Annotated in this window: 50 protein-coding genes, 1 tRNA gene and 1 pseudogene (1 of these 52 running past the window's edge); 38 read left to right on the top strand and 14 right to left on the bottom strand. The window is 52.1% G+C overall.

What is annotated here, in order from left to right; all coding sequences use genetic code 11:
• From proB to QQF33_RS06225, 6 genes are all read left to right on the top strand, one after another.
• Positions 1-205: the end of a glutamate 5-kinase gene (gene proB / locus QQF33_RS06250; protein WP_285145324.1), read on the top strand. Its footprint begins 899 nt before the window's first position; only the last 205 of its 1,104 coding nucleotides appear in the window; its start codon lies off the left edge, out of view; the stop codon is at positions 203-205.
• Positions 206-215: 10 nt separating this feature from the next.
• On the top strand, positions 216-1,469 hold the full coding sequence (proA, locus tag QQF33_RS06245) for a glutamate-5-semialdehyde dehydrogenase (RefSeq protein WP_285149851.1): 1,254 nt from the start codon (positions 216-218) through the stop codon (positions 1,467-1,469).
• A 111-nt stretch (positions 1,470-1,580) separates the two neighbouring features.
• Positions 1,581-1,656, top strand: a tRNA-Thr gene (locus QQF33_RS06240).
• Between the two features lie 163 nt (positions 1,657-1,819).
• Complete coding sequence (locus tag QQF33_RS06235) at positions 1,820-3,031, top strand: tyrosine-type recombinase/integrase (RefSeq protein ID WP_285157579.1); 1,212 nt, start codon at positions 1,820-1,822, stop codon at positions 3,029-3,031.
• A gap of 341 nt (positions 3,032-3,372) precedes the next feature.
• Entirely contained in the window at positions 3,373-4,389 is a 1,017-nt protein-coding gene (locus QQF33_RS06230) for a glycosaminoglycan attachment site (RefSeq protein ID WP_285157578.1), read from the top strand.
• Positions 4,390-4,570: 181 nt separating this feature from the next.
• Entirely contained in the window at positions 4,571-5,101 is a 531-nt protein-coding gene (locus tag QQF33_RS06225) for a hypothetical protein (RefSeq protein ID WP_285157577.1), read from the top strand.
• Positions 5,102-5,174: 73 nt separating this feature from the next.
• On the opposite strand, the gene QQF33_RS06220 is transcribed toward QQF33_RS06225, so the two are convergent.
• Genes QQF33_RS06220 through QQF33_RS06210 form a run of 3 tightly spaced genes read right to left on the bottom strand, consistent with a single transcriptional unit; the run spans position 5,175 to position 8,767 of the window.
• Complete coding sequence (locus QQF33_RS06220; protein WP_285157576.1) at positions 5,175-6,101, bottom strand: hypothetical protein; 927 nt, start codon at positions 6,099-6,101, stop codon at positions 5,175-5,177.
• A gap of 1 nt (position 6,102) precedes the next feature.
• Positions 6,103-7,173 carry a UvrD-helicase domain-containing protein gene (locus QQF33_RS06215; RefSeq protein WP_285157575.1) on the bottom strand — a complete coding sequence of 357 codons (1,071 nt, stop codon included), beginning with the start codon at positions 7,171-7,173 and terminating at the stop codon, positions 6,103-6,105.
• Positions 7,163-8,767 carry an ATP-dependent nuclease gene (locus tag QQF33_RS06210; RefSeq protein WP_285157574.1) on the bottom strand — a complete coding sequence of 535 codons (1,605 nt, stop codon included), beginning with the start codon at positions 8,765-8,767 and terminating at the stop codon, positions 7,163-7,165. The genes QQF33_RS06215 and QQF33_RS06210 overlap by 11 nt, the downstream gene beginning before the upstream one ends.
• A gap of 232 nt (positions 8,768-8,999) precedes the next feature.
• Between QQF33_RS06210 and arsR the strand changes: the two are divergent.
• The 16 genes and pseudogenes from arsR (at position 9,000) to QQF33_RS06130 (ending at position 28,125) form a co-directional block, all read left to right on the top strand.
• Positions 9,000-9,350 (top strand): annotated as a pseudogene (gene arsR / locus QQF33_RS06205) (As(III)-sensing metalloregulatory transcriptional repressor ArsR).
• A gap of 377 nt (positions 9,351-9,727) precedes the next feature.
• On the top strand, positions 9,728-10,636 hold the full coding sequence (locus QQF33_RS06200; protein ID WP_285157573.1) for a hypothetical protein: 909 nt from the start codon (positions 9,728-9,730) through the stop codon (positions 10,634-10,636).
• A gap of 1 nt (position 10,637) precedes the next feature.
• A complete protein-coding gene (locus tag QQF33_RS06195; protein ID WP_285157572.1) occupies positions 10,638-11,444 on the top strand; it encodes a GIY-YIG nuclease family protein in 807 nt (268 codons plus the stop codon).
• Positions 11,445-11,912: 468 nt separating this feature from the next.
• Entirely contained in the window at positions 11,913-12,611 is a 699-nt protein-coding gene (tssL, locus tag QQF33_RS06190) for a type VI secretion system protein TssL, short form (RefSeq protein ID WP_285157571.1), read from the top strand.
• Positions 12,612-12,638: 27 nt separating this feature from the next.
• The gene (locus QQF33_RS06185; RefSeq protein ID WP_285157570.1) at positions 12,639-15,023 is read left to right on the top strand and encodes a type VI secretion system Vgr family protein; all 2,385 of its coding nucleotides are present in this window, start codon (positions 12,639-12,641) and stop codon (positions 15,021-15,023) included.
• A 9-nt stretch (positions 15,024-15,032) separates the two neighbouring features.
• Positions 15,033-15,791: a DUF4123 domain-containing protein gene (locus tag QQF33_RS06180; protein WP_285157569.1), complete on the top strand. Its 759-nt coding sequence runs from the start codon at positions 15,033-15,035 to the stop codon at positions 15,789-15,791.
• A gap of 4 nt (positions 15,792-15,795) precedes the next feature.
• Complete coding sequence (locus QQF33_RS06175) at positions 15,796-16,314, top strand: DUF3304 domain-containing protein (protein ID WP_285157568.1); 519 nt, start codon at positions 15,796-15,798, stop codon at positions 16,312-16,314.
• Positions 16,315-16,366: 52 nt separating this feature from the next.
• Positions 16,367-16,873 (top strand): DUF3304 domain-containing protein, encoded by a 507-nt coding sequence (locus QQF33_RS06170; RefSeq protein WP_285157567.1) that lies wholly within the window; start codon positions 16,367-16,369, stop codon positions 16,871-16,873.
• A complete protein-coding gene (locus QQF33_RS06165) occupies positions 16,858-19,155 on the top strand; it encodes a T6SS phospholipase effector Tle1-like catalytic domain-containing protein (RefSeq protein ID WP_285157566.1) in 2,298 nt (765 codons plus the stop codon). The genes QQF33_RS06170 and QQF33_RS06165 overlap by 16 nt, the downstream gene beginning before the upstream one ends.
• A 2-nt stretch (positions 19,156-19,157) precedes the next feature.
• Entirely contained in the window at positions 19,158-19,415 is a 258-nt protein-coding gene (locus tag QQF33_RS06160) for a PAAR domain-containing protein (protein ID WP_285157595.1), read from the top strand.
• Entirely contained in the window at positions 19,412-20,557 is a 1,146-nt protein-coding gene (locus QQF33_RS06155; RefSeq protein ID WP_285157565.1) for a hypothetical protein, read from the top strand. Before QQF33_RS06160 ends, QQF33_RS06155 begins: the two co-directional genes overlap by 4 nt.
• Positions 20,538-23,888: an ImcF-related family protein gene (locus QQF33_RS06150; RefSeq protein WP_285157564.1), complete on the top strand. Its 3,351-nt coding sequence runs from the start codon at positions 20,538-20,540 to the stop codon at positions 23,886-23,888. The genes QQF33_RS06155 and QQF33_RS06150 overlap by 20 nt, the downstream gene beginning before the upstream one ends.
• Positions 23,888-24,412 (top strand): type VI secretion system lipoprotein TssJ, encoded by a 525-nt coding sequence (gene tssJ / locus QQF33_RS06145; RefSeq protein ID WP_285157563.1) that lies wholly within the window; start codon positions 23,888-23,890, stop codon positions 24,410-24,412. The genes QQF33_RS06150 and tssJ overlap by 1 nt, the downstream gene beginning before the upstream one ends.
• Complete coding sequence (gene tssF / locus QQF33_RS06140; RefSeq protein WP_285157562.1) at positions 24,409-26,193, top strand: type VI secretion system baseplate subunit TssF; 1,785 nt, start codon at positions 24,409-24,411, stop codon at positions 26,191-26,193. The genes tssJ and tssF overlap by 4 nt, the downstream gene beginning before the upstream one ends.
• The gene (gene tssG / locus QQF33_RS06135) at positions 26,190-27,224 is read left to right on the top strand and encodes a type VI secretion system baseplate subunit TssG (RefSeq protein WP_285157561.1); all 1,035 of its coding nucleotides are present in this window, start codon (positions 26,190-26,192) and stop codon (positions 27,222-27,224) included. The genes tssF and tssG overlap by 4 nt, the downstream gene beginning before the upstream one ends.
• The gene (locus tag QQF33_RS06130) at positions 27,211-28,125 is read left to right on the top strand and encodes a hypothetical protein (protein ID WP_285157560.1); all 915 of its coding nucleotides are present in this window, start codon (positions 27,211-27,213) and stop codon (positions 28,123-28,125) included. The genes tssG and QQF33_RS06130 overlap by 14 nt, the downstream gene beginning before the upstream one ends.
• A 634-nt stretch (positions 28,126-28,759) precedes the next feature.
• On the opposite strand, the gene QQF33_RS06125 is transcribed toward QQF33_RS06130, so the two are convergent.
• Positions 28,760-29,791 carry a YagK/YfjJ domain-containing protein gene (locus QQF33_RS06125; protein WP_285157559.1) on the bottom strand — a complete coding sequence of 344 codons (1,032 nt, stop codon included), beginning with the start codon at positions 29,789-29,791 and terminating at the stop codon, positions 28,760-28,762.
• 329 nt (positions 29,792-30,120) lie between these two features.
• Positions 30,121-30,324 (bottom strand): helix-turn-helix transcriptional regulator, encoded by a 204-nt coding sequence (locus tag QQF33_RS06120; RefSeq protein ID WP_285157558.1) that lies wholly within the window; start codon positions 30,322-30,324, stop codon positions 30,121-30,123.
• 454 nt (positions 30,325-30,778) lie between these two features.
• Here QQF33_RS06120 and QQF33_RS06115 point away from each other — a divergent pair, with 454 nt between their 5' ends.
• From QQF33_RS06115 to QQF33_RS06075, 9 genes are all read left to right on the top strand, one after another.
• Complete coding sequence (locus QQF33_RS06115; protein ID WP_285157557.1) at positions 30,779-31,741, top strand: hypothetical protein; 963 nt, start codon at positions 30,779-30,781, stop codon at positions 31,739-31,741.
• Positions 31,742-32,087: 346 nt separating this feature from the next.
• Positions 32,088-32,522 carry a hypothetical protein gene (locus QQF33_RS06110; RefSeq protein WP_285157556.1) on the top strand — a complete coding sequence of 145 codons (435 nt, stop codon included), beginning with the start codon at positions 32,088-32,090 and terminating at the stop codon, positions 32,520-32,522.
• 113 nt (positions 32,523-32,635) lie between these two features.
• Positions 32,636-33,475 (top strand): hypothetical protein, encoded by an 840-nt coding sequence (locus QQF33_RS06105; protein ID WP_285157555.1) that lies wholly within the window; start codon positions 32,636-32,638, stop codon positions 33,473-33,475.
• Positions 33,476-33,533: 58 nt separating this feature from the next.
• Positions 33,534-33,725, top strand: coding sequence for a hypothetical protein (locus QQF33_RS06100; RefSeq protein ID WP_285157554.1), 192 nt, complete (start codon positions 33,534-33,536; stop codon positions 33,723-33,725).
• A 356-nt stretch (positions 33,726-34,081) separates the two neighbouring features.
• Complete coding sequence (locus QQF33_RS06095; protein ID WP_285157553.1) at positions 34,082-34,903, top strand: DUF932 domain-containing protein; 822 nt, start codon at positions 34,082-34,084, stop codon at positions 34,901-34,903.
• 70 nt (positions 34,904-34,973) lie between these two features.
• Entirely contained in the window at positions 34,974-35,444 is a 471-nt protein-coding gene (gene radC, locus QQF33_RS06090) for a RadC family protein (protein ID WP_285157552.1), read from the top strand.
• Positions 35,445-35,456: 12 nt separating this feature from the next.
• The gene (locus tag QQF33_RS06085) at positions 35,457-35,783 is read left to right on the top strand and encodes a type IV toxin-antitoxin system YeeU family antitoxin (protein ID WP_285157551.1); all 327 of its coding nucleotides are present in this window, start codon (positions 35,457-35,459) and stop codon (positions 35,781-35,783) included.
• A gap of 20 nt (positions 35,784-35,803) precedes the next feature.
• Positions 35,804-36,172: a TA system toxin CbtA family protein gene (locus QQF33_RS06080; RefSeq protein ID WP_285157550.1), complete on the top strand. Its 369-nt coding sequence runs from the start codon at positions 35,804-35,806 to the stop codon at positions 36,170-36,172.
• 348 nt (positions 36,173-36,520) lie between these two features.
• A complete protein-coding gene (locus QQF33_RS06075) occupies positions 36,521-36,964 on the top strand; it encodes a GNAT family N-acetyltransferase (protein ID WP_285145308.1) in 444 nt (147 codons plus the stop codon).
• A 62-nt stretch (positions 36,965-37,026) separates the two neighbouring features.
• On the opposite strand, the gene QQF33_RS06070 is transcribed toward QQF33_RS06075, so the two are convergent.
• From QQF33_RS06070 to QQF33_RS06030, 9 genes are all read right to left on the bottom strand, one after another.
• Positions 37,027-38,097 (bottom strand): ABC transporter ATP-binding protein, encoded by a 1,071-nt coding sequence (locus QQF33_RS06070; protein WP_282492740.1) that lies wholly within the window; start codon positions 38,095-38,097, stop codon positions 37,027-37,029.
• Positions 38,090-39,859, bottom strand: a complete 1,770-nt coding sequence (locus QQF33_RS06065) for an ABC transporter permease (RefSeq protein WP_285149852.1) — start codon at positions 39,857-39,859, stop codon at positions 38,090-38,092. The genes QQF33_RS06070 and QQF33_RS06065 overlap by 8 nt, the downstream gene beginning before the upstream one ends.
• Before the next feature lie 125 nt (positions 39,860-39,984).
• Positions 39,985-41,076 (bottom strand): ABC transporter substrate-binding protein, encoded by a 1,092-nt coding sequence (locus QQF33_RS06060; protein WP_282492738.1) that lies wholly within the window; start codon positions 41,074-41,076, stop codon positions 39,985-39,987.
• 692 nt (positions 41,077-41,768) lie between these two features.
• On the bottom strand, positions 41,769-42,251 hold the full coding sequence (locus QQF33_RS06055) for a SymE family type I addiction module toxin (protein ID WP_285145301.1): 483 nt from the start codon (positions 42,249-42,251) through the stop codon (positions 41,769-41,771).
• Positions 42,252-42,608: 357 nt separating this feature from the next.
• Positions 42,609-43,301: a response regulator gene (locus QQF33_RS06050; RefSeq protein WP_285157549.1), complete on the bottom strand. Its 693-nt coding sequence runs from the start codon at positions 43,299-43,301 to the stop codon at positions 42,609-42,611.
• Entirely contained in the window at positions 43,279-44,919 is a 1,641-nt protein-coding gene (locus QQF33_RS06045; RefSeq protein WP_285157548.1) for an ATP-binding protein, read from the bottom strand. Before QQF33_RS06045 ends, QQF33_RS06050 begins: the two co-directional genes overlap by 23 nt.
• Positions 44,920-45,021: 102 nt before the next feature.
• Positions 45,022-46,047: an ABC transporter ATP-binding protein gene (locus QQF33_RS06040; protein WP_285157547.1), complete on the bottom strand. Its 1,026-nt coding sequence runs from the start codon at positions 46,045-46,047 to the stop codon at positions 45,022-45,024.
• A gap of 1 nt (position 46,048) precedes the next feature.
• The gene (locus tag QQF33_RS06035; protein WP_285157546.1) at positions 46,049-47,623 is read right to left on the bottom strand and encodes an ABC transporter permease; all 1,575 of its coding nucleotides are present in this window, start codon (positions 47,621-47,623) and stop codon (positions 46,049-46,051) included.
• 25 nt (positions 47,624-47,648) lie between these two features.
• Positions 47,649-48,665 carry an iron ABC transporter substrate-binding protein gene (locus QQF33_RS06030; RefSeq protein ID WP_285157545.1) on the bottom strand — a complete coding sequence of 339 codons (1,017 nt, stop codon included), beginning with the start codon at positions 48,663-48,665 and terminating at the stop codon, positions 47,649-47,651.
• Positions 48,666-49,570: 905 nt separating this feature from the next.
• On the opposite strand from QQF33_RS06030, the gene tssB reads away from it, so the two are divergent.
• From tssB to QQF33_RS05995, 7 genes are all read left to right on the top strand, one after another.
• Complete coding sequence (tssB, locus tag QQF33_RS06025) at positions 49,571-50,068, top strand: type VI secretion system contractile sheath small subunit (RefSeq protein WP_285145295.1); 498 nt, start codon at positions 49,571-49,573, stop codon at positions 50,066-50,068.
• Between the two features lie 35 nt (positions 50,069-50,103).
• The gene (tssC, locus tag QQF33_RS06020; protein WP_282492730.1) at positions 50,104-51,654 is read left to right on the top strand and encodes a type VI secretion system contractile sheath large subunit; all 1,551 of its coding nucleotides are present in this window, start codon (positions 50,104-50,106) and stop codon (positions 51,652-51,654) included.
• Positions 51,655-51,666: 12 nt separating this feature from the next.
• On the top strand, positions 51,667-53,004 hold the full coding sequence (tssK, locus tag QQF33_RS06015) for a type VI secretion system baseplate subunit TssK (RefSeq protein ID WP_285145293.1): 1,338 nt from the start codon (positions 51,667-51,669) through the stop codon (positions 53,002-53,004).
• A complete protein-coding gene (tssL, locus tag QQF33_RS06010; protein WP_282492728.1) occupies positions 53,001-53,654 on the top strand; it encodes a type VI secretion system protein TssL, short form in 654 nt (217 codons plus the stop codon). Before tssK ends, tssL (QQF33_RS06010) begins: the two co-directional genes overlap by 4 nt.
• Positions 53,655-53,657: 3 nt before the next feature.
• A complete protein-coding gene (locus tag QQF33_RS06005) occupies positions 53,658-55,388 on the top strand; it encodes an OmpA family protein (protein WP_285149859.1) in 1,731 nt (576 codons plus the stop codon).
• A 2-nt stretch (positions 55,389-55,390) separates the two neighbouring features.
• The gene (locus QQF33_RS06000; RefSeq protein ID WP_282492727.1) at positions 55,391-55,882 is read left to right on the top strand and encodes an Hcp family type VI secretion system effector; all 492 of its coding nucleotides are present in this window, start codon (positions 55,391-55,393) and stop codon (positions 55,880-55,882) included.
• 279 nt (positions 55,883-56,161) lie between these two features.
• Positions 56,162-57,671, top strand: a 1,510-nt coding sequence (locus tag QQF33_RS05995; protein ID WP_285157544.1) for an AAA family ATPase, incomplete at its 3' end; no start/stop codon positions are given.

Raw genomic sequence — 57,671 nt, 5'->3', positions numbered from 1 at the left:
TAAAAGCGTGACAGGTAACTTCTCCCGTGGTGAAGTGATTCGTATCTGCAATCTTGAAGGTCGCGATATTGCCCACGGCGTCAGCCGCTACAACAGCGACGCGCTGAGGCGCATTGCCGGGCATCACTCACAGCAAATCGACGCGATTCTGGGCTACGAATATGGCCCGGTTGCTGTGCATCGTGACGATATGATCATTCGCTAAGGAGCCAATCATGCTGGAACAAATGGGCGCAGCTGCCAAAGCCGCCTCTTATAAACTGGCGCTCCTTTCCAGTCGCGAGAAAAACCGCGTTCTGGAAAAAATCGCTGACTATCTGGAAGCTCAGTCGCCGCAAATTTTACTCGCCAACGAGCAGGATTTAGCCGACGCGCGCAACAACGGCCTGAGCGAGGCAATGCTCGATCGTCTGGCGCTGAACCCTGCGCGCCTGAAAAGTATCGCCGACGACGTGCGTCAGGTCTGTAATCTGGCCGACCCGGTCGGGCAGGTGATTGATGGCGGGCTGCTCGACAGCGGCCTGCGCATCGAACGCCGCCGCGTGCCGCTCGGCGTCATCGGCGTGATTTATGAAGCGCGCCCGAACGTGACCGTCGACGTCGCATCCCTGTGTCTGAAAACGGGTAACGCGGCAATTCTGCGCGGCGGGAAAGAGACGTGGCGCACCAACGCGGCGACCGTGAAAGTCATTCAGCAGGCGCTGGAAGAGTGCGGCCTGCCAGCCGGTGCGGTTCAGGCCATCGAAAGTCCGGATCGCGCGCTGGTCAATGAAATGCTGCGCATGGACAAATACATCGACATGCTGATCCCACGCGGCGGTGCAGGTCTGCACAAGCTGTGCCGCGAACAGTCGACCATTCCGGTGATCACCGGCGGGATTGGCGTGTGTCATATCCTGGTGGATGAGAGCGCCGAATTAGCGCCAGCGCTGAAGATTATCGTCAATGCTAAAACCCAGCGTCCGAGCACCTGCAACACCGTTGAAACACTGCTGGTGCATCAGGGTATCGCAAAGACGTTCTTGCCTGCGCTAAGTCAGCAAATGGCCGAGAGCGGCGTGACGCTGCATGCGGATGACAACGCGCTGGCACTGCTGAAAGATGGCCCGGCCAAAGTGGAAGCGGTGAAAGCGGAACAGTATGACGACGAGTATCTGTCGCTGGATCTGAATGTGAAAGTGGTTGCCGATCTGGACGATGCCATCGCCCACATTCGCGCCCACGGCACGCAGCACTCCGACGCGATTCTGACCCGCACCCTGCGCAACGCCGATCGCTTTATCAATGAAGTGGACTCTTCGGCAGTCTACGTCAACGCCTCAACGCGCTTCACCGACGGCGGTCAGTTTGGACTGGGTGCCGAAGTGGCGGTCAGCACGCAAAAACTACACGCCCGCGGCCCGATGGGTCTGGAAGCGCTGACCACCTACAAGTGGATCGGCTTCGGCGATGATACGATTCGTGCGTAAATAAACGAGGGTGATGCAAAATTAGGCATTTGATTCGCAAGGCCATTGACGCATCACCCCGTTAGTTTTAACCTTTTGCACCGTGGTTACGCTCGTAACCGGCCTCTCAGGGCCGATATAGCTCAGTTGGTAGAGCAGCGCATTCGTAATGCGAAGGTCGTAGGTTCGACTCCTATTATCGGCACCATTTCAAACTCTCCCCAGGTCTACCGAAATCAACTAAAAGCCCGTATACTGCGGTTTATGGCCCGTATCTTATCTCCTGTTATCAGCTGGACTCAACCGAAATCAAGTCGCAGTTGGGGGCATAAGTGGGGGCATTCTGTGTTCGGTCCAGGGAGATGCCCCCAATGAAGCTTAATGCACGACAGGTAGATGCTGCTAAACCCAGAGAGAAAGCCTACAAGCTAGCAGATGGTGCAGGCTTGTATCTTGAAGTTGTTCCTTCTGGTTCACGATACTGGCGGATGAAATATCGATTCAATGGAAAAGAGAAGCGTATGGCTTTTGGTGTCTATCCGGCAGTGTCCCTTGCACAAGCGAGGGCACTGCGTGATGAAGCTAAGAAAAAGCTGGCCGAGGGTATCGATCCGTCTTTCGCAAAGAAAGAAGAAAAGCTGGTTCGCGATGTGCAGCTCAACAACACGTTTCAGTCTGTGGCGCTTGAGTGGCACGGCACGAAGGTAAGCCGGTGGTCAGAAGGCTATGCCTCCGACATTATCGAAGCCTTTAACAAAGATATTTTCCCTTATATCGGCCAGCAGCCGGTGAATGAAATCAAACCACTGGTTCTGCTGAATGTGCTGCGTCGTATGGAAAGCCGTGGCGCGACAGAGAAGGCCAAGAAGGTTCGCCAGCGCTGCAGCGAAGTCTTTCGTTACGCCATCGTTACCGGTCGTGCGGAATACAATCCTGCAGCGGATCTAACCAGCGCGATGTCAGGGCATGAATCGAAGCATTATCCCTTCCTTACTGTTGAGGAGTTACCAGACTTCTTTAAAGCTCTCGCAGGCTATACAGGAAGCCCGTTAGTTGTTCTTGCTGCTCGTCTGCTGATCCTTACGGGAGTTCGCACCGGCGAGCTTCGAGGTGCTTTCTGGAGTGAGTTTGACCTTGAAAAAGCGGTGTGGGAAATACCTGCAGAGCGTATGAAGATGAAACGGCCTCACCTCGTGCCCCTGTCTACCCAAGCACTAGAGATCGTACAGCAGCTCAAAGTGATGTCTGGGCAATATCCTCTTGTGTTTCCTGGGAGGAATGATCCCCGCAAAACGATGAGCGAAGCGAGTATTAATCAGGTGTTTAAGCGGATTGGGTATAAGGGGAAGGTAACGGGGCATGGTTTCCGTCACACGATGAGTACGATTTTGCACGAGGAAGGGTTCATTTCGGCATGGATTGAAACCCAGCTTGCGCATGTCGATAAGAATGCGATTCGCGGGACGTACAACCATGCGTTGTATCTGGAAGGGCGGAGGGAGATGATGCAGTGGTATGCGGATTACATTGGTAGTATTGGATTATCTGGACTCATAATTGCTTCTTTCAATACAACTGTTTAAGCGGACAGAAAGGATCACAATCTTAAGTTTGGTACCTTCAAAATGGAGGGACTGACAGTGATTTTTTTGATATTAGCTCGCGTTAAGCTTTAGGAGAGATTATCTTCTTTATTGCAATATGTGCAGTTCCGTGTAGTACTCAAACAGGCTTGATGTAGTGAGGATGGTGTAACACAATCTACCTATTCTATCCACTCATTCGGATTCGGGTTTACAGGAATCCGGATGGTTTTTGGGTAATGAATTTATTCCTGCAATGTAGAAGATTTTTGATTTAAAAAGCTCTTTTCCTAGAGCAACTCCTGTAGAATACTCACGGTTTACCATCTGAGGAATTAGAAATGGACTTATTTACCGATGTGGTTTCATTAGATAAACAACACCCAATATATAAAATGATTAAAGAAGATGAATACTGGGCTGAGCGTGATGTTTTAAATAAATGGGCCCAAGGGTTAAAGGATAGAGATGGTAAATTCGTTAAAGAATTTCAGACGACCTTCGAACCATGCCTTTGGGAACTATATATACATGCGTATATGAAAGAAATTGGGCATATTTGTGACTTCTCATTTGATGCTCCTGATTTTGTAATAGTTAGAGATCACGAGTTTTGTATTGAAGCTACAATTGCATTACCTGCTATAGGACAACCACATGCTCACAGCTTTGATAATAATACAAAATTGGGGGGATTTAATGAATTCAACTCTCAGGCAGCGATCCGTATAACCAATAGTTTCATGGGGAAAGTAAATAAGCTAAGAGAGCGCTACTCAAAACTTGAGCAATGCAGGAATAAACCATTCGTCATAGCAATTGCTTCATTCGACAGACCTTTCTCTCATTTTTCTGCTAGCAGACCGATTCTTGCAGCGATGTATGGCCTGTATCATGATGAAGAAGCAACGATGGCATCAAACGCAGAACAGGTTATTTCTTATAATGTCGATACTGCTCTAAAGAATGGACGTACTGAGATTGATATCGGACTATTTTGCACTCCTGATTTTTCAGATGTTAGTGCAGTCATTTATAGTAGCTTAGCAACTTGGGGTAAATTAAGAGCGCTGGCTGATAATCCATCCGCTCCAACTGTTTTTCAGACATTCACCCCTAATCCAGACTCTATTTATCCAAATGTCCATACAGCACAAAAATGTGACTATAAAGAACACCTTTTGGATGGTTTGTATGTGCTTCATAATCCTTTTGCAAAGAACCCATTACCCCCTGAGGCGTTTGGACACCCTAGAATTGCTCAATGCTATATGAGAGAAGGTGGATATTTAGATTTTGAAGCGCCAGATGATTTTTTGTTGCTTAGATACTTAATTTCACTTAAGTGCACAAAATAGTTCGGCTATAGCTAATCTGGTGTGCATGAGGTTTGCAAAAATAATGTCGTCAGTTGGATTTCATTCTCCTCTTCAATATTTTCGGCATTAGGTTTAATTTTGGTATGATGCTTTTATAGGTTAAGGCGCATGCAATGTTAAGATTTGATAATTATGGCTTGTCTGAAATCAGGATAAAGATATGACTATTAGGAATGAAGATGTTCACCAATATAACTATATAATTGAAGAATTAAGTTTGCAAGATAACCTTGAGGATTGGTCAAAGTGTTCAGAGTTATCAAAAGTTGATAAGGAATTTAAAAAACTTATTTATAAACTAGCCATAAAATTATGGATAAAGCGCAAAATAGGCGATGGCTCTTTGCTTTTACATCCAGACATACAAGAAGAATTAATTAAAAGAGATTTTGAACCACTTTCTCTACATAAAAAAATGATCTGGGCTAGTCAACTTGCATCTTATAATGGTCAGGATAGTCGAGAGTATTTTAAAAGAATAAAAAAAAAGATAATTGCTAAGTATGGGGTTGTTTGGTGGGAAGATGTTTATAATAGAGTGAAACCCGCATATGCTACAAGGCAGCGGCTATTAAAACAGATTGGCAATATGGGTGGTGCAACAGGTTATTTTGCCTCAAAAAGTAGTTTTCTTGGTGGTATATTAATGGAATCTAGAATGGATATACTAAAAATGATTCCAAAAGAGTAGTGTTTACATATTTTGGTTGGAAATGTTTACAATTCGCTATTGCTTAAAAGATATTGGGCAATAGCGAATTGAATTATTTAATGATGTTGGTTTTTTTTGCCGATTGAATGAAATACACCCAAGAGTGGTTATTTTTATTTTCAATGTTTCTTAATGTATTTTTTGCTCCATAATAAATTCCGAATGGATTTGCAATTGAAGGGAATGGTAGGTTGCTTAATACTGCTTCCATAATGGATTTTGTGATGTTAGGTCTTATTTGTGTGGCTAAATCCCATAAGGCTTCATCTAAATCAGAATTAAGTTCTAAATCGATATTTTTGTCATTCTTCTCGATGGAGAAATATTTTTTTCTAAATGCTTTAATATATTTATCGTCTCTTAATTCTAAAATTTGATCCCAGGTTAGTTCTTCAAAGTTTGGGATGATTAGGTCAGTTGCGAAAAGATTTTGTATGTCGGATGTTTGTTGTACTGAGTTAACCGCTGAGGCAACCACGGGGGCAAAGTTAATATGAAGGTTTTTATGGTTTTTTTTCAATAGGAAATTAAATCCAAGATCGGAGCTAATATCTCCCCACACTATGCTTGCTGCCTTATATTCACTATTATGGTTATGAATTCCCATCTCTTTGTCTATGAGGGCACGTCCCCATGAAAATTTAGATATGGTCTCACTTTGATGTTCTGAAACATAGTTCCTGGCTTCATTATTTAAGCTTTCTGGGTTTTCGAATAAATCCCATAAATCGATAAATAAATCTTGGAATTTTTTATTTTTGGAAAGATTTAGTTTCTCTTTTAAATCTTTTTCATCGCTTGCAAAAGTTGATGTATATTCAGGCAGGCTTGCGAATAAGTTATTGTTTCCTATTGGACATCCGTATCTATTGAATATTATTTTATCAAATAAAATAGCATATCTTTTATATATGCCTTGGATGGGAATGTTTGAGCGCTTAAAGTTTATAACATTAGGAAATGATGAGTAAACGTCCATTTTATGGTTCCCATATTGGTAAGTTTGATTGACCAGGTTTCCCCACGACTATTGCTACGCTTTGCTGAGCTCTCGTAATTGCAACATAAAATGTTGCGGCGGCAGTACTTTCAAGATACTCGTTTTTCTGAATAAAAGTCTCAATTCCTGAGGTCGGAATTATTAGGATTCGTTCGAAAGTTGAACCTTTAGATGCTTTGAAATTAATAAAATCGAAATTATAGGCCTTGCCGCTGCTTTTTGAGTTTCTCAAGCATTGTGGTTTAAATGTTTTGATGTAATCTTCAACATGCTCCTTCATTACAAGAAAAACCCCATCATGACATGTAACAGTGTGATTTTCAGATTTTGTTTTAGGAAAGCTCCATTCAGGTGAAAAAATAGTATCAGCATAATCAGATATTAAATGATGACATCTCCAGGTTGTAAAACGTTCAATTATCTTTATTATTCCTTTCTCTTCTCTTTCCAAAAACCAAGAAAGCATATTAGTATTTTGATATTTTTTATGCTTACTTCCTCTTGGATTGGTTGATAGAACAGCTTGCCGCATGTCTCCAACCATTTTCAAATTGATAGCCGTTGCTAACAAAGAATCTAATATGTCTAAATCGTAGCCGCTCAAATCCTGAACTTCATCAATAAGTATTTCATCATAAATAGACTCAAGTCTAAAAATTAATGCCCCTTGGCTTACATTAATCAGTTCTGCACTTAGTCGAGCTAGCTCACAAGCGTAAGCATGGTTGTTTTTATCTAAAAATCTGTTGATACCCTTTGCCATCATGTATGGCCTTCCATCAAAGTTAAATCCCAGAATTCTTTGTCCAGGGAATTTATAAGGGAGGAACGGTTTGGCAAAATGTCGGATTAAAAAAGTGAACCACCCAAGTACTTCAATATTTGAGCTGTTTCCTGCACAATGAGATAACCGATTGCGAATTTCATTTTGGTTGAATTGAGTAAATGTTAAAACTAACACTCTTTTTTGACCATCTATTCTCGCACAATGATCAATGATTCCTTGTGTTTTTCTTGAACCTGCTACAGCCAAGATTAACTCATTGTTCATAAATAAACCTTATCGCATCGCTCATGTATTTAGGTGGTGTGAGTGCCTTTTTTGAGACCGAAATTCTCAAGGCCCCTTCTGTTTTTTCTCTACTCATCCATGTTAAAAGATCTGCTCTATCTTCTATGTTTAATACTTCACGAAGTAACTTTTCACCATTGTGGTGAATTAGTTGTGGCTCTAATGTTGTCCCTGTAACTACACTTCCAATAAATAGCTCTCTTCTGTTTTTTTTCAGCCATCCTTGAACTGGGAGCGCAAGATCTTCTGGTGAAATTCCATCGTTATCTCGGAGAGAGGCTACAGGCCTATCGAGAGCGGCACATAACTCCAAACATTTTGCTAGTGATAGTCCCCTCATGCTTATAACATCAATACCGGCCTCCATAGGGCGCAGCTGGTATGTATCTTTGAAAAAACGTTCGAAAATTATTTCGTCAGATGGGCCTTCGACCAATACCACTTTCTTTGCCAAGACCATTCTGAGTGTGTCGTAACCAGGCAGTTTCTGGAAGTAAGAAACAGTATCTGGAGATAGGCCATTGATTCTGCTTACAGATTCATTGCCAATTAAAATTAACGAATCTAGTCCGAGTCTATTCAATACGAAAGTACTATGCGTTGTAATGAATAATTGCTGACTAGCGCTGGATAACTTTTCGATTCTAGAAAGTAGTGTTGATAAACTGGTATGTGAAAGATGGTTCTCTGGTTCTTCTATCATCACAAATTTTGTCTTTTCAGCGTGACGCCCCATAGACAGAGAAATTTTGATGGCAGCTTGCTGACCTTGCCCAGACATAGAAAAAGGGACCTCATTGACATGAGGGGATACAACGCCTTCCCAAGAGGTTCGACTACTTTGATCCATATCTAAAATGATGGTTTTATCATGTAATGAGGCATTTAATTTACTTATTCTTTCATTGATATCACCAAGTACACCTCCGGCCATAGATGCTTTAACTTGTCTGTATGATAAGGATATTTTTGCCCTTTCTATTGGAGCAAGATGATCATTAATTATTTGCCTTAAATGATAGTCGATTGATGTGGAGGATCTAACAGTTTTAGAATCTATGATGGCAGTTGTTAATTGCCGAGGCCTATTGAGAAGTTTCTCATCAGCAAAAGAACGCCATTCTATACGGTAGAATTCTACAGGTAATATTTTAGTAGGGCATATAAGCCATTGTTCTATCTCCTCATTATATTCACTATTGGGCAGTACGTGGAATAATACACCAGGGCATGCATTTGTTGGATGATCGCTATTAATAGCTCCACATAGATTTTGTAATTCTGCCGTATTATCAAAAAAGAGCTCAATTTTAATCTCAGGTAGACTAATGTTTTCACCTCTTTGTCTTCTTTCAACAAAATCAGCGACTAGCTCTGTGTTAAACCAATACGGATTCAGTTCATCATTAGCTCCTTTTCCGTTGATTCTGCCTGTTAGCGCTAAGGCTATTGCTTCCATTAGGGTTGATTTTCCAACCTCATTCCCCCCAACTATCAGGTTGAGCTTTGGATTTGGCTCTAAAATCAATTGTTTGTAGATTCTGTAACCTGAGATTTTAATCTTTTTTATCACATTGTATTCCTTGGCGCATAAGCCAGCTAAACCAATAATGAAGTGTGTATTCCAGGAACTGTATAACACTTTAATTCACTAGATTTTAGTGTATTAGCCGTAATTATTGATCATTAGCAAAAAAAATCCTTCTAATAACACATGTGTTTTGTCGAATGTGAATATTGATTTTGGTCCTTTTGGGAGTATCCTAACTTCAATTAGGATAGGAGGCCATAGAACAGGAGGCCAGATGTCACTAACATCCTTAAAACTCTTCAAAAATCATCTCCGATGAAACCCGTTAGGGATCGTACTGCTGCTCAGAGAGATGGGAGAACTGTGTGTGTGCGACCTTTGCACTGCGCTAGAACAGTCACAGCCCAAGATCTCCCGCCATCTGGCAATGCTTCGGAAAAGTGGCCTATTGCTGGATCGCAAGCAGGGGAAATGGGTTCATTACCGCTTATCTCCGCATATTCCTTCCTGGGCTGCTCAGGTGATTGAGCAGGCCTGGTTAAGCCAACAGGACGACGTACAGGCCATCGCCCGTAAGCTGGCATCGGCCAACTGCTCTGGCAGTGGTAAGGCTGTTTGTCTCTAAAAATTTTACCTGTACACATATGTTTTTATGAATGTGAGTTGCAAGAGATGATAACGTTAACGTAGGTGTTTAAATCTTTATGTCTCGTCATGTGTCGTCAAGGAAGCGGTTACTATTCATTTGCGGGTGCAAGAATTGAACGAATATTTGTTCATGTTTAATCGCGATCGTGTAGGTGGCATGGTGAATGGACTTATCAGTAAGTGGCATGGTTGACAATGTTTTTTCTTTCCAATATGTTAAGCATAAGGTTAGCGCGACCCGGCAGCTCACGGCCAAAGCGGAATGCAGCGCAGACTTATCAAATTTTTATTTTGGTTAAGTGTCTTTGATTCTTATGGTTCGTGAGCTCATAAGAAATATAAGGGACTTAAACCATGAAACGATTCCCCACTCGCGCTGAAGCTGAAGCCCACGGAAAGTATCTTTCTCGAACACTCAATATCTGCCGGAGCTACGCTCAGGATGTGGTCGCATTACGTTATAACTGCAATAATTGGTCGGAACTGAGCAAAGTCTTTGGTCAATTTAGTGATAAATACATGTCTTTCTATGGCCTCCCAAGCCCGGAAGATAAGTATGCGTTTAACCAGCTCCTGGTTCCGTATATCGCTGAACTGCAGAATGCCGTTCATTCCGAGATTCATGTACCGGAAAGCCTGATTTGTAAGGTCGCTCAAGGCCGATATCCCCAAATATCAGGAAAAGTCATGTCAGCCTTTGTACGCGAGTGCGAGGATTCTCCCCCTGCGAGCCTCGAAGACATTATTGATCTACTCGAATTTTATGATGATACGGCTAGCCGGGCAGTAGCAGGTAACCGTAAGCAGATCGCGGTTAATAATCCCTGGCTGGAGCCTTGGGTATTTGGTTTACGTTTTTATGCCTATTACCATTTTGAAGGCAAAATGGTCACCATTTTAAGCCGGGAGTGGGATCTAGATATTCACGATAACAACTTACCACGTGGTCGTGACAGGGCTTTTTCACGGCCATGGTTTCAGGATTATATGGTCGGCTATCTCTCCTATCTTGTGGAACAATTTATTGGGCTAGGTTATGACGGTACAATTAAGATTTGTTGTATCAATAACTATAGCGCTCTGAATTACCATCTTGGGAAGCCCGAGCCTCGCGGGCGTGTTGGGATCCAACACTTATACCGCGTATTGCTTGATTGCGGAGGGAAAGGCAAGTGGACATTTAGCCAAGATGGACATAAGCATGACTTCGGTATAGAGCTTCAGTTTGCTTCTTTGACCTCATTCAAGAAAGGAAGAAAATGAGATGAACAAAGCTGGGAAAATAGCGTACTCGTGGCTAAAGGATCAGAGTGAGAACGAAAAAATTCGATTTATTGCACAGGCTCTAGGGAGTGCTGAGTATCAAGGATTTATGCAAACAAATCAGCCTGAAAAGCAACATGCTCATAACCTGCCTTTAAGTTTTCTGAAATGGTATCTACCCCAGAAGCTAGTGGTCAATTATCACGGGGAGGAGATGAGTTTGAGAAGCGTACCTGAGGCGCTTGGAGACAAACTCGAAATCCTGCACACTTGGATGCCCACTGGTCAGTTTGCTCCCTCGCGCAATGGTTCCTACGTACCATTGGGTACTGACTTTGTTTGTACCGCTTTGATGCGCCCTTATCGGCAAAAACAACAGGAAGTATGTCTGGAGCAGGCCTGGCAGCAAGCTATCCCTCTGCTTCGATCACCTGAGGTTAGCAACGATGACGTATTCATCGCTCCATGGCTGAACTATGAACCCTATCTAAAAGGTGAAACTGATGTGTACTTCTTACTGGATGAATCCCACAAAAGAGTCAAAATTGGGATGTCTGGCAATCTCAGGCAACGCATCGACACGCTGAAACAGCAACACAATGCTAGCCTGCGCTTGGTCTCCATCATCCCTGTTGGGGGCGTGGAGACAGAATCTGCGTTACACCTTTATTTTAAAAAGCACAGGTTAGATGAGAAAGGGCTTGGCCGAGAGTGGTTTACTTATTCGGATGAATTACGAGAGTTCATTGATACTTTGAACACTTATGCGATCAGGAGTAACTGCCTGAAAGCTTATGGCATCGTTTGAGGTTTCCCTCTTCGGTGGAAGCTCTTAGATGTAGGGCATGAATCCAATAATCTTGCTCTACATTCGTACTTGCAGGTGTGAAATAGCGTTTGGCAGTTGCTTAAAATTAGGATGGTAAATAATTAACTGGAGATGCTAACCAATATGAAGAACTTGGCTACACATTCAGAATTCTTGTTATGATAAACGAACGCTTAAACATTATTTAGCGTGAGTTAAATTGCAATGCTGAATGATTTGTTGTTTTATATTTGCGTGGTGAATGCATTGTTCAATTAGGAGTGGTTTTAAACTATTAAATATTCTTTCCTGCTTCATTTAGGTTTCTACTACATCTGCCTGACTCAGGGGCTTACGGCCTAAAAATAATTTTAGTTACATTTTGTAACGCCTATTTCATTGCTCGTCCGATTGCACACAAATAACATCATTGACAATGAGCCTCATTCTAATCATGGACATAGCTGCGTGACTTCAACGAGTTCCGGGACGGATATTCAGGCACAACTCATTACATCAACATTCATCGATACTATATTTCAGGAAACATGGCTTCTCGCGCTGTCTATTAGGAATATTCCAGGTGTCGTTGTTGATAAAGCGCTTTATCAGCATTGCGAAAGCATGATTGAACAAGTTCAAGAAGCTCTCAATAAAGCTGGTGCTACCAGCCATCTTTCCGATGAAATTAAGTTTGCACACTGCGTTTTTTTGGATGAAGCAGTGATGACTCAGCCAGATACCGACGTGTCTGTCTGGTATTCAGAGACTCCATTACAGGGCCGTTTCCTGGATAGTCTTCATGGTGGTGAACACTTCTATGAACATATCAAAAAGCTGCTGAGAGAACCTGCACCATCTGAAGCCGTGCTTACCTGCTACCACCGCATGTTGATGCTGGGCTATCGGGGAAAATATATCCGTGAGGGCGGCGAGCTGAACGAAGAACGGCAATCGCTACTGAAACAGCTGAGTGAGCTGTTACCAACAGTCAAAGGCAAAATCAACACGCCGATCTTTATTCGCAACCGTCGCCCGGACATTCGTTTCTGGCGGCGTTCACCGTGGGTAATGCGCATTCTGGGATTGCTGCTGATTGTTGCCGCGTCCTGCGCGATGAGTGTTCATCTGCACTATTTGCTCGGACAGTGGTTCACGCTGAGCTGATAACAACTGACCAGGGAGAAGCAGGTCATGAGCGAAAATACGTTTACCCTTCAGGGAAGCAAGATTCCGGTCTACAACCACTACCAGCTGAAAGTGCCGGAGCTGCAAAAACAACGCCCGGACATTCAACTGTCGGTGCTGCGTTTCAGCGGTGAAGAAGTCCTGAATACCCCGTGGCGCTACTCGATTGAGCTGACCAGTGCGACTCCCGATATTCCCGCCGATGTGCTGATCAACACCACGGCACAGCTTCTGTTTTACCCGGACGGAAAGCCCTGGCAGGCCGTCAGTCCTCGCGTCATGCGTGGTGTCATCACGTCTTTCCAGCAGTGCGAGCGATCTGCCGATACCACGCGCTATGTGGTGGTGCTGGAAGCCAGCCTGGCATTGCTGCGCAATAGCCTGACCTACGCGGTGTACCAGAATAAAAGCGTCATTGGGGCTGTCGAAGATATCCTGAAGCGCTGGGAGTTCTCCAGCCTCGACTACCGTTATCAGCTGAACACGCAGTACCCTGTGCGGGATTTCTTCATCTCCTATGCCGAGAGTGACCTGGCCTTTATTCAGCGTCATCTGGCCCGTGTTGGCGTGTTCTACTACTTTGCATGGGATGATGAAAATCACCGTGATGTTCTGGTGCTGGGTGATAACGGGTACGCCTTCACGGATGGCCCTCAGATTGCCTTCCGTCATCCTTCAGGTTTGTTTGATGGTGGTCTGGAATCGCTGTGGGATGTGACGGTCAACCGCCATTCGGTTGCCGGGCAGACGCGGGTGAACGATGAATATTACCGCGAAGCCCAGAGTGATATGCAGGCGCAGCTGGAAACCGATCTGGAGAAGCTTGCGCTTACCGGCGAAGAATACCGCTATGGCGAGAATTACAAAGAGCAGGGCAGGCAGGCCGCAGAACAGCCGGAGCAGGGCCGCTGGTTCGTCAAGCGTCGTCGTGAACGCCTGGTAACGGAACAGGTTGTTTTTGACGGTAAATCGAACGGCATGGATATCCGACCGGGGATGATTATCCATCCACAGGGTAAGAGCTGGGAAGATGCCCCGAACGGGTTGTTAGTGGTATCGACCTCATCCCAGCGAATTTCCCGCGATACGGCCTACATCATCAGCTTTACTGCCGTTCCCAATCGCCAGCACCTCTCGTACCGTCCTCCGTTGTTGGCCCGGCCACACATCGCCGGTACGCTGCTAGCCAGGGTGACAAGCCCGGTTGAAAATGCGCAGTATGCCGAGCTGGATGAAACCGGGCGCTATCGGGTGCGATTCCAGTTTGACCTCAACACCACCTGGCAGGCCGGTTTTGAAAGCCTCCCGGTGCGCCTGGCAAAACCTTACGCCGGGAACGTTTACGGCTGGCATTTCCCGCTGATTGCCGGAACAGAGGTGATGATTGCCTTCACCAACGGCGATCCTGACAGGCCGTATATTCTCTGCGCCATGCATGATTCCCGGCATGAAGACCACGTAAATCTCTATAACTATCAACGTAATGTGTTGAGAACTCCTGCGAACAACAAACTGAGATTTGAGGATCGGCGCGGGGCTGAGCACGTAAAAATTTCGACGGAATATGGCGGTAAAAGCCAGCTTTCGCTCGGTCATATCGTTGACAGTTCGCGCAACAAACGCGGTGAAGGCTTTGAGTTGCGAACCGACAGCACCGGCACACTCCGCGCCGGTAAAGGGCTGTTCCTGACCGCTGATGAGCAGGCCACGGCCACCGGGCAAGTGCTGGATATGTCTCCGGCGATAAGCCTGGTGAAAGGAGCCATCAGCCAGATGACCGACTGGCACACTATCACGCAGTCACATCACAACCTTCAGCCTGATGCCACACACCTGAAAGCCTATCTGGCTGCTGCCGATCAACTGAAATCTCCGGCCATGCTGCTGAGCGCTCCGCAGGGTATTGGCGTGGTCAGCCAGGAAACCGTTCTGGTTAACAGCGGCCAGACGCTGCACCTGCAAAGCCAGGGTGAAGCCAATATTGCCAGCGGGGAGCGTATTTCCCTGAACGCCAGCCAGACCATTTCACTGCTCGCACAGCAGGAAGGCATGCGCATGGTGTCCGGCAAGGGGCCGCTGACCATCGAATCGCATGGCGATCTGCTGGGGCTGACGGCCCTGAAGGATGTCACCGTGAAGTCTACGCAGGGCGAACTTCATTTCGCGGCGAAGAACGGCATTGTGCTGGGCTGTGGTGGCGGGTCAATTCGTATCACCCCGCAGGGCGCGATAGAAATCCATACCCCAGGGAAGCTGAGCCTGAAAGGCCAGCACGTCTGGGATGCGCCTGCCAGCGTTGAAACACAGCTGCCGGAACTGCCGAAATCGGTGTGTAAGGACTGCCTGAAGAAAGCGCAGGAAGCCGCTGCCGCCTTCGCGGCGCGAGGATAAGGACAGGTCATGACAACGACACCACCGATAACGCTCAAAAAGCACATGCTCTGGATGCAACAGGCTGAATCTCTCTGTTCCGCAGCCGGGCAGGATTATATCGATGTTCTGGTAGACCAGGCCGGAACCGACCAGCCGCTACAAAATGCGCTGCGCCAGTTGTCGCCAGAGGCGCTCTGGTTTGAACTGTTCGAGGGAACCCCGGAAGGGGGAACGCTGGAGTATTCGCCGGTCGTCATGCGTCTGCATTTTGCTGTGACGAGTCACCGGATGTGGCTTGAGCAGCTGCTGGAATACTTTACGGACACGCCGCGCCTGACGCTGCTGATCTCCCCCCTGGCCTTTGATTTGCTGAGCCGCCACTTGCAGGCCTTGTCGCAGGTGCAGTGGGAGGAACAAACCGGCCTGCTGCGGTACTACGATAACCGCGTATTCCCATCCCTGCTTGCTCACGTTCTCACCCCTGAACAACAGGCTGCGTTTACGGATATCGCGCTGTTCTGGGGCTGGAGAGACAGAGACGGCGAGATTGTCTGGAAGTCAGGCAGTTTCTTACCGACGCGCACGCTGGCCGATGACCCGGAACTGAGCCTGGTTGATGATGCTCAGGTTGGCCTGATGGGGTGCATCGGTGATGCCGAAACGCTGATGAAAGAAAAAAGCGTCAGCAATATCAGCAAGGAAAGCCATTTTGCAGACTGCCTGGAAATTGCCTTCAAAGCTAACGGTGCAGGATATTTCGGTGCATTGCAGGATTTTGAGGGATAACGCGATGAAGCTGACCCGCAGTGCTCTACTGGTTAACAGCATGCTTTTGGCCGCGCTGCTCAGTGCAGGCTGTTCACCGTCAGCACGTTCGCCATCAAGCGCGGCAAATATCAGTGGCATCAACCATGTTGCAGGGCAAACAGTGAACTCGTTTACGGTTAACGGCTACGGCGGTTCGCTCACCGGTAACAGCTGCTGCATCATGCTGCCCGATAAATGGCAGGCCGGGTTAACCGCCAGCATTAAATGGGAGTCAGATCCTAATGCGAATGAGCCAATTGCCATGAAGAAAAATGGGTTTGGTTATGATGAGTCTGCATACGCAAAGCATGCTGAAAAATATCAACAGCACTCCACAGTCGTCGAAATTCCAAAATATGACCAGGCATGCGGCCTGACGGTTCACTTCTTGCCTTGTAATCAGGTCAAAGTGACCACCTCTTGCTACGGCTATGGTGCGCCTGAATATCCGGTGAAGGAGCCACTCAATATGAAGGAGCCTGCGTCATGTCCAGTGAATTAAGCCTGATTGTGTGTTTATCAGGACAACAAATTGATAAGGAAGGATATCCGGGATGAAGATAAATCGCATGCTGAAGGTGTGTTTCGCTTTCCTGATGGTTTTGGTTGCAGGGTGCGCGAACGCAACTGACACAGAAACTAGTGCGGCCAACATCAGTGGCATCAACCACGTAGCTGGGCAAACCGTGAACTCATTTACCGTGAATGGTTACGGCGGCACGTTAACCGGAAACAGCTGCTGCATCATGCTTCCCGATAAGTGGCGGCCTGGGTTAAAAGCCAATATCAATTGGGAGGTAGATCCAGATGCATATGCATCCCTTCCACCTTTAGGTACAGATGAATACAGAAAGGCGTATGCGCAACATGCTGCTAAATATCAGCAGCATTCCGCAGTCGTTGATATTCCAAAATATGATCAAGCGTGTGGCCTGACAGTTCACTTCTTGCCTTGTAATCAAGTCAAAGTGACCACCTCTTGCTACGGCTATGGTGCGCCTGAATATCCGGTGAAGGAGCCACTCAATATGAAGGAGCCTGCGTCATGTCCAGTGAAATGAGTCTGGCTTTACCGTGCTGGGCACCACCTGAATTCCCTGACGGTGGACGCTTAACGCTGTCGGAAACACAGGTAAACGCCAATTATAAAAAGCAGATGAAAGAGGCCGATGATTTTAAGGCGCAACTGAGTGCGCAGGTCGGCGTTAAGCTGGGCTTTACCTGTAGTCAGAGCCTGCACATCAGCCTGTTTTTTGATGGTACGGGCAACAATGAGCACAACGATACAAACGCCTCACCTTCTCACCCGACGAATATCGCCAAGCTGTTTCATGCCACTTATGCGAAGACAGCTGAAGCCGATGGCTATTTTGCCTACTACATACCTGGCGTGGGTACGCCGTTCCCTGATATTGGGGAGATGGATTACAGTACGGATGGTCTGGCTTTCGCTGCCGGGGGCGAAGATCGTATCAATTGGGGCTTATTACAGCTGGCCGATGCGCTGACCTTTGCCATTACAAAGCAGCACATACCTGCACCGACGATGAAAGCCAGCCTGGCAGGGATGCGTGAACCGTTGCCCTTCACGGGCGAAGTGAACCGCCGTCTGGCGATGAATAAGTTTTTGCAGCCGCTGGAAGCGCAGATCCCCACTCATCAGCCGCACCTGATTAACGTCAAATTGTTCATCTACGGCTTTTCCCGTGGCGCTGCGGAAGCCCGTGCTTTTGTCAGCTGGTTAACGCAGTTACCCGATCCCAAAACGAAACTTCCATACGACAAGCTGAAGCTGGCCGGACTGCCGGTGAGTATCGAGTTTTTGGGCCTGCTCGATACCGTTCCCTCCGTGGGCGCGGCGCACATCCTGCCTGGAGCCGCAGGTCATATGGGCTGGGCTGATAATACTCAGCAGCTGCCCGATGAGGGAAAATTCCCTGGCCTGATCAAATGCTGTCGCCATTTTGTTTCTGCGCATGAACAGCGCCTGTGCTTCCCGCTGGACTCCATTCGGCGGCCAGATGGCAGCTACCCACCAAACTGTCAGGAAGTCATCTATCCAGGAATGCACTCGGATGTTGGCGGGGGGTATCCTCCGCGCGATCAAGGGAAGTCATGCGGTGGTACGGGTGAAATTCTTTCTCAAATCGTTCTGCATGATATGTACCTCGCGGCGTTTGAAGCTGGATCGCCATTAACCGTTCAGCCGTCTTGTTTAACCGAATTAATAAAAGATAAATCGCCCTCACGTCTGATGAACGTCAGCACACAGAACGAATTCGATTTCAGCAAAGAGCTTATTAATCGTTTTAACATCTGGCGGCAAACCCTCCTGAACACCACGTTGCAGGGCAATAGTGCTGATGCCGAAAGCCAGGACGGGTATCGCGCCTATCAGCTGTCGCAAACCCTTGAAAGTGCCATCACCGAGCAGATCGGCTGGATCACCGCTTGGCGTATTGGCCGTTATGCTCATGGCAGTGTTACCGCGCAATATTTCTATAAGAACGCCCCGCAGTTGGATGAGGCCGGACTCGAAAGAGAGGCCGAGACGCACGATGAAAAAATGCGGATCATCAAAGCTGCTCGGGCCAAAGTGCTGAAGGAACGCAAAACGCCGGATGTGAATAATCAGGGGATTCCAGACCTCGACCCGACCACTGCGCAGTACCAGCTGCGTGAAGCTGCCCGTGAGTTCCAGAGCGACTACAAGGAATGGGGGCGTGACATTAACGGCAGCTTCATTGATAAGACCAAGCAGGTCGTTCTTGATGTGATCCCCAAGCATGCTGTTTTCCTGATTAATGGCGATGATGAAGCCGCTGAATATGAGGAAATGAAAGCAGACGGCAATCGGTTATACCCGCAGCTGTTCACCGATAAGCTGGGAACCGGAATCCGCACTCAGCCCCGCGCCGAATTACTGGCTCTCTACGACGAGCAGATCCACGACTCCCGCGCCTGGTTTATGCAAAGCACTCTGGGTGGCCGTGAACCCTGGGGTGGCTACTTCCGTTATCGCATGATCTACTGCGGCAACAAGGCCAATAAGAAACTGCAACTGATCTCCGTGGAGGGCAAAGTTGTTGGCGCACAGCCAACCTCTAACCGGGTTGTGTATCTGGTTGAGCCAAAGTCGGCATACAAAGGTGAAGTCCATAAGGTGACGGATCTGGCGACAGGTTCGACGCAGACTCTTACCGCCGGTGCGCAGTCGGCATCAGGGTATGAACCCGGCAGCGTTGCGTCACAGACCCGCTCAGACACCATTAATGAACAGCACCAAGCGATGATGAATTCCTCCATCGATATGCTGAAAGCGTCGGGAGTGAAAGTCCTGTGAGCCTGAAAAAGCTGATTCGCGTGGGAGATACCCTTAAGGAATATGGCGGCGAAGTGCTGAGTGGCAGCTATGAAGCCTTCGGTAAGCCGGTGGCCTGCGTGGGGGATAAAGCCCGGTGCAATAAACACGGCATGACCACCATTACCCAGGGCGCACCAGGCAGCACGGTTAACGGTAAGGCCGTCTCGCTCGACGGTCATAAATGCGCCTGCGGCTGTACGCTGGTCAGTTCACTCAGCACGATGGATGTTCACGGATGATCTTCCCGCCGCGTTACCCGGAGTATGCCGAACTTCATCCCGCTCGCTGGCGGCGATGGTGGATTGCGCTGCCGGTGATATTGTTCCTGGCCGCGATGGCAACGATGCTGCTGTGGCCGGAAGGCAAACCTACCCGAACGCTCTCCTTCTGGTTCTGGAGCCTGGTGTGTCCGTTGATCGTCTGGCTGGTCGCCGTGGCACTGCGCTGGCTGGTCTGGCTTCAGTCCGTTTCGAACCGTGAGACGCACCGGGAGGAAATAGCGTCCTCTGTCCGGGCCTGGTGGCGACACCGTTCGCGAATGCTGCCCGTGGAAGCCGTGATGCTGGTTACGCCAGTGGGTGATAAAGAGGCTGACCATCAGGCGCTGTTGTCGCCGCCGTTTCCTGTGGTTCCGGTCACGGTTGATGATCCACAGGGCAATGTGCTGCTGCATTGCCCGAAGGTGCTGGGGCTGGGAGGCCGGGAAAGTCGGGCGAATTTGCTGGCTCGCTATCTGGCCCGTCTGGTGCTGACCCGCTTGCGCGAATCCAGTGAAACCCGCCCGGTGCAGGTGTTTTGCTGGCTGGGCGATGAGCAGAGCCTGAGTGCGTTCAGCCTGGTGCTGGAATCCGATGGCATTCGCCTGCCGGAAGACGTGGTTCAGCTGCAAAGCGCTGCCGAACTGGACAAAGTGATTGATGCCATGCCCGACGATGACCAAGCCCTGCTGCTGTGTGCGGGGTTTGGTGAGGCAAAACCCTCAGCGGAATACACCGCTTCGGAAGCCGGTTTTGCCTGGCTGTGTGGACACCAGGCTGAAGCCCTGATGACGCGCAGCGAAATACTCCAGCCTGACGCGGGGGAAACTGCCGCGCAGCTGACGGAGCAGCTTAGCCGCTATGCCGGTCTGCGCGGTGTGCCAGAAGGCATGCTGGCCGCCGATTCATCCTCGATGGATGCACTTTTGCCGTCCGGCTGGTCAGCCGTCGATTACGTTCTGATGCCGTGGCTGGGTCACGCCGGGCCGGTTACGCCTTTTGTCATGCAGTCTCTCGCCGCGCTGTCAGCCCTTCAGGGGCAGTCCTGCGGCTGGACGGCGACATTGATGGAATCTCAATTTATTACAGGAGTTTGCGTTCCCCGTGGAAACCTCCCGCACTGAACCCCATCACTCATTATTCTGGCTGGTCACTGGCTACGTCATCGCGATCACCCTGCTGATATTGCTCGGGGCGTTGCTCTGGTACTTTGCGGGAAGCGGCTTTGACCTGCCGGAACTGCTACCGGGGCAGATAGCCTTCCGGGCAGTGATAGTCTGGCTGGTACTCATCTGGTTTTGTGCGCCGTTCATTCTGTGCTGGAAAGCGCTGGTGAAGCTCAAGGCGCGGGAGGCAACCGGTGCTGCCGGGAATAAGAAACAGCGACCACCTGAAAACCAGCTGGTGAAAGATATTTCCACCCAGCTGCGCTTCCAGTACGGCAGACGCTGGCGCAGCAAGGTGCGCATTATGCTGGTTGTCGGGGAAGAAAACGAAGTGGAGCAGGCCATTCCGGGGCTGACGACGCAGCACTGGCTCGAAGGGCATGGCGCATTGCTGCTGTGGCATGGTAGCCCGGTGGATGAACCGGATGCCTTACAGCTGAAAGCCCTGCGCAAAATCCGTCGCCGTCTGGCCGATGCGTTTATCTGGGTTGTGAATGAACAGACCGCTCTCTCGCACGATACCCTCGATACCGTTGCCCGTCAGCTGCAAAAACAGTATCACCTGTTGGGCTGGGAAGTGCCGCTGTGGTTGTGGGAAACCCACGCGCCAGCCTGGGAGCAGCCTGGGCTTCCGTTGCAGGGAACCGGCTTCCTGTCAGCGCCGGGCGATGAGGCTGATGATTTTCGTCATTCCCTGAACCAGCTTGAAGCGGCCCTGGTACAGCAGGGGATGCAGCAGACGCTCAATGACCGCAGGCATACGTTCCTGTTGCAACTGGCCCACAGCCTTCGTGAAGGTGGCACTGAACGTCTGACGCACACGCTTTCACAGCTGTCAGAAGGCGCACGTTCTCTGCCGCTCGGCGGGATGGTCTTCAGCCCGGCCATCATTTCGGGTGCGGCCTCCTTACGGCATGCCTGGCAACCGGGTAAAGCCTGGCTGGATTTACTCGCGCAGCGCTGGCGAAAACCGGTGGCAACCGGCGTGTCGTTACGCAAATCTTTACTGCTGACCTGCACTTGCCTGCTGGCGTTCTGGCTGGCGGCAACGGTCTTTTCCTGGGTAGCGAACCTGCGTCTGATGCAGGCCGATCAACAGCTGGCGCAGAATGCTACGGATACACGCCAGCCACTGCCGACGCGGCTGATGGCGCTCTACCAGCTGCAACATGAAATTGAACGCCTGCAACACCGCCAGAAATACGGTGCGCCGTGGTATATGCGCATGGGCCTCAGTCGTAACGATGATGTACTGGACGCGCTCTGGCCGTACTGGCAGCAGGCAGCGATGCCGTTACTGAGGGATGCGTCAGCGCAGCACCTGTCCTCGCTGATGAACAGCTGGCGCAATCTGCCGCCTGACGACCCGCAGCGAGCCACGCAGTCGAAAGTGATGTATGACCAGCTTCGGGCGTACCTGATGCTTTCCCGCCCCGATAAAGCTGACCCGGACTTCTTCAGTGCGACAACTATGCAGTTCTGGCCGCAGCGCGAGGGTGTGCAGGATGGCACATGGCGTATGGTCGGCAGCAGCATGCTGGCGTTCATGATGCAGAACCTTCCGGCCCATCTGGATTGGCGAACCACACCGGACATGCGTCTGGTCAGCGGCATGCGGTCAGCCTTGCTTCGCCAGATAGGGGCCAGCAATGCGGAATCTACGCGCTATCAGAAGATGATTGAGCAGGTATCCCGTGATTATGCCGATATGACGCTGAGTGCAATGGTGAACGGCACGGACAGCAGCCAGCTGTTCAGCACCGATGTCACCGTACCCGGCGTATTTACGCGTAAGGCCTGGGAAGAAGAAATTCAGCCTGCCATCGAGAAGCTGGCGAAATCACGGCGGGAAGAAATCGACTGGGTGCTGAGTGATGCCCAGCATTCCGGCGATGCCACCGGCACGGTTTCGCCTGACACGCTGAAAGCCCGGCTGACGGCGCGATACTTCTCTGATTATTCCGGGGCGTGGCTTAAATTCCTCAACAGCCTGCAATGGCATCAGGCCGGAAGTCTGTCGGAGTCGATTGAACAATTGACCCTGCTGGCTGATGTGCGGCAGTCGCCGCTGATTGCGCTGATAAACACCCTGAACGTGCAGGGCCGTGCCGGGCAGACCGGGGGCGACCTGACCGACTCGCTGGTGAGTTCAGCGAAAAACCTGATCCACCGCGACAAGGCGAAAGAGGCCATTCAGCAGGCCGGGAATGAGGCGCACGGCCCACTGGATGCGACCTTTGGCCCGTTACTGTCGCTGACGGGCGGGAACGGCTCGCAGAACAGTCTGAGCCTGCAAACCTTCCTGACCCGTATCACCCGTGTTCGCCTGCGGCTTCAGCAGGTGACAAACGCGCCGGATCCGCAGGCGATGATGCAGTCGCTGGCGCTGACCGTGTTTCAGGGCAAGGCGGTCGATCTCACCGACACCCGCGACTACGGCAGTCTGATTGCCGCGAGTCTCGGTCAGGAGTGGAGCGGTTTCGGCCAGACTGTTTTTGTGCAGCCGATGATCCAGGCCTGGGAACAGGTGCTTTCGCCGACCTCGGAGAGCCTTAACAGCCAGTGGCAAAACGATATCGTGACCCCGTGGAGTGCGTCGTTCGCAGACCGCTATCCGTTTACCGATCGTCAGAGTGAGGCATCACTGCCCGAGCTGGCGCAGTTTATGCGTTCCGACACCGGGCGTATTGCGCAGTTTATACAGACCCGCCTGGGTGGCCTGCTGCGACTTGAAGGCGATAAGTGGGTGCCGGATGCGATGAACAGCCAGGGGCTGACCTTTAACCCGGCGTTCCTGAATGCGCTCAATCGCCTGACTCGTGTCGCTAACGTGGCCTTTGCACATGGCGATGTGGAGCTGCATTTCCAACTGATGGCCAAGCCTTCCCGCGATGTGGTGGAATCCGACCTGACGCTGGACAGGCAGAAACTCCAGTATTTCAACCAGGAAGAAAGCTGGCAGACCCTGACCTGGCCGGACAACCGCTGGCAACCCCAGACCACGCTGACCTGGCGCACGGTGAAAACCGGCGCTCGACTCTATTCCGATGAGCCGGGAAGCTGGGGCTTTATTCGCCTGCTGGATAAAGCACTGGTGACAGATCTGGGTGATAACCTCTATCGCGTGGCCTGGATCACCCCGGACGGCGTGGCGCTGAACTACCAGCTGCGCACGGAGCTGGGGAAAGGGCCGCTGTCACTGCTTGATCTGCGCGGGTTTGTGTTGCCATCACAGATTTTCTCGTCCGGTGGCGCTGCCGCTGCGGGAATCCGCACTGGAGGTGAATAATGAACATCCGGCCATCCCGTTATTTGTGGTTATGCCTGCCACTATTGCTGCTGAGCAGCTGTGGTCTGTACCAGAAAACAAAGCAGGGTACACAGAGCGTAGCGAAGGCGATTTTCTATCGGCAGGTGGAGACACTGCACCTGAGCTTCGCCGCCCGGAGCGCCATTAATGCCGATGATGCGCAGCAGGCGATGCCGCTGCGTATCCGCGTCCTGCAACTGAACGACCGCAAGATCTTTGACAGCACGGAGTATACCGATCTGCTGACACAGCCGGATTTGGTGCTGAAGGAGTCATTGCTGACACAGCGCCAGCTGAGCGTTTATCCCGGTCAGACGGTCAACCTCGATATTCCAATGGATGAAAAAGCGCAGTTTGTGGCGGTGGTCGGGCTGTTTCGCAAGCCGGACAGAACCCGTGGCACCTGGAAGCAGGTGCTGAGCCGCGACTCGCTTGACCCGGATGAGCCGCGCGTCATTGAAGTCCGTGATAACACGCTGCTGCTGAAACCGGTGAAAGAATGAATGATCATGATTTTCTCAAATATTTCGACAGTGAAATGCGCTGGCTGAGAGCGGCGGCGCGTGAGTTTGCTGAACAACACCCGGAGGCCGGTCGGCGGCTGGGTATCGACCGACAGTCTCATAAAGCTGATGATACCGTAGAGCAGCTGTTCCAGGGCTTCTCGCTGATGATGGCCCAACTCAGGCGCAAGCTGGATGACGATATCCCGGAGCTGACGGAGCCGCTTCTGGGCCATCTGCTGCCGATAGCCAACCGGACACAGCCCTCGATGGCCGTGGTCGAGCTGACCCCGGAAATGGTGGCGCAGGTCAGGGATGTGGTGATCCTCGCTGGCACGACACTGCTGACCCGGCCAATGGATGATACCGGGCTGCGCTGCCCGTATCGCACGACCGATGAACTGGTGCTGCACCCGCTGGAGCTGCACAACGTCCGACGACAGTTTCGCACTGACGGCCATCAGGTGCTGACGCTGCGGTTTTCATTCAGCCAGTACGCCGACCCGTCGCAGACGGATTTGAGCCAGATCCCGCTCTATATTCACGGCGATCGGCCCTTACAGTCGATGCTGTATCTGGCGCTGACGCATCATGTCTCGCATATCACGGTGCGCCTGCCACAGACCGGCAATCTCGACCCGCAGCCATTTCACGGCAAACTGTCGTCGCGCTGGCAGCAAAACTGGTCGTCAGTCTGGCCGGAGAGCGACAGCCCGGCGCTGTGCGGTGAAGTTCGCCCGTTACTGGAATACTTCAGCTTCCCGGCCCGGTTTGCGTTCTTTACCCTGACAGGTCTTGAAACGTTGCCGCTCGGAGAAGACTGTCAGCATTTTGAGCTGGAATTTCATCTGAGCAAGCCGCTGAACCGGGATATTCCCGTGCCGGAAGATATTCTGCGTATCCACTGTGTACCGCTTATCAATTTGTTTACGCTCAACGCTGAACCCCTGAAGGTGGAGCCTGCAACGCTGGATTACCGGCTGCGGCCACACCGGCTTCGAGATCATCACACTGAAATTTACAGCGTAGATAAGGTGGCCGCGAGCGAGACGCTGGACAAGCGCCAGTACGTACCGTATCGGCAATTTCGGCACAAAGGCGGGATGTTGCAGCGTAAAGAGAGCTGGCCGGAACGGTACTTTCATACCCGCATCTGGCGCGGTGTAAGTGGTCTGCATGAGACGTTGCTGATGCTGGGCGGTACGTCCGGTGAGCAGGATCTTCACGAAGAAAATGCCACGCTGTTTATGAACATCACCTGTACCAACGGCAACTACCCGCGCATGACGCTGGATGCTGCGGTCTTTGATGGCGTGACCACGACCGGTAATCAGACGCTGCGCTGCCAGACCCGGCATGCGCCCTCGATGCCGTGTTACCCGCCATTATCGCAGCTGCACCAGTGGCATATCATGGCACAGCTGCATCCCCGCGCCCTGAGCCAGATGATAAGCGATGCAGAAAATCTTCGGGCGGTATTGCAGCTGTTTAACTGGACGGAAGATGAGAACAATCGTCGCCGGATTGAGGGTATCCGGGAGGTCAGCTATCAGCAGGCGTACAATTCTTCCCGTAGCTGGCACGGAGTACGCATTCGCGTCGGGCTGGATGAAACACAGTTCAGTGGTGTGGGTGATGCGCGGTTGTTCTGCGAATTGCTGGAGCAGTTCTTCACACAGTACGCCAGCGTTATCCGCTTTACGCAGCTGACGGTGGTGCTCACCGAGTCCGGCACGGAATGGGCGTGGCCGGAACGCCGGATTGACAGGGTGCTGATGTGAACGACGCGGAAGATAAGAAAACGTTGCCGCCTTTCTGGCTCGACAGCGACGGTAACGATCAGACTGCCCGGTTTAATTTCTACCGCTTCTGTCAGTTGCTGGAGAAGGCTGGCGGGCATTCGCTGGGTACAGGTTTTTATCCTGACAGTGACCCGGTGCGCTTCAGGCCCGATCCCCATTTAGGTTTTCCATCCGGCGAGCTGAAGCGGACTGAAATCGACCCGGATAACCCGAATGCCCCGCCGACCGTCAGAACAAAATTTCTGGGATTGTACGGTGTGGATTCTCCACTGCCGACTGCCTACATTGACGATATCAACCAGGGGCGGGAAGGGGCTGATGCAATGGCCGCGTTCCTTGATATCTTCAATCACCGGCTGATGACGCAGTTTTACCGTATCTGGAAAAAATACAGCTACCCCGCAACATTTGAAGACGGCGGCACGGATAAGTTCTCCCGCAGCCTGATGGCGCTGACCGGCATTACCCACAGCCGGGAACTGCCTGCATCACTCCTGCTGGCAATTATTCAGCCGTTGCTGCACCCAACCCACACGACTGAAGGTGTGGCCGCCGTGATCCGCAGCCAGGCTCCGAATACACAGGTAAAGGTCATCCCGCATCACCCGGTCTGGATGCTGGTGGCTGAGCGTGCGCGAATGAAAATTCACGGGGGAATGACGCTGGGTGAACGCCCGATTCTGGGGGATGAAGTCGAAGATGCAAACTACTGCATGCGCATTGAAATGAGTACCGAGGATGCCGATGAGGCGAAAGGGTGGATGCCACGGGGCCAGCTGCGCAGGGATGTGTTTGCGCTGCTGAAGACGTACCTGGGATGTGATTACGATGCCAGCCTGCACCTGACCATCCCGGTTCGCCTGCTGCCTCGTCCGAGGCTTGGCGACCCGGATCTCTTTTCAGGATACAACATTATGCTCGGGCTTCGGGATGACAATGAAGATCAGATGCCGCAGACAATGCGGATGAAGGTAGGGAAATTGCGGGGGAGGGATTTTGACGAAGAGTAGTTTCTCTGGCTCCTACAATTATTATCGATTTCTGCCACCAGAGTTGCATCGGAATGCCGACGCACTGATTGACTGGCTGGCTACCGTTCCTTATCTGAAGCCTGAGCATTGCCCACATTGTGAGAGCCCGGTATTTCATACCAACGGCAGATCGCCGAAAGATCAGATTATTAACTATCGGTGTAGCCGCTGCAGGAAAGGATTTTCACCGCTGACGGGGACGTTGCTGGCCCGGAGTCGGCATATTCCATTATGGCCGGTGTTTGCCGCCGCCCGTTTATCAGGACTCAGTTCAGCAGAGCTGGTGGCCGCACTTAAGATTTCTGAACCAACATGTCTGCATAAGGATCGCGTTATAGCCAGCGTCATGCAGACTTACTGGCCTGTACTCCATGCCTGGTGGGTGCCCCATTACGAGCGACGTGCTCCCGCTTTTACGCCGGAGGTTACGGTTGAAGCAGAACGGCTGAAAAACTGGTATCGGACGTTGAAAACTCTGGAGACAGCAATTTGTCCGCATTGCGGAGGAACACAGACTGTCCGAACGAAAGAGCGTCCATGTTTCCGGTGCCGTCCTTGTGACCGTTATTTCAGCCTGCTGGGTGGGCTCCCTGTCGCCAGCCTTCGCTTTTTTGAAAGCTGGGGTGAGGGTATTAATGCTCTGGTGGCCGGAGACAGCGTCACTGACATTAAAAGGTGCATGAAAATGAGCCTTTCTGCGGCAATTCTGTGGGAAAAACGCATGATGCTCATGCTTGAGATAATGGAGCTGCATGCGCTAAAGGCCTGGATACTCTGGCAGCGAAATCGCGACCGGCATCGTCGCGCCATGCTTGTACATCATCAAGGTTTACGCTTCTCACAGGACGGACTGGTAAGATCGCAGCGCAAGAAAACCTGAAGTAGGAGAATGTGCTGGGGTCTGATTGCGATAAATGCCCTCATGAAATCGTTGAGTTTGGCGCTCTGGTTGCTGGGAGATAAAAGGTGGTGACAAAGGGAGTCCAAACGCACTGAACTGGCTCCACTGATCGATACTTTCCTTCACGTTTCCAACACATAAACCCAATCACAACATTTTGGGCATACCTTATCTCCCTGCCAGCAGACATGACACCAACAACATCTCCATTGCCGTATAGCCGTGTTAATAGGTGAAAGGCGCTTTTGTGGAGGCGGTATAGTTTGTGATGAGGTTTGCTCCTGCACTGTCAGGTGCTTGTTGAATCGACATTTATTAAGTCGAGCGACATTGTTGATATGCCCTGGCAGGTGCACAAACGTTTTGGTCGCTGTCAGAGGGTCAAACTGAACACCGATCTGCAGTTTGCAGTAAATGCAATGCAATGAATCAAAATCAACCTGTTGAACAGAGTCTGGTGTAACCCATTCACCATCTATAGTGACGGCGTGAGTGGCTAAAACGAAGTAATTCATCATGAACTCCGGAACAAATAAAAAAAGCCAGCATGGTTAGCTGACTTTGTGGATAAAGGGGGAAAGGAAGTATTCCCGTCTGGTATAGTGAGCAAGATTTACCGACCCCTTTTTGTTTTCTTCCTTTTTTTGAGTGAGCGCACTTCTCCACGGCCGAAGGTTCTGGCATTCCCAGGCAGGACCAGACGGGCGCAGGCATCGATTTTGGTGATGTAGCTCAGCGCCTGAAGTAACCCTTTATCCTTACTGTTGTCCCCACGCTCCAGTTTGCCGAGGCAGCAGTTCGTATAACGATCTTTGTGCGCATTGCAGTTGTAGTAAGTGCCTTTGCCTTTGGTGATGGTGTTTTTCCAGCATTCCCCGAAAGCATGAGCAATCACGCCATCCTGTTGTGCTTTGTTGCCATTTAAGATAAACAGCATGTGGTAATGAAATTTACGTTGTGGGCCATATTCCAGTTTCCACACTGTCCCGAGCACATGACGGAACAATGGATTCTTTTGCATGTGACGAAACAGCAGCTGACGATGCTTACGGGCGTCATCAGCAGTGATGTCAGCCTTATGCTCATTTGCCCATGACAAATCTATCCGCAACACCAGCAGTCGGGAATGACACTCCTGCAGGTGCCTGATGTAATTCATCACTCCCTTCAGGTTCTTCACTGCAACCCGATGGTACTTTCTGCATGTCTGTTTAAACCCTGCCTGACTGACTGCATGTCGGTAGTCCTGCACCAGTTTGTTCAGCATCTCTGCCGTGTTAACGGTATCTGCTCCCACTATTTTCCCGTTATGGATACGGGCATATAAATCAGCGTTATTAAATAAACACTGGAATGTCGAAATGCGTGGATTAGCTATTCGTTCTTTCATTGCGTCTTCCGGCAACATATTGAGATAACGGATGGCATCAAGAATGATGACTGACTCCGCGCTCTCTTTATAGCCAGACCTGTTAAACAGAATAGTGAAGGGTAATTTACGTCCTCTGCTGATAGCTTTAAGGCAGCTATCCAGCTGTTCTAATTTGAATCTGAATTCATTATCATCAGAGATGATGATGTGGGGAGTGTTATTCTCAATATGATACTCAGCATGAGATAACAGGAATGATTCGGGTAAGTGCATAATGTACATCCTGAAGCCAGTCAGTAATGGCTGACTGGCAATCTATAAGCGTGGTTATTGGATGAGTGTCTATATCTGATATTCAGTATGAATAGTAATGTCAGAAATAGTGTCTGTGTGATAACAAAGTCTAAGTGTATGACGCTATTAATGAGTGTGATATATCGTGTTGTATGGAATGATATTGATTTATGATTGAATGTGGATTAAATATAATAATAAATAAACCGACTTTGCAAATTACATCAAGACTATATGCCATAAGGCATGAGAGCATAAAAGCAGGGTGTAAAGTTAGTGACCTTTTTCATCACTATCTTTAGTGTCTTTTATGCTCTTGACTTATCAATACGGGCTTCTAACCATTCTTTTACTTCACGTTCAATCCAGCGCGAGCTACGGCCAAATTTAACAGGCTTTGGGAATTTCCCTTCCTGCACCATTTTATAAAACCACTTATCGGACAGGCTGGTCAGTTCAGTAATGAACTGCATGCTGACAAATTTATCTTCGTAAATGTTAATCGTGCTCATGACATGTCTCCGGGGAAAGCATCAGGAGGACGCCGGATGGCATCCTTTCATGTCATAGGCATCGTATGTATGACTTTACTTTTTATTTAATCTGTTTCCTGCAATGTATATATACACACATTACATACTGAATATGGCTACTGGCCTTTTCTCTCATACAGCCTGGCTTGAATTGGGAGTGCTGTTCATCTCCATGTGCAGAGGACAGATACCACTTCTAGCCGCACCAGTGGGCTATGAAGAAAGGAATGAGGTAAAATTGAAGTCGATGGATGGTGCGTAAATGCCACGTGACACGGGTTCATTCCTATGAATACAGGGTGTGGCATCTATTTCTTCAACGTAAAAAACAGCACATTTATCGTGTAAGAATTGGTTCGTTATCGTGTATAATGCTGCGTTATTAGTGCGTAATGATTACGTAGTAACTTATGTTAATGAAGGACCATATTGTATGAAAGTACCTGGTGACAGTGTTTCAGAGAAAGACATCAGAAGGTGTCATTTTTATATCCGTCACATGGCCGATAATAAAATCCCTGTTCATTCATTTGGCTATAATCCTGATGAAGTCTGCGAGTCCATTAATCAATCACTGTGTAGCCATTTCAATTCATCCGTGGAACGGGCTCGATTCATTGGTAATATGAAAATGGAATGTGATTACTCGCTGGTGAAGATCGATGATTTTAAATGGCTGGATAAAGATGAACGGGCTGCTTACTGGTTCTGGTCATTTTTTCTTTCCCCAAGGGAAATGACCGTTCATATGCCCTCCGCATCCAGTTCTTCAAATGTTCCAGATATATCATTTCCATATCCAGTCACTCCCCCGGGAAGTATCCTGCCGCTCAGTATTAATACATCTCATAAAAGCCGGGTGGATTCTATTATTCAGTATTTTGACCAGTGGAAACTTGACAGGCATGTGGATGCCCAGCTTTTTTCTCAGGGCTTTTCTCCCGCAAAAATGAAATCGCAGATTATCATTCAGTTAAAATCCAGATGGTCGGAAATATACAGTGAGAAAGACCCGTTTGGGTTTATAAAAGACAAGTCGGATGAAAATATGTCATGGGCCTGGCGCTATATAAAAAACTATCCTCATCCATTATTTGATCACAAAAGTCTGGCTCCTGCATCAAAGAAAGAAACCGAACTGGCACTGTACTGCGTATGGGATACTGCACCAGATGATGGCATTGCAAAAAAATACTTCATGTCTGAGTTTAAGAAAGCCTGGAGCCAGAAAAAATTCAGAGACAGCAGTAAAGACACCAGGGTGCTGAATACTCGACTGCCAAAGGATGTGAAAGAGAAACTAGACTTTATGGCCAGGAAATATAATAAAAGCATTGCTGATATGGTAAGTTATCTTATCGAAGGTGCATATCGTTCTCAGAATAAAGATAAGTAGCAAGCCTCCTTATTATCTCTTGGGCTGATTTTATGTCGGTCCAAATAATCTCGCCTTCTTCCAGATAATTTCAAACCTATATCACCCTAATGAACCAGTCGGCCGAGTGTTGTTCAATTGTTGCAATTGATTGATCTGTCACGCCGATCGATACTCCCATTGATGATAGTCATTGGCTATTGATTGTTATTTATTAATCGTTTTTATAATAGATGATAACGATCAATCCCTGGAAACTGATCTGTAATAACGATTATCCCATCCCACTCCAAATGCATACGATCAGGTGGCCTTTTGTGCAGCAAAGGGCCACTTTTCGTTTGTAAAACAACAGTAAGGAATCTCTATGTTGAAGGTCACTTCTGCACTCTTTCTCAGTGCAACCTTATTCACCGCGACTTCGCACGCGGCCATTCAGGAACAGCAGTGGGGTAACTGGTTTGGTAATACCAGCGGAATGGAATTTTCAATAAACGCCGACAATGATGTTGGTGAGCGCATTACCTTCACTTGCAACGAAGGTCACATGGGCGTCACCTACAGCAAGCCAGACAGAAATTTTCTCATATCTTCTGGTGCTGGACTGAAAGAGCCGGGGCTGAACATCAACTCAACCCATTATCGATTAGGCGAAGCTGCATTTATGGCGCTCAAAAACACCGGTGATGAAGGCGTGCTGGAAGTCACTGAAGCCAGTAAACCATTGTCCAAACCGTTCAAAACCGCAGGTCTTCAGGAAGCGCTGAAAGAGGTAACCTGGCAAGACTGCATCAGCCGTTAAGCACCTTTCTTCGCCTATTTTTCAAAACAGCACAGTTTGCTGTTTTAACCACTCGTTGCTGGAGTCCGGGTACGCCCAGCAGAGCCAACAACAAACGTCCTCAGGGTGTCACTATGACAGAGTTCATTTCACGCTTATTTATAATCTCAGTGCTTTCGTTTCCTGCTCTAAGTTTTGCCATCACCATTCCCGGTAATATTCACCCAGAGCGATACACGTTCTTTCTGACAGATAACGGCGGTGAAATGCTTCGCGAAATGAACGATGCAGCAGTCAGCGTAAAACTCAACAACAAAGTTGGTTTTAGCGCTGAGGCACAAAGCAAGGCTGCTGCTGCGAACATATCTCCTTTGCTGTATGCAGCATCACCGCTTGAACAGAACTTTATCCGCTACGACGGTAAACCGGTTAAGGCTCTGACTTGCCTCATCACAACCCAAACCATGCCGGGTAAGAATAAAAATTACACCTGGGAGGAAACTTACTGCCTTGATGAAACCGGTGCTGCCTACATCGGCACAAAAGGCTGGCCGTCACGCGCCATCGTCGAAAAGAGCTGTGAGGTGGGTGCCTCCGGTTGTCCTGTATATCTTGGCCTGAACAATGATCCACCGACCCTGCGGAACGATGCTGCGCAATATATTCCTTACAGCAGCAAACGCGTAAGTGGGCAGAAAGAAAGTAACTCTCAGCCAAAAGCAGCAACTGGAGATATCGTCGCAGAGCAGGATGGTTATGTGGTGAATTACGTCAAAGCCAGCAGTTGTGCTGACAACAAACTGATTGTCAAAAACACAAGCTCCGGGAAAACTGCCGCAATTGCAGGATTAAATGGTTGTTCATTCGACCCGAAGAAAAATGCAGTAATTATCTTTCCTCTAAATGAATACGTCGGTGTTTACAGTGGCCCCACAAACGCTTCTGAGGAAATAGCCTCCGTCGATCTCCCCTGATTACTCACCTGGTCCGGTATACGCTTCCTGCGGTACCGGACGTTTTATGGAAAGACCTATGAAAAGCCAAAAATTCCCGGACGATACAGCGCCAGATACAGCACCTCTGGATCTGACCTGGCCCGTTGTTTTCAGCGTCGCGGGACTCACTCTGCTAAGAAGTAAGTCGGTCGTATGCCAGACTATGGGAGCCAGCCTGATGACCTTTAGTCTGATAAGACTCATAAAAAAACTCGCCATTCTTGCCTGAAAGTTGATTCCCGGCAAAAGCTGAAGTGTCGCGTTATCAAAGGACTGGCTGCAATAGCAGAGGGCAGAATTAATGATGATGCCTTTGTTTTTTCAGTATGCGGCAAAGCGTATGAACACCTGCCTCCCGTCATAAGGCGAGTCGTGAAGTACGAATGGTGCATTCGATGCTTCCAGTACGGTAAACCTTTCATTCTGCGTCGATTACAACATCAGCAGATCGACGAGCTAATCTCGCCGACATTACCTGACGGTGAACTGTCGCCACTGCAAGAGCTGCCACCCGCTACTCCCTGAATACCCTCCATAGCCACTTCACAGAAGTGGCTTTTATGCCCATTCATAAAGGAATTAACTATGACTCGTTTAGCCAGCCGCTTTGGCTCGGTCAATCTTGTTCGCCGCGACCGCCCGTTAACCCGCGACGAACTGGCGCATTATGTGCCAAGCGTCTTCAGCGAAGAAAAGCATGAATCCCGTAGCGATCGCTATACCTACATTCCGACAATTACCCTTCTCGATAACTTGCAACGCGAAGGCTTCCAACCGTTCTTTGCCTGCCAGACACGCGTGCGGGACCAGAGCAAGCGAGAGCACACCAAACACATGCTGCGCCTGCGTCGCGAAGGCCAGATCACTGGCAAACAGGTGCCAGAAATCATCCTGCTTAACAGCCATGACGGTTCAAGTTCATACCAGATGTTGCCTGGGTTATTCAGATCGGTTTGCCAGAATGGACTGATTTGCGGTGAGTCTTTCGGAGAGGTGCGCGTGCCGCATAAAGGCAATGTGGTGGAGAAAGTCATAGAAGGGGCTTACGAAGTACTGGGGATATTTGATCAAGTGGAAGAGAAGCGTGATGCCATGCAGTCGCTGATATTACCGCCACCTGCACAGCAGGCAATGGCGAAAGCGGCATTAACCTATCGCTTTGGTGAAGAGCATCAGCCGGTGACGGAAACGCAGATACTCTCTCCACGCCGCTGGCAGGATGAAAGTAATGACTTGTGGACTACTTACCAGCGTATTCAGGAAAACCTGATTAAAGGTGGGCTGTCCGGTCGAACGACCAGAGGTCAACGCTCCCATACACGCGCTGTTAAAGGCATCGACGGAGATGTGAAACTTAACCGTGCCCTTTGGGTGATGGCCGAGAATATGCTGCAACTTGCCTCATGAAGCTTTTTACCAACCCTATCTTCACGCCCTGCCACTAAACCGGCGGGGCTTTTTGATTTAAGGAGCAATTATGTCCGCACTCAATTTATCCCCGGTATTCCTGCCAAATGAGCAACGCATTATCCGTCGGGCGTTACGACTATTGGAAAAGTATCAGCGCCAGCCGAATGAGTCTTTTACTTCCACCTGCTTCACTAAGACCTGGCTTCAGCTACAAATGGCTCACATGGAGCGGGAAGTTTTCATCGTGATGTATCTCGACAATCAGCATTGCCTGCTGGAGCGAGAAACGCTGTTTACTGGCACGCTTAGCCATACCGAAGTACATCCTCGCGAGGTGGTGAAGTCAGCTCTGAAACATAACGCCGCTGCGGTCATTCTGGCGCACAACCATCCGTCCGGCACGACAGAAATCAGTCAGCAGGACAAACATATTACTCAGAGGATTATGAAAGCCTTGGCTCTGGTGGAAGTTCGTGTGCTGGATCATCTTGTGGTGGGAAACGAGGTTGTGTCATTTGCTGAGCTTGGTTTGCTTTAAAGGGAGGTTTTCATGTCATTAATACCAGCCCATGAATGGGGGCTAAAAAGCGATATTGTTCCACGGTTTGGTGCCAGATTAGTTCAGGAAGGCAACCGGCTACATTACCTGGCAGACAGGGCTGGGGTGATGGGAATGTCCAGCGATACCGAATGTCTTAAACTGGAGGAAGCATTTCCGCACTTTATCAGTCAGATGGAATCAATGTTGACCACTGGCGAGCTGAATTCCCGCCATGCCCATTGCGTCACCCTGTACCACAACGGTTTCACCTGCGAAGCCGATACCCTTGGCAGTTGCGGCTACGTTTACATCGTCGTCTATCCCACTCAACGCTAACTAATTTTGAAAGAGCAAACATGAATACTCTACCTGTAATCATCCCACAGGCGGCGAAGCAATGTCTGCCGCCCGTAACTGTCTGGCAAATGTTGCTTACTCGCCTGCTTGAACAGCACTATGGTCTGACGCTACACGACACACCTTTTAGTGATGAAGCCGTCATACAGGAACATATCGATGCCGGTATCACTCTGGCTAATGCCGTTAACTTTCTGGTGGAGAAGTATGAGTTAGTCCGTATCGATCGCTGTGGATTTTCCTCACAGGTACAAGCACCATATTTGACTGCGACAGACATTCTTCATGCCAGGAAAGCGTGCGGGCTGATGAGCCAGTGTTCTTACAGGGAGGTAAGTAATATTGTTCTTAGCCGATCACGGCTGTGAGGAGATGGAGATCTGAGAAGGTTTCCACGATACGTGAAGAATTTGATGAGATTAACGACTCGATGAAAGGCTCATCGAGTCGTATGAATACCAAGGTGGGGGCATAAATGGGGGCATTTATAAAGATGAAACAAGGAAATATTTATATTTATCAAAGGATATTGGTGGTTTGTTATGTTCCTATTATCGCACCATTTCAAACTCTTTTTAAAATCCACCAAAACCAACTCCCCCACAAACTCCCGCTTTCACCAGCCCCAATCTCGCATTATCCGAACAAAACCCTCCTTAACCCCACATAGATAATGCAATAATTCCGCCAACCATCGCGCTAACAAGGAAACCCTCATGATCATCCAGGAAGTATTACATAACAAAAAAGACTACCTTGAACTCCTTCTCTTAGGCGATGAGCAGGAGGATATGATCGATCGCTATCTCGACGCAGGGCGGATGTTCAAGCTGGATGATAATGGCGTGAAATGCATTGCCGTCGTTCTGGCGTTAAATAGCCACGAGTGTGAACTGAAAAATATCGCAACCGATCCTGCATCCCAACGAAAGGGATATGGCAAGGCCATGATCGAATTCCTGAAAAAAACCTACTTCACGTCTTTTAACACCATGTATGTCGGTACCGGCGATGTGCCTTCAACCCTTGATTTCTATCAGCGTTGTGGATTTGTTGAGTCCCATCGGGTGAAGGATTTCTTTATCGATAATTATGATCATCCTATCTTTGAGGGCGGCATACAGTTACGTGACATGGTTTATCTGAAACAAACCCGATGACCACTACAACCCAAAATGAAATTTCTGCAAAAAGGGAGCGACATAATCGCTCCCTTTCATCATCACCCTTTCGGGAAAATCCAGACGTGCTTTTCCGGTAACGCCAGGTGGCAATGCTGCGGATCGCGAACCTCAGTGCCATAGGCACGGATCACAAAGTCATCGCCGCTGGTGCGGAACAGGTATTCCCAGCGATCGCCGAGATACATGCTGGTCAGCAGCGGGAGTTCGAACTGATTTTCCCCTGGCCCGTCGACTAACGCCACGCGTTCGACGCGAATCACCGCCGTGCCTTCCTGGCCGCTTTGCACACCCTCGGCGGCTTTGCCCCACAGGGACCAGCCGCTGCCTTCGATGCGCGCTTTGCCGTCGCGCACTTCGGTGATTTTGCCGTGCAGACGGTTGTTGCTCCCCATAAACTCGGCGGTAAACAGTGTTTTTGGCGAACCGTACATCTCCTGCGGCGTGCCCTGTTGCTCGATTTTGCCGTTGTTGAGCAGCAGGATGCGGTCAGAAATCGCCATCGCCTCATTCTGGTCGTGCGTCACCATCAGCGCCGACAGACCGAGCTTGATGATCAGCTCGCGCAGGAACACGCGGGCTTCTTCCCGCAGCTTGGCGTCGAGGTTCGACAGGGGCTCATCCAGCAGGATCACCGGCGGGTTGTAAACCAGCGCACGGCCAATCGCCACGCGCTGCTGCTGACCACCAGAAAGCTGATGCGGATGGCGTTTGCCCAGATGACCCAGCCCGAGCTGATCCAGCACATCCTGAACCCGCTGGGTGATCTCTTTGGCCGGCACTTTGCGCAATTTCAGCGGATAGGCCACGTTCTCAAATACCGTTTTATGCGGCCACAGGGCGTAGGACTGAAACACCAGCCCGAGATTACGCTCTTCGGCAGGCACTTCGCTGCGCGGCGTTCCGTCATACACTTTGTTGTTGCCGATGACGATCGCGCCCTGAGTGGGTTTTTCCAGCCCGGCGACGGCGCGCAGCAGCGTGGTTTTGCCGCTGCCCGATGGCCCCAGCAGCGACACCACTTCGCCGCGCTTCAGGTTCATGGACACACCCTTTAATACCGGATTGTCGCCGTAGGTTAAATGCAGATTATCGACCGTTAACTCAATCATGTAATTTGACTCCAAAACGAAGGGCAATACCCAGACCGACGACCACCAGCAGGATGTTAATAAAGGAGAGCGCGGCCACGATATCAATCGCGCCTGCCGCCCACAGGGAAACCAGCATCGAGCCGATGGTCTCCGTGCCCGGCGAAAGCAGGTACACGCCGGTAGAATATTCACGCTCGAAAATCAGGAACATCAACAGCCACGAACCAATCAGACCGTAGCGAGAAAGCGGGATCGTCACGTGGCGGGTGATCTGTCCGCGCGTGGCGCCGGTGCTGCGCGCCGCTTCTTCCAGCTCCGGCGCCACCTGCAGCAGCGTGGAGGAGATGAGTCGCAGGCCGTAAGCCATCCACACCACGGTGTAGGCCAGCCAGACGCTGAAGATGGTGCTGCGAAGCGATCGCAGCCAGACAATCAGGTTATCGCGCAGCCACTGCGACCACGGCATTCCGGAAAGCCAGCCCGTTTTCAGGGCGTTATCCAGCCACATCGGCAGGAACAGGAACACCCACAGGAACGCCAGACCGGCAAGCAGGCCTGGCACGGCGCGTGGTACCAGCACGCTATAATCGAGGAAGCGCGTGGTGTTGTCCGGCTTACGGTGCATGGCGATGCCGATAAACAGATAGCAAACCACCGCCAGCGCGCCGCCGAACACGCCAATTGCCATCGAGTTGACGATCGCACGCAGCAGGTTCGGCTGCTGCCAGATGGTGCGGAAAGTGTTGATCGACAGCTCATCCCAGACAGACACGCCCACGCCCCAGTTGGAGATAAACGCGCGCAGCACCACGCCCAGCAGCGGGACGCCAATCGTCACCGTCAGCCAGAAGGCGACGACGGCACCGGCGACCCAGCGCCATTTGCCGAGAGGTAACGCACGTGCCTGAGAGGCTTTGCCTTTCATGGTGACAAAACGGTTGGCGGTACGCATCAGGCGGCGCTGGAGCATCACCAGCGGGATGGTGATACAGATCAGCACCACCGCGACGGCGGCCATCAGATGATAAGACGGCGTGCCGAGTTTATTGGTCAACTGGTACAGGTAAGTCGCCAGCACCATGTTGCCTTCCGGATCGCCGAGCACCAGCATCAGGCCGAACACTTCCAGCCCGAGGAAAAACAGCAGCACGACGGCGTAGAGAATAGAAGGGCGCACCATCGGCAGACTGACGGCGGTCATCACCTGCAGCGGCGACGCCCCGGCAATCCGCGCGGCTTCTTCCACATCAGACCCGACGCTGCGCAGCGCCGAGGAGATATACAGATAGGCGTGCGGAACGTGCGTCAGCCCGGCAATCACCACGATGCTCGACATGTCGTAGATGTTCCACGGCACGAAGCCGATCAGCGACTGCGCCCACAGGGAGAAGAACCCCACCGGACCTGCGGCCACCACGTAACCAAAGCCGAGGACCATCGGCGAGACAAAGATCGGCACGAGGATCAGCGGCTCGATCAGGCGGCGGCCGGGGAGGTCGGTTCGCACCATCAGGAAGGCCAGCACGCCCCCGAGTGGAATGGCGATCGCGACCAGGCCGAAAGCGAGAATAAATCCGCTTCTCAGCGCTTTATAAAAATCCGGGTCGGTGAAAATGAAGCCAAATGACTCCAGGCTCCACTCTTTCGACGGGGAAAAGAACGGCGCGGATAAGAAGCTTTGTATCACGATGAACGACAAAGGGATGTAGATCACCAACGCCGTGATCAACACCACCACGCCGCGTGGCAGGCTTTGCCATTTTCTTTGTAAGGCTTGCATAGGGTTTCCCTGGCTGTTGACCCTGAGGAACGACATTTGTTGCCGGATGCGCTGCGCTTATCCGGCCAACTTTTTGTAGGCCCGGTAAGGCGTGAGCCGCCACCGGGCAATCAGACATAGTGAGGTTATTTACCTGCCGCTTCTCGCCACTGTTTGATGTAATCGAGGCGTTTTTTCGGCTGCAGGTATTCCAGCAGGCTTTCATCCACCGGAATCGGCTTCAGGGCATTGCCCAGCATTTTGGTCATGCCGTCGATGTCGTTTTTGCCTTCGATATCGTTACGGATGGACGGGATATCGGCCTGGTTCGCCAGAATGCTCTGGCCTTTCTCCGACAGCACGTAGTCAAACCACAGCTTCGCGGCGTTGCTGTTTTGCGCCTGCTGGCTGATGAACGACACGCGTGACAGCACCAGGGTGTAATCCTTCGGATACGAAATGCCGAGCGACGGGTCTGTTTTCGCACGCGCTTCGGCGTAAGAGCCCAGAATGTTGAAGCCAATCAGGTTTTCGCCGGAGGAGACGCGTTCCATCATGGTGCCGGTGGAGGACTGCACGGCTAAACCGCCTTTGGCGACGTCAGCCAGGGTTTTGAAGTAGTTCGGATCGGCTTTGGAATCCTGCACCGAAAGCATAAAACCGAGGCCCGATTTCTCGATATCGTAAGTGGTGACTTTGCTTTTGAATTTATCGGTCTGGCTGGCGATCAGTTTTGCCAGCGCGGCGTGAGAATCCGGTACTTCGTTCGCCGGGATCATGCGCTTGTTATAGATAAACACCACCGGCTCGTAGGTGGTGCCGTAGGCTTTGTCGCTCCATACCGCCCATTTTGGCAGTTGGCTCTGCTCAGGCGATTTGTACTCCATGGCATAGTCGGTGGCGAGCTTCAGGCCGGTGTCCATAGAAGAGCTCCAGACCACGTCGCCGCTCCCACTGCCGGACGCCTGTTCGCTGATAAAACGGTTGTACAGTTCGGTACTGTTCATATCGTTGTATTCAACTTTGATGCCCGGATAGGTCGCCTCAAAACCCTTAATCAGCGGCCCGGCGGCTTTGGTATCGGTGGTGGAGTAGATCACCACTTTGCCCTCTTTGGTCGCGGCATCGACGACTTTCTGATAGTCCGCCGGATAGCCTTGCGGCAGGGCGGACAGGGCAGAGACAGAGAACAGCACAGTAGCGGTAAGCAGAGAAATACGGAATGTTGTGTTCGACATTGTAATTAACCTTTCAGTTACATTTTATTAGTCAAAACTCAACATAGCGGATGGCGATTTACAGACAATAGGGGGGAACGAGCTCTGTTGCCGAAGTGTGATTGCTGGCCTTTTTTTAGCAATTAACACCATAGAAACCACGGGTGATTGGTTTTTTGCCGGGTGGCGGCTGCGCCTTACCCGGCCTACAAAAGCCACAAGGACACGAAACGTAGGCGGTTGTTTTAAACCGCCCATCCCAAACCTCCCAACCGACAAAAGCGTGATGACCTTGTAGGCCCGGTAAGCGCAGCGCCACCGGGCGGATGTTTTAAACAGTGCAGCGGATGCCTTAAGGGGAATGGTGGGGGTTCTGGTTCAGTGGGGAGGCGGAGTAATTAATACAGCTTGTCCTCATCATGCTGATTAACACGAATATCTATAGACATGCTGTAATGTCCTGAAACGTCACTTCCGGCCGCATACTGGCATCCGCAGCTTAAAGCATGCGATGAAAAAATGTTTATGGAAACGGTGGCGTCATGGTTTTTTGAGCATCAGCAATTGCTGCAACGGTAAATGCCTGGCGGGAATTGTATTTTTAACTCAATTTATGAATGAGTCGTAAGAAGTGAAGCATCCGCTCTTCGCTCAAAACAGCCACTCCCCCCGCATCCCAAAACCTCCCGGCCCTCAGGCCGGGAGCAGTCCCGTCAACTCCCTCCACGAATCAAACCATCCTCCGGTTTACGGCGGATCACCGGGATATTGCCGGTATCGTTCAGGGGGTAGGGGAAGGTTTTGAGCCAGGTGGCGACTCTGCGCTGGTTAATATCAATGAAGCTCAGACCTTCCAGGCACCCCCACAGCTCGCGGGTATTTTGCGGGGTAATGACGATACAGTCCGGCATGACGCGGATTTTGACCGGCATTCCGTCGAAAAAACCGGCTCTTTTCAGCCATTCGCCCTGAAGGGGAATATAGCTCTGGCGGATCCGCGAATGCAGCTCGCAGCAGGCGGCGCTGGATTCTGGAGTGTCGGCTCTGGGGTGGATTGCGGCGGCATCTGGCGCTTTTCCGTGCAGACGCCGGGCGCTGGTTTTGCGAGTCACCTCGGGAAAACGATCATTAGCCTCTGATCCTGGAAGATCTGTTTGGGCCACGATGGGATCTGGCATACACTTCTGAACAGCCATAAATAACTCCTTATAAGTTGTTTGTGGTTAGCGGCGTGAAGGTGTTCCTGCACCTTTGCGCTGCGTCTTCTTAATTACGTTACTTTCATTCCTTCCTTTTAATTCCCTGGTTCGAACCTTGTTAATTGCGCGCGTGCCTATTCTACCTTGCTGGATATAAATACAGGCGCTGTCATTACCGGCAATGTTAGTAAATGCGAGGACGCTTCCGCGAAAAGTGAAGGGGAATGTAACGGTTGCAGGAATGGCTGAACGGAGCCCGCGAATTGCCGGGTGGCGGCTGCGCCTTACCCGGCCTACAAAAGCCACAAGGACATGAAACGTAGGCCCGGTAAGCGCAGCGCCACCGGGCGGTTTTTATGGGACTTTTCGGTATAACCTGCGTGGATGACCGATGCTGCCATACTGTAGCTCCGCGCTAATCAACTTCGCTTCCACACAGTATTCCAGGTAACGCCGACAGGTGGTTTTGCTGATGCCGGTTTTTTCCACCACCTGTTCCACGGACCAACTGGTGTCGGGATCGTCGGTGAAAACCTGCTTCACCCGCTCGAGGGTATTGGGCTCAATGCCTTTGGTTGATGGTACCGCGGAGGTGTCGGCGGCGGGGAGATTAAACAGCTTGTCCAGCGCGTGCTGATCCACCACTTTTTGCTGGCGCAGGGTGTGGACCAGCAGCATAAAGCGCTCCAGCGACGCTCGCAGGCGCTGGAAAAAGACCGGTTTGATGAGGTAATCAAACGCCCCGCTGCGCATGGCGTGGCTGCAGGTCTGCATATCGCTGGCGGCGGTGATAAAAATCACCGAGCATTCGAAGCTTTTCAGCAACGGGCAGTCAATCAGGTCCACGCCCTGACCGTCCGGGAGATAGTTATCGAGCAGGATCAGCCGCGGCTGGTGGCGTTGCAACAGGGCGCGGGCCTCCTCAATCGTCCCCGCGATCCCGACCACGCGCAGGTGGAAATTCTGCTCGATATACTCGCGATGCAGCCCGGCAAGGTGCGGCTCATCTTCCACAATGACGACATCAAGCGGCTGGCTGTGCGTCATGGACTCCTCCTGTCTCAAAAGGAATGAACACCGAAAACAGCGTGCCCTGCGGCGTGTTGTCCGTCACTTCAATACTGCCACCGGCCCCTTCCACATAGCCTGCCACCAGATAGAGACCAATTCCGTGCTCGGCCCCCGCCGGTTCTTCGCCTTGCGGTTTGCTGGTCACGCCCTGCTCAAACAGATGCGGCTTGAGGGTATCTTCCACGCCGCTGCCCTGGTCGGCGACTTCAATCAGCAGATCCCGATTGCGGTCCGAAATATAGAGTTCAACGGGCGCGCGGGGCAGGGGCGTTTTCAGCGTGGCGTCGACGGCGTTATCCAGCAGATTACCGATCACCGACATCAGCGCCGTTTCGCTGATCCCCGGCGGAATGCGCATCAGCTGGCAGACGGGATCAAACTGCAGCTCAATCCCTTTTTCCCGCGCGCTGACGTATTTCCCCAGCAGCAGCCCGCACAGCGCCGGGGAGGTAAAGCGCGAGGAGACAAAATCCAGCACCTTCTGCGCGCCCTCCGACTGGGCCTGAATGTAGCGGATCGCATCCTCATAGCGCTGCATTTGCAGCAGGCCGACCAGCGTGGCGGTCCAGTTCAGCTGTTCGTGGCGCATGATGCGCAGGTTGTCGGCGTAACGCCGGACCTGGCTTAACTGACTGCTCAGAGTATTGATGTCGTTTTTGTCGCGAAAACTAAACACCCAGCCGTTGGCTTCGTTCGGATCGAGCGCGATCGCCACGCGGTTGACGATCATCTGCTTCTGATTCAGCACCGTAATCTGATCGTGCTGCGCCATCCCGCTGTCGGCGAAAAAGGCCGGGGGGAGGTGCACCACCTGCTCCAGCGGTTTGCCGATCAGCTTCTCTTCGGACTGGGTCAAATCGAGCAACTCCCGCGCGGCCCGGTTAATCAGAATCAGCTGCCGCTCGGCGTTGACGGCAAACACCCCTTCATACATCGCCTCCAGCAGCGCTTTTTGTTGCCGGACCAGCAGGGCAATCTCTTTCGGCTCCAGCCAGAACATCTGCTTTTTCACGTTGCGGGTAAACATCCACGAAAAGAGAAACAGCAGCAACAGCAGAGCCAGACCATAAAACGCTGCCTGCCACAGCAGGCGGGCGTTAATGTTGGCGATGTAAGAGGTGAGATAGCCGATGGAGACAATGCCGATCACCTGATGCTGAGCATTGAAAATCGGTGCTTTACTGCGTAGCGACACGCCAATTCCGCCCTGGCGCATCGAGATAATGGTTTTGCCGCGCAGCACCTCGGCGTTATCACCGCCAATCATCGGCAGGTTCAGGCGTTCCGGCGATTCGGAGTGATACAGATGCTGCTCGTTCACATCGCCAATCACAAAATAGCTGGCATCGCTTTGCTCGCGCAGCGGCTGGATCATGCGGGCGATACCCTGGAGATCGCGGGCCGCCACTTTCTCTGCCAGACCCGGCATCAGGGCAATTTCGCTGGCCTGCACGCGGGCGCGCTGGCCTAAATCGTGGTGCAGCTGCTTGTCGATGACGTGATACAAAATCCCGCCCAGTATCGCCAGCAGCAGGCAGGAAAAGAGCACCAGCGACAGAAAAAGCTTCACCTGAAAAGGGAGTCTGGGTTTCATATGACCTGCAACAAAAAGGGCCAGAGGACATTTTCGCAGCCTAACATGGGGGCAGAAGCCCCGGAATCAGGATGTTGCAGAGTTGTGAACCTGGCTAAGACTTCAGGAGGCCAACACGCACGCCTGGCCCTGAATCATCACCCTGACCAACACCCCTTTTTGCCAGTGCTGCTGGCTCAGGGTTTTGATCTGCAGCGCCGTTGGCCAGTCCGGGGACGTTAAGGTCAGAGTCGAAAGATGGCCGGTAAAATCCACCTCGCAGATCGTCGCCGTTGGCTGCGGGTGATCAGCCGTGATCATCAGCTGTTCCGGGCGCAGCATTATGCGTCGGTCGCCCGTTTGCTGCAGATGACTTACCGGCACATCGCCCAGGCAGCACCGCGCCATGCCACCGTTCACCTGTGCCGGGAAAATCAACGCGTCACCGAGAAACAGCGCGGTCTCTTCATCTACGGGCCGGGAATAGACTTCCACCGGCGAGCCGACCTGAGTAAAACGTCCGTTGCGGATGACCGCAATCTGGCTGGCAAACGACAGCGCTTCCTGCTGATCGTGCGTCACCAGAATCGTGGCGACACCGGCCTGCTCCAGCAGATCCGCCGTGGCTTTGCGCGTGGCGGCACGCAGGCCGGTATCGAGCGCCGAAAAGGGCTCATCCAGCAGCATCAACGCCGGTTTCTGCGCCAGCGCGCGGGCCAGCGCCACGCGCTGCTGCTGACCGCCGGAAATCTCATGCGGCCAGTGGGAGGCGAGACGATTATCGAGAGAGACCAGCGCCATCAACTCCGCCACGCGCAGGCGATTCTCCTCTTTCGAACCTTTCAGGCCGTAGGCGATGTTGTCGCCCACTTTCATATGCGGAAACAGCGCCCCTTCCTGCGGCACAAAACCAATGCCTCGCTCATGAGCGGGGATAAAGGTGTTCTGGTCGAAAAGCACCCGATCGCCCAGCACGATCTGCCCGGCATCCGGGGTTTCAAACCCGGCTAGAATACGCAGCAGGGTGGTTTTACCGGAACCGGACGGCCCGACGATCGCCGTTCTGCTTCCGGCCTCCACCTTCAGACTCAGGTCGTCCAGCACGGTGGTCTGGTCAAATTTTTTCGAAATGTTCGATAACTCAATCATCTTACAACCCTGCCAGTTTTTGTGACTGCACGTAGAGAATGCCGGTGAGCGGCAGCGAGATCAGGATCATCAGCAGGGCATAAGGCGCTGCGGCGACATAATCAATTTCACTGGTCAGCGCCCAGAACCCGGTCGACAGCGTGCGGGTGCCGAGGGGAGAGAGCAGCAGCGTGGCGGTGAGTTCATTGCAGACGCCCAGGAAAACCAGCGCGGCCCCGGCGGCAGCACCGGGCGCGGCAAGGCGCAACGTCACGCTCCACAAGGCGGCGGAGGGCGTTTTGCCTAAGCTGCGGGCCACGTTTTCCAGCTCAACGGGGGCCTGAGCGATGCCTGCGCGCATGTTAATCAGCGCGCGTGGGGCGAACATCAGCAGGTACGCCAGAAACAGTGTGATTTCGGTCTGGTAGATGGGGCGCGCGTAATGGATGGTCACCGTGACCAGCGCCAGTGCCACCACAATACCGGGCAGCGAGCTGGTGAAATAGTTACAGCCTTCCAGCATGCGGAACAGCGGGCGAGGGTGACGCACCGAGAGCCACGCAATGGGCACGCTGGCAAGCAGCGTTAATGCCGCGCCGCTGGCGGCAAGCACCAGCGTCTGCTGGAGCGACATCCACAGATTGGTCTGATTCCAGTTCTCAATGCCGCCCAGCCACAGCCAGCGGCTGAGTACCGCCAGAGGCACCACAAAAGCCAGCAGGATAACCGCAAAGGCAAACATCTGACCCAGTACCTGGAAGAGGGCATTCAGTCGCCAGTGTTTTTGTTCGCGAGGCGCACCGGCCCCGACGCGCGCATAGCGTGCCTTTCCGCGCATGGCCCCTTCCAGCGTCAGGATCGCGAGACAGCACAGCGCCAGCACGCCTGCCAGCATATTGGCCGCCGGGCCGCTGAACGTCGACTGGAACTGGTCGTAAATGGCGGTGGTAAAGGTGTCGAAGCGGATCATGGCATACAGCCCGTACTCCGCCAGAAGATGCAGCGCGACCAGCAGCGCGCCGCCCCATACCGGCAGCCGGAGCTGCGGCAGGACAATGCGAAAAAAGACGCGCAGCGGCGGCGTGCCTAATGAGGCCGCCACATCTTCGAGCGTCGGGTCCAGACGGCGCAGCACCGCGGCGACCGGAAGATAAATAAAGGGGTAATAGGCGAGCACAGAAAGGAAAACGCCTGCGCTCAAACCGTGAATCGAGGGCACGGCGCTCACCCAGGCATAGCTTTGCACGAACGCCGGAATGGCGAGCGGTGCAACCGCCAGCATCGACCAGAGCCGACGGCCCGCGAGGGTGGTTCGTTCCGTCAGCCAGGCGAGCAGTACCCCCACAAACACGCACAGGGGCACGGTCACCAGGACCAATAACAGCGTGTTGCTGAGCAGCTCAGCAACACGCGGACGAAAGATGAGTGCTTTAACGGTTTCCCAGCCCGTGTCAAAACCGATGTAAACGATGAAGGCAGGGGGGATCAGCGACAGCAGCGAAAACACCACGGCCATTATCACCATCACGGGCGCGGGACGATGCGGTGAGACCGGCCGCGGCGCGATAGATTTTTCGGAAACATTCACAACGGACATTCAGCACTCACCACGTTCGTTACGATTAAAGCAGGCCAGCCTGCGTCATCAGGTCGATCACTATTTTGCTGTTCAGCGATGACGCCTCGACTTTCGGCGCATCCAGATCCTTGAGCTGAACCAGTTTCGGGTTGGACGCGGCATTCACACCCACCGCATATTCAAAGGCGTCGTTGGTGCGCAGAGATTCCTGGCCCGCTTTGCCGGTGACCCACTTCATAAAGGCCTGCGCCTGTTCAGGGTGTTTGCTGGACGCCAATACGCCGCCGCCAGAGATGCTGACGAACGCACCCGGATCCTGATGTTTAAAGTAGTGGAGCTGGGTGTTTTTGCTGTTTTCACCGGTCTTCGCCTGGTCGACAAAGCGGTAGTAGTGATAGATCACGCCGCCGTCAATCTGCCCGGCATTTACCGCTTTCATCACCGTGCTGTTGCCTTTGTAGGCCACGAAATTGGTTTTCATCCCTTTCAGCCACTCCAGCGTCGCTTTTTCCCCTTTCAGGGCCAGCACGGCGCTGACGATCGCCTGGAAATCAGCGCCTGACGGAGACGCCGCCCAACGACCTTTCCACTCCGGTTTCGCCAGATCCATCAGCGAGTGCGGGAGCTGTGCTTCAGAGAGTTTCGCCGGGTTGTAGACGAACACGGTGCTGCGGGCTGCAATACCCGTCCAGCGGCCATGTTCCGGGCGGTAAGCCGGGGCGACCTGAGCCAGCGTCGCGGCATCCAGCGGCGCGAACAATTTAGCGTTATCGACCAGCACCATCGCCGGGGAGTTTTCGGTCAGGAACACGTCGGCAGGGGACGCGCTGCCTTCCTGCACCAGCTGATTACCCAGCTCGCTGTCGCCGCCGTTACGCAGCGTCACTTTGATGCCGGTTTCTTTGGTGAAGCCATCCACCCACGCCTGCACCAGGTTCTCATGCTGCGCGTTATACACCACGATACCTTCGTTGTTGTCGGCTGCCAGTGCCAGCGGCGACAGCAGCATCGAGGAGGTCATCATCGCGAGGGAGCACAAAGACGATACGCCAAATTTCATAAGTTAATCCTTCATAAAAGTGAGTCATTAGCACCAGAAAGCATAACGAGGCGGATTACAGCACAATTATTATTGGATGATAATGAAAGTTATTATCACTTATAAATAAGACAGCGAAATCGGGGGGAACACCGTTTTTACGGCATAAAACACCAGTTTGCCGAGTGTGGTGGTGTGAAAGATTAAAAAAAACTTAAGAACGGGAAATTATTTTGCCATACCGATCGAATCTCGAGGCGAACTGTGTTTTTAATAGACGATTCAGTCATTTATTGACCGAATGTGTTTTTTCAGACTCTTAACGGTCTGAGGAGCTGTCAGCCCCCTTAACGGCGAAAGGTGGCGCAGAAATGCCAGATAATCGTTGCAAACACCCTTCTGCGCGGTGCAGATGTAAGTGCCAGTACAACAGAATTAAGCAACAGAATAATGCTGCGCACTCTTTATTCAGAATCACGAGAAACGTGACCTTCGATAACATTTTGATAACTTTGTATCACCTTTATTGCGAGGTTATTCAAACCTAATAGCCATCCCTGTGTCATTATGATGGTAAGCCTTCACCCCCTGTCAGGCTTACCCTGCCAAAACTCAACCAGGTAATGACGTAAAATACATACATATTTCAAGCATAAGATTTTTGATATATATATTTTGTGAATATTCCTATTTTTATTATGGGGCAGCGTTATTTGTCTTAGGAATTTTCTTTGTTTGTTTCTTCGGAAGCCTGATTTGACGGCATTCTTCATGAAAATTGAATAGTTCTTTAGCTCCGCTAAAATATTAAAAGCGGTTATGTATCCTTTACCTTGAAATTGATTGCTGGTAAAAAGAAGCTCCAATATTTACGTGAGTGCTCTATCTATATTTATAGATAAATTTATTCAGGAGAAAAATATATCATGGCAGATTCATTTCAATCGGAAATCCCCAAGGCGCGCGTTAATATTCGCTTAGATTTACACACCGGCGGCGCGCAGAAAAAAGTAGAACTCCCTCTTAAGTTATTGAGTGTAGGCGATTTCAGTAACGGCAAGGCCGAAGGCCCGCTGTCTGAACGCGAAAAAATCAACGTTAATAAGAATAATTTCAACAGCGTACTGTCCGAACTGAATCCCGAAATCAATCTCACCGTAAAAAACACGCTGGCAAGCGATGGTTCAGAAGAAAATATCCGCCTGCAATTCCAGGATATGAAAGATTTTGAACCTGAGCAGGTGGCCCGCCAAATCCCACAGCTGCGCGCGATGCTGGCGATGCGCAATTTGCTGCGTGATTTGAAATCCAACTTGCTGGATAACGTCACTTTCCGGAAAGAACTGGAAAAGATTCTGAAAGACCCTGCCCTTAGCGACGAACTGCGTAATGAGTTAAATGCACTCGCCCCGATCCAGGCTTAATACTGGAAACTATTAACGGAATAATTACGAGTAAAATGCTTATGTCTCTTAATAACGAATCCCAGGCTCACGCTGGCGGCATGACCGTGGAAAAAACACTGCCACAGGGCGGTGTATACGCCTCTCTGTTCGAAAAAATCAATTTAACGCCGGTCTCTGAGCTCGGCGAACTGGATGGTTTCCAGGACAATAATGTGATGGCGGAAACCTCTGCCGACGCGCGCGTGACCGCGGCGGTACAGGTCTTCATGCAGTGCCTGAAAAAATCCGGTCAGACCGTCGAAAAACTGGATAAAACCCTGCTCGACCACCACATCGCCGAGCTCGATTTCCAGATCAGCCGTCAGCTTGATGAAGTGATGCACAACGACGAGTTCCAGAAAATCGAATCCGTCTGGCGCGGCCTGAAACACCTGGTCGATAAAACCGATTTCCGTCAGAACGTAAAACTGGAAATTCTGGATCTCTCCAAAGACGAACTGCGTCAGGACTTCGAAGACTCCCCTGAAATCATCCAGAGTGGCCTGTACAAGCAGACCTATATTGCAGAATACGACACCCCGGGCGGCGAGCCGATTGGCGCGGTGATTTCTGCGTATGAATTCGATGCCAGCCCGCAGGACGTGGCGCTGATGCGCAACCTGTCTAAAGTCTCTGCCGCGGCGCATATGCCGTTTATCGGCTCCGCGGGCCCGAAATTCTTCCTCAAAGATTCGATGGAAGAAGTAGCCGCCATCAAAGACATCGGTAACTACTTCGATCGCGCCGAGTACATCAAGTGGAAATCTTTCCGTGAGACCGATGACTCCCGCTATATCGGTCTGGTGATGCCGCGCGTGCTGGGCCGTCTGCCGTATGGTCCGGATACCGTTCCTGTGCGCAGCTTCAACTACGTCGAAGAAGTGAAAGGCCCGGATCACGATAAATATCTGTGGACCAACGCCTCGTTTGCCTTCGCCGCCAACATGGTGAAAAGCTTCATCAACAACGGCTGGTGCGTGCAGATCCGCGGCCCGCAGGCCGGTGGCGCAGTGAAAGACCTGCCAATCCATCTGTACGATCTCGGTACCGGCAACCAGGTGAAAATTCCGTCAGAAGTGATGATTCCGGAAACCCGCGAATTTGAATTCGCCAACCTCGGCTTCATCCCGCTGTCGTACTACAAAAACCGCGATTACGCGTGCTTCTTCTCGGCGAACTCCACCCAGAAACCGGCCCTGTATGACACCGCCGATGCGACGGCCAACAGCCGTATCAACGCCCGTCTGCCGTATATCTTCCTGCTGTCCCGTATCGCCCACTACCTGAAGCTGATTCAGCGTGAAAACATCGGTACGACCAAAGACCGCCGTCTGCTGGAGCTGGAGCTGAACACCTGGGTACGTGGCCTGGTCACTGAAATGACCGATCCGGGCGATGAGCTGCAGGCCTCTCACCCGCTGCGCGACGCGAAAGTGCTGGTGGAAGACATCGAAGACAACCCGGGCTTCTTCCGCGTGAAACTGTACGCCGTACCGCACTTCCAGGTGGAAGGAATGGACGTCAACCTGTCGCTGGTCTCGCAGATGCCGAAGGCAAAAGCGTAATCAGGAGACGGAATGAAAATTTATCGTCCGTTATGGACTGACGGGGCCTTTCTGGCCCCGCAACAGTTCCAGCAACAGTCCCGTTGGGATGCATACGTAGCGGAAAATGTGGCCCGCATGGGAATTGCTCATCCGTGGGGAGTGCTGGCGGCAGAATTTGATGATGCTGCCCTGGCTCTCTCACGGCTGAACGCCGTTCGCATCGTGGCCCGTTTTCCGGACGGCACGATCGTCGATTCCGACTGTGCGGACAACCTGCCGCCAGTCTGCGACCTGTCAACGGCTGCAGACCGCGATTCTGTTGAAGTCTTACTGGCTCTGCCGCTGCTGAGTGCTAATGGCGGCAATCTGGATGACGGTCAGGACAGCGAGCGCCCGCGCAGATGGAAATCTGAGCGGGTTAACGTGCAGGAGCTGGCGGGCCACGAAAGCGGTGAGTTGGCTGTGCTTCGTCAGGCGATGACACTCCGGTTGTCCACCCAGGAAAACACCGCTTACCTGACCTGTCCGGTGACGCGCCTGGTGCGTAATGCTCAGGGCCAGTGGAGCCGCGATCCGTCGTTCATGCCACCGCTGCTGTCCTTATCAGCAAGCCCGGTACTGGTAACTGAGTTCGGCGATCTGCTGATCCGTCTGCAGGCTCGCCGTCGGCGTCTGATGGCTATGCGTCGCGAGAGCAATGAGCGAATGGCGGACTTTGCCGTCGCCGACGTCTCACTGTTCTGGTTACTCAATGCCCTGAATAGCGCAGAGCCGGTCCTGGCTGAACTGTTGCAGTCGCCTTCCCGCCACCCGGAGCTGCTGTATCGGGAGCTGGTCCGCCTGGCAGGTAGCCTGCTGACCTTCTCACTTGAGCATGACGCCGGAGATATCCCGGCTTACCAGCATGATGCGCCAGAGCAGGTTTTCCCACCGCTGTTGACGTTGCTCGACAAGCTGCTGGAAGCCAGCCTGCCGTCGCGGGTGATCAGCATTCAGCTGGAACATATCGATCAGATCTGGAGAGGCTCTCTGCACGATGCCCGTCTTCGTGAAGGGGCGGATTTCTATCTGTCGGTTCGCTCATCGATGCCGAATCATGAGCTGCAGACCAAATTCCCGCTGCTGTGTAAAGCGGGCAGTCTCGACGACGTCTCCGATGTGGTGAACGTAGCCTTGAGCGGGATGGTGATCAAACCGCTCAGTCACGTTCCGGCGGCGATTCCGTTGCGTCTGGAAAACCAGTACTTCTCACTGGATCTGAGTACCGATGCCGCGCGGGCCATGCTGGAAGCGGGTAGCTGTACGTTCTATACCCCAGGTTCACTCGGTGATGTGAAACTCGAACTCTTTGCGGTGCTGCGCACATGAAGACATCCGATCTCAGCCAAATCGAACACATCTTTTACCCAGGCTGGCTGATGGTCAGTCAGTTACGGGGCGGACAGGACGTTCGCGAAGGTGAAAAACTGTATCGGCATGCCTGTCGTCTGGTTCAGGACGCCCGCGCGGCTCTGACCGAGGCGGGTTACAGCGATATCAGTCGTGACCACATGGTGTATGCCCTGTGTGCCTTGCTCGATGAAAGCGTACTTAACCGCGGTAAGACCGATGATGGCTATCTGGCCTGGCGAAAAGACCCGTTACAGGCGCGCTTTTTTGGCACGCTGAATGCGGGCGAGGAGTTGTGGGAACGTATCCGGAACCTGCTTAAGGAAACCGCGCCGGATCAGGCGGTACTGCTGTGCCTGTATCGCACGCTCCAGCTCGGTTTTGTCGGGCAATATCGCGCGCAGGATGACGAACGTCGCGAGGATGTTATCCGGGCGCTGAGTGAACGGGTTCCGCCGTTTACCCTTGCGCAGGATGCACCAATTGTCGCCCGGGCATCACGCCTGCGCAGCGGTCGTCGCTGGTACTGGCTTTCCTGGGTTACCGGTGCCGTGGTGCTGGTGGCGCTCTGGTTTTTCCTCTCCTCCACCCTGTCAGGGATGGTGGCTCAGATTGGCAGCATGGGGTAGATGATGCGTGACGTTTACCGGAGCCTGCTGACTACCCTGAGTGGGATTTTGTGTCTGTGGCTGATCCTGGGATTCTGGCCGCTCTCGGTGGGAAGCCGGATAACGCTCAGCCTTCTGGTTCTGCTGGTTTGTGGCGCGTTGCTATGGCGACAGAGAACCCTGTCACTCAGCCGGGAGGAGGCGCTCAGGGATATTCAGGATGACAGCCTGCCGCCGGAAGATTTTCAGGGGGCAGTCGTGCTTGCCTGCGGAGACAACGCCGCGCTGTTTGCGACGGAAAATCGTCATCGGGAAACCCGTCAGGGCTGGTATCTGCGGGTTAAAGATGCTGAGCAACTGCCGTTGCTGGTCCAGCATCTGAGCCTGGTCCGTCCGGCGCTGGTGTCCCAGATTTCGGTATTACTGGCCGTTCTGCCGGAAAGCCATCTTTCTGCTGATGCGTTTGCGCAGCAGCTGCGGGGCTGGCAGCGGGCGGTGGTGCAGTGTCGCAGCACACTGGGCAGTCTGCCTCCTCTGTGGACGGTCAGCTGGATTTCACCGCCAGCGGCAAGTGCGGATCCTGAGCCGGTCTGGTTTACCACCGTCAGCACTCGCTCGGGCATTCAGGTTCATCAGCCCGGTCAGGGAAATTTATCCTTAAGCGAATGGACCCGGGAAACGGATGCCGCAGGTCGTCTGTCACGACTGAGCCAGGCCCTGTGGCTTGACAGTTTTCTGGCGTGGCAGGCCAGCGCGGTAGACAGTTTGCTGTCAGTCCGTCAGAGCGAGCTTCCGGCCATGAAACCCTGTGCTCAGGGGATCTGCATGCTGCCGGTCAGCGGTGCCGAGGGCAATCTCTGGCAACAGCATATTGCCGCGATTACCGCGCTGGAGCCTGAACAATCCCGGTCTGAGGGTGAACCTTTACCGTTGCCCGAACTGCTGCTGTCAGCACTTCCCCGGCATCGGGGGATCAGTCGCAGGATGGTGTTCTGGCGTCACATTGGGCTTATTGGCGGCGTTTTCCTTGTGCTCGCCATGCTGGCCTCGTTTATCAATAACCAGCGGTTGATCCAGAGCGTTGGTGACCATCTGGCGCTGTATCACTCCCTTAAGGGCGAGCCTTACCAGCCGAAACTCAGGGCGCAGCAGCGCCTGCGGGCTGATGGTGCCTTGCTGGATGACTGGCTGCGCCGTGGGGAACCCGTTCGCTATCGTCTGGGCCTGTATCAGGGATTGCGCCTGATCCCGCCTGTGGAAGCGGCGCTCAGCGACTGGGCACCACCGCCACCGCCGCCTCCGGTGATCAAGAAAATCGTTCAGGGGCCAAAGACTGTCCGCCTCGACAGCATGTCCCTGTTCGATTCCGGCAAATACGACCTCAAACCTGGCTCCACCAAGCTACTGGTGAACTCCCTGGTGGGCATCAAAGCCAAACCGGGCTGGCTGATCGTGGTCGCCGGGCACACGGATAACACCGGCAATCCTGGGCTAAACCAGACGCTCTCCCAGAAACGTGCCGAAGCGGTGCGCGACTGGATGCGCGACACCGGTGACGTCCCGGAGAGCTGTTTTGCAGTTCAGGGCTATGGCGAAAGCCGCCCCATCGCAACCAATGAAACGCCGGAAGGCCGCGCGCTCAACCGTCGTGTCGAAATCAGTCTGGTACCTCAGGCCAATGCCTGTCAGATACCGGGCAAACCCCAGACGCCATCGCAGGATGATGACGTCGTCCAAAACAAAATGGAGAAGTAAAAATGGCAATTCCAGTTTATCTGTGGCTGAAAGATGACGGCGGTGCAGACATCAAAGGTTCTGTCGATGTGAAGGACCGCGAAGGCAGCATCGAAGTGGTTGCACAGGATCACTGCCTGTACATCCCAACCGATAACAACACCGGCAAACTGACCGGTACGCGTATCCACACGCCGTTCCTGTTCACCAAGGAAATCGACTCCTCCAGCCCGTATCTGTACAAGGCGGTGACCACCGGTCAGACCCTGAAATCGGCTGAGTTCAAGTGGTACAAAATCAACGACGCGGGCCAGGAAGTTGAGTATTTCAACACCAAACTGGAAAACGTGAAGCTGGTGAAAGTTGCACCAAAAATGCACGACATCAAAGATCCTGCGATGGAAAAACATAACCATCTGGAAATGATCGAACTGCGTTACGAAAAAATAACCTGGACCTACAAAGACGGCAACATCATTCATTCCGATTCATGGAACGAACGTACTACCGCCTAATTTACCCGTCATATTTCGCGCCGCAGATGCGTTGGCTGCGTTCGCTCACCCCGGTCACATAGTTACCTATGCTCCCGGGGATTCGCGAACTTGCCGCCTTCCTGCGACACGAACTATTTAGGGTAAATGCTTTTGTGCGGACAGGGTTTCCTGTCCGCAGTTTTCCTGAGCGTCTGCGTGCCGGGCGCTCAGGAAAATCACAATCCGCCTCCCTGACCTCATGCGCTTTGGTTCACAGCGAAGGGCGGTAGCGTGCCCGGAAAAAAGAAGAGAGAAAAAATGGAAAACTCAGCCGTCCTGTTACGTCGCCTTAACCCTTACTGCGCCCGTGCGCTGGAAGGCGCCGCTTCCCTGTGCCAGACCCGCGCCCACGCCGAAATCCTGCCCGAACACTGGCTGCTGAAACTGCTGGAGCAGGGCGAAGGCGACCTCACCGTGCTGGCGCGCCGCTACGAGTGGGATATGGACGGCATGTGGCAGGCGCTGCTGGGCTGGCTGGATCAGCTTCCGCGCTCGGTGCGCAGCCGCCCGACGCTCTCTGACTCTCTCAACACGCTGCTGAAACAGGCCTGGATGGCCGCTTCCTTGCAGGGAGAAGAGCAGATCCGCAGCCAGCATCTGCTGAGCGCCCTGACGGAAAGCCCGAAACTGATTCGCTGCGACGGCCTGTGGCCACTGCTGACCCTCGGCCAGAGCCAGCTCGAACGCCTGCGTCCGCTACTGGACGCCCAGTCCGACGAACGTGCCGAAGTCCAGCAGGAAGAAGAGCTGGCGCAGACACATGGCGGCGAAGTCGAGTTTGTCGGCCGTCCGGTGGGTGCAGAAGTGAAAGAGGGCGAACTCAGCCCGGCGCTGCAAAACGCGCTGGATAAATTCACCCTCGACGTCACCGCCAAAGCGAAAGAGGGCAAAATCGACCCGGTGTTTGGCCGCGACACGGAAATCCGTCAGATGGTCGATATCCTCTCCCGCCGTCGTAAAAACAACCCGATTCTGGTCGGCGAGCCGGGTGTGGGTAAAACCGCGCTGGTGGAAGGGCTGGCGCTGCGCATTGCCGAAGGCAATGTCCCGGAGTCGCTCAAACCAGTCATTCTGCGCACCCTCGATCTCGGCCTGCTCCAGGCGGGCGCGGGTGTGAAAGGTGAATTCGAACAGCGCCTGAAAAATGTGATTGACGCCGTGCAGCAGTCGCCGGTACCGATTTTATTGTTCATCGACGAAGCCCACACCATTATCGGCGCAGGCAACCAGGCGGGCGGCGCGGATGCGGCCAACCTGCTGAAACCGGCCCTGGCGCGCGGCGAACTGCGTACCATCGCGGCCACCACCTGGTCTGAGTACAAACAGTATTTCGAGCGCGACGCCGCGCTGGAGCGCCGCTTCCAGATGGTAAAAGTCGACGAGCCGGACGACGACACCGCCTGCCTGATGCTCAGAGGCCTCAAATCCCGCTACGCCGAACACCACAACGTGCACATCAATGACGACGCGGTTCGCGCCGCGGTGACGCTCTCCCGCCGCTACCTGACGGGCCGCCAGCTGCCGGATAAAGCGGTCGATCTGCTCGACACCGCCTCTGCCCGCGTGCGCATGAGTCTCGACACCGTCCCGGAGCCGCTGACCCGCATCCGCGCACAGCTTACGTCGCTGGCGATGGAGAAGCAGGCGCTGCTGGAAGACCTGGCGGTGGGGCACTCCACGCACGGCGAGCGTCTGGCGGCGATAGAAGCCGAAGAGGTGAGTCTGATTGTCGAACTGGACGAACTGGAAACCCAGTACGGCCAGGAGC

It is taken from the genome of Lelliottia wanjuensis, from assembly GCF_030238365.1.
In the GTDB taxonomy this organism is placed as follows: Bacteria; Pseudomonadota; Gammaproteobacteria; order Enterobacterales; family Enterobacteriaceae; genus Enterobacter; species Enterobacter wanjuensis.
This window is presented reverse-complemented; position numbering and strand designations above follow the sequence as displayed.

Bases quoted from the DNA above. Each gene is read 5' to 3' on its own strand.
- tssF (WP_285157562.1), top strand. From the start codon at position 24,409: ATGAATGATCATGATTTTCTCAAATATTTCGACAGTGAAATGCGCTGG.
- QQF33_RS06115 (WP_285157557.1), top strand. From the start codon at position 30,779: ATGAAAGTACCTGGTGACAGTGTTTCAGAGAAAGACATCAGAAGGTGT.
- radC (WP_285157552.1), top strand. From the start codon at position 34,974: ATGTCCGCACTCAATTTATCCCCGGTATTCCTGCCAAATGAGCAACGC.
- QQF33_RS06175 (WP_285157568.1), top strand. From the start codon at position 15,796: ATGAAGCTGACCCGCAGTGCTCTACTGGTTAACAGCATGCTTTTGGCC.
- tssJ (WP_285157563.1), top strand. From the start codon at position 23,888: ATGAACATCCGGCCATCCCGTTATTTGTGGTTATGCCTGCCACTATTG.
- tssB (WP_285145295.1), top strand. From the start codon at position 49,571: ATGGCAGATTCATTTCAATCGGAAATCCCCAAGGCGCGCGTTAATATT.
- QQF33_RS06185 (WP_285157570.1), top strand. From the start codon at position 12,639: ATGAGCGAAAATACGTTTACCCTTCAGGGAAGCAAGATTCCGGTCTAC.
- QQF33_RS06050 (WP_285157549.1), bottom strand. From the start codon at position 43,301: ATGACGCACAGCCAGCCGCTTGATGTCGTCATTGTGGAAGATGAGCCG.
- QQF33_RS06155 (WP_285157565.1), top strand. From the start codon at position 19,412: ATGATCTTCCCGCCGCGTTACCCGGAGTATGCCGAACTTCATCCCGCT.
- QQF33_RS06065 (WP_285149852.1), bottom strand. From the start codon at position 39,859: ATGCAAGCCTTACAAAGAAAATGGCAAAGCCTGCCACGCGGCGTGGTG.
- QQF33_RS06060 (WP_282492738.1), bottom strand. From the start codon at position 41,076: ATGTCGAACACAACATTCCGTATTTCTCTGCTTACCGCTACTGTGCTG.
- QQF33_RS06000 (WP_282492727.1), top strand. From the start codon at position 55,391: ATGGCAATTCCAGTTTATCTGTGGCTGAAAGATGACGGCGGTGCAGAC.
- proA (WP_285149851.1), top strand. From the start codon at position 216: ATGCTGGAACAAATGGGCGCAGCTGCCAAAGCCGCCTCTTATAAACTG.
- QQF33_RS06085 (WP_285157551.1), top strand. From the start codon at position 35,457: ATGTCATTAATACCAGCCCATGAATGGGGGCTAAAAAGCGATATTGTT.
- QQF33_RS06055 (WP_285145301.1), bottom strand. From the start codon at position 42,251: ATGGCTGTTCAGAAGTGTATGCCAGATCCCATCGTGGCCCAAACAGAT.
- QQF33_RS06200 (WP_285157573.1), top strand. From the start codon at position 9,728: ATGAAACGATTCCCCACTCGCGCTGAAGCTGAAGCCCACGGAAAGTAT.
- tssL (WP_282492728.1), top strand. From the start codon at position 53,001: ATGAAGACATCCGATCTCAGCCAAATCGAACACATCTTTTACCCAGGC.
- QQF33_RS06180 (WP_285157569.1), top strand. From the start codon at position 15,033: ATGACAACGACACCACCGATAACGCTCAAAAAGCACATGCTCTGGATG.
- QQF33_RS06035 (WP_285157546.1), bottom strand. From the start codon at position 47,623: ATGTCCGTTGTGAATGTTTCCGAAAAATCTATCGCGCCGCGGCCGGTC.
- QQF33_RS06045 (WP_285157548.1), bottom strand. From the start codon at position 44,919: ATGAAACCCAGACTCCCTTTTCAGGTGAAGCTTTTTCTGTCGCTGGTG.
- QQF33_RS06225 (WP_285157577.1), top strand. From the start codon at position 4,571: ATGACTATTAGGAATGAAGATGTTCACCAATATAACTATATAATTGAA.
- QQF33_RS06040 (WP_285157547.1), bottom strand. From the start codon at position 46,047: ATGATTGAGTTATCGAACATTTCGAAAAAATTTGACCAGACCACCGTG.
- tssK (WP_285145293.1), top strand. From the start codon at position 51,667: ATGAAAATTTATCGTCCGTTATGGACTGACGGGGCCTTTCTGGCCCCG.
- tssC (WP_282492730.1), top strand. From the start codon at position 50,104: ATGCTTATGTCTCTTAATAACGAATCCCAGGCTCACGCTGGCGGCATG.
- QQF33_RS06220 (WP_285157576.1), bottom strand. From the start codon at position 6,101: ATGGACGTTTACTCATCATTTCCTAATGTTATAAACTTTAAGCGCTCA.
- QQF33_RS06235 (WP_285157579.1), top strand. From the start codon at position 1,820: ATGAAGCTTAATGCACGACAGGTAGATGCTGCTAAACCCAGAGAGAAA.
- QQF33_RS06095 (WP_285157553.1), top strand. From the start codon at position 34,082: ATGACTCGTTTAGCCAGCCGCTTTGGCTCGGTCAATCTTGTTCGCCGC.
- QQF33_RS06030 (WP_285157545.1), bottom strand. From the start codon at position 48,665: ATGAAATTTGGCGTATCGTCTTTGTGCTCCCTCGCGATGATGACCTCC.
- QQF33_RS06005 (WP_285149859.1), top strand. From the start codon at position 53,658: ATGCGTGACGTTTACCGGAGCCTGCTGACTACCCTGAGTGGGATTTTG.
- QQF33_RS06070 (WP_282492740.1), bottom strand. From the start codon at position 38,097: ATGATTGAGTTAACGGTCGATAATCTGCATTTAACCTACGGCGACAAT.
- QQF33_RS06100 (WP_285157554.1), top strand. From the start codon at position 33,534: ATGAAAAGCCAAAAATTCCCGGACGATACAGCGCCAGATACAGCACCT.
- QQF33_RS06075 (WP_285145308.1), top strand. From the start codon at position 36,521: ATGATCATCCAGGAAGTATTACATAACAAAAAAGACTACCTTGAACTC.
- QQF33_RS06215 (WP_285157575.1), bottom strand. From the start codon at position 7,173: ATGAACAATGAGTTAATCTTGGCTGTAGCAGGTTCAAGAAAAACACAA.
- QQF33_RS06120 (WP_285157558.1), bottom strand. From the start codon at position 30,324: ATGAGCACGATTAACATTTACGAAGATAAATTTGTCAGCATGCAGTTC.
- QQF33_RS06125 (WP_285157559.1), bottom strand. From the start codon at position 29,791: ATGCACTTACCCGAATCATTCCTGTTATCTCATGCTGAGTATCATATT.
- QQF33_RS06105 (WP_285157555.1), top strand. From the start codon at position 32,636: ATGACAGAGTTCATTTCACGCTTATTTATAATCTCAGTGCTTTCGTTT.
- QQF33_RS06110 (WP_285157556.1), top strand. From the start codon at position 32,088: ATGTTGAAGGTCACTTCTGCACTCTTTCTCAGTGCAACCTTATTCACC.
- QQF33_RS06080 (WP_285157550.1), top strand. From the start codon at position 35,804: ATGAATACTCTACCTGTAATCATCCCACAGGCGGCGAAGCAATGTCTG.
- QQF33_RS06165 (WP_285157566.1), top strand. From the start codon at position 16,858: ATGTCCAGTGAAATGAGTCTGGCTTTACCGTGCTGGGCACCACCTGAA.
- QQF33_RS06230 (WP_285157578.1), top strand. From the start codon at position 3,373: ATGGACTTATTTACCGATGTGGTTTCATTAGATAAACAACACCCAATA.
- QQF33_RS06195 (WP_285157572.1), top strand. From the start codon at position 10,638: ATGAACAAAGCTGGGAAAATAGCGTACTCGTGGCTAAAGGATCAGAGT.
- QQF33_RS06170 (WP_285157567.1), top strand. From the start codon at position 16,367: ATGAAGATAAATCGCATGCTGAAGGTGTGTTTCGCTTTCCTGATGGTT.